This is a genomic window from Leeia sp., from assembly GCF_041909055.1.
Taxonomy (GTDB): domain Bacteria; phylum Pseudomonadota; class Gammaproteobacteria; order Burkholderiales; family Leeiaceae; genus Leeia; species Leeia aquatica.
Genome location: NZ_JAYREC010000003.1, coordinates 1 through 55397 on the forward strand (window position 1 = coordinate 1; position 55397 = coordinate 55397).

The 55397-nt window shown below is 61.5% G+C and carries 58 protein-coding genes (1 of these 58 running past the window's edge); 31 read left to right on the forward strand and 27 right to left on the reverse strand.

Translation table 11 applies throughout. The annotated features are described in order from the left end of the window. Positions 1-348: 348 nt before the first annotated feature. Positions 349-4236 carry a phosphoribosylformylglycinamidine synthase gene (purL, locus tag ACE3O2_RS08830; RefSeq protein ID WP_374336692.1) on the reverse strand — a complete coding sequence of 1296 codons (3888 nt, stop codon included), beginning with the start codon at positions 4234-4236 and terminating at the stop codon, positions 349-351. 217 nt (positions 4237-4453) lie between these two features. Between purL and ACE3O2_RS08835 the strand changes: the two genes are divergently transcribed. Then, complete coding sequence (locus tag ACE3O2_RS08835; RefSeq protein WP_374336695.1) at positions 4454-5140, forward strand: sulfite exporter TauE/SafE family protein; 687 nt, start codon at positions 4454-4456, stop codon at positions 5138-5140. Positions 5141-5194: 54 nt separating this feature from the next. Beyond that, the gene (locus ACE3O2_RS08840; RefSeq protein ID WP_374336697.1) at positions 5195-6742 is read left to right on the forward strand and encodes a PilZ domain-containing protein; all 1548 of its coding nucleotides are present in this window, start codon (positions 5195-5197) and stop codon (positions 6740-6742) included. Positions 6743-6812: 70 nt separating this feature from the next. On the opposite strand, the gene dnaJ is transcribed toward ACE3O2_RS08840, so the two are convergent. The 5 genes from dnaJ to ftrA all read right to left on the reverse strand — a co-directional run bounded on the left by dnaJ (position 6813) and on the right by ftrA (position 12780). Then, on the reverse strand, positions 6813-7925 hold the full coding sequence (gene dnaJ, locus ACE3O2_RS08845; RefSeq protein ID WP_374336699.1) for a molecular chaperone DnaJ: 1113 nt from the start codon (positions 7923-7925) through the stop codon (positions 6813-6815). A 20-nt stretch (positions 7926-7945) separates the two neighbouring features. Then, positions 7946-9040 carry a fatty acid desaturase gene (locus ACE3O2_RS08850; protein WP_374336701.1) on the reverse strand — a complete coding sequence of 365 codons (1095 nt, stop codon included), beginning with the start codon at positions 9038-9040 and terminating at the stop codon, positions 7946-7948. A gap of 134 nt (positions 9041-9174) precedes the next feature. Then, complete coding sequence (gene dnaK / locus ACE3O2_RS08855; RefSeq protein WP_168877688.1) at positions 9175-11079, reverse strand: molecular chaperone DnaK; 1905 nt, start codon at positions 11077-11079, stop codon at positions 9175-9177. Positions 11080-11186: 107 nt separating this feature from the next. Further along, complete coding sequence (grpE, locus tag ACE3O2_RS08860) at positions 11187-11714, reverse strand: nucleotide exchange factor GrpE (RefSeq protein WP_168877689.1); 528 nt, start codon at positions 11712-11714, stop codon at positions 11187-11189. 82 nt (positions 11715-11796) lie between these two features. Beyond that, positions 11797-12780, reverse strand: coding sequence for a transcriptional regulator FtrA (gene ftrA / locus ACE3O2_RS08865; protein ID WP_374336704.1), 984 nt, complete (start codon positions 12778-12780; stop codon positions 11797-11799). Between the two features lie 105 nt (positions 12781-12885). Here ftrA and ACE3O2_RS08870 point away from each other — a divergent pair, with 105 nt between their 5' ends. Both ACE3O2_RS08870 and ACE3O2_RS08875 read left to right on the forward strand, forming a co-directional pair. Beyond that, complete coding sequence (locus ACE3O2_RS08870) at positions 12886-13293, forward strand: rhodanese-like domain-containing protein (protein WP_168877691.1); 408 nt, start codon at positions 12886-12888, stop codon at positions 13291-13293. Positions 13294-13314: 21 nt separating this feature from the next. Next, positions 13315-13623, forward strand: a complete 309-nt coding sequence (locus ACE3O2_RS08875) for a DUF1272 domain-containing protein (protein WP_374336706.1) — start codon at positions 13315-13317, stop codon at positions 13621-13623. A 2-nt stretch (positions 13624-13625) separates the two neighbouring features. On the opposite strand, the gene ACE3O2_RS08880 is transcribed toward ACE3O2_RS08875, so the two are convergent. Next, the gene (locus ACE3O2_RS08880) at positions 13626-14069 is read right to left on the reverse strand and encodes a carboxymuconolactone decarboxylase family protein (protein ID WP_374336708.1); all 444 of its coding nucleotides are present in this window, start codon (positions 14067-14069) and stop codon (positions 13626-13628) included. 72 nt (positions 14070-14141) lie between these two features. Here ACE3O2_RS08880 and ACE3O2_RS08885 point away from each other — a divergent pair, with 72 nt between their 5' ends. Further along, entirely contained in the window at positions 14142-14639 is a 498-nt protein-coding gene (locus ACE3O2_RS08885; protein WP_168877694.1) for a MarR family winged helix-turn-helix transcriptional regulator, read from the forward strand. Positions 14640-14672: 33 nt separating this feature from the next. Further along, positions 14673-15281: a hypothetical protein gene (locus ACE3O2_RS08890; RefSeq protein WP_374336711.1), complete on the forward strand. Its 609-nt coding sequence runs from the start codon at positions 14673-14675 to the stop codon at positions 15279-15281. Here ACE3O2_RS08890 and ACE3O2_RS08895 read toward each other — a convergent pair. Beyond that, on the reverse strand, positions 15232-17058 hold the full coding sequence (locus ACE3O2_RS08895) for a hypothetical protein (protein WP_374336712.1): 1827 nt from the start codon (positions 17056-17058) through the stop codon (positions 15232-15234). The two genes, ACE3O2_RS08890 and ACE3O2_RS08895, sit on opposite strands and share 50 nt — an antisense overlap. A 72-nt stretch (positions 17059-17130) precedes the next feature. Beyond that, the gene (locus tag ACE3O2_RS08900; RefSeq protein WP_374336714.1) at positions 17131-18009 is read right to left on the reverse strand and encodes an alpha/beta fold hydrolase; all 879 of its coding nucleotides are present in this window, start codon (positions 18007-18009) and stop codon (positions 17131-17133) included. Positions 18010-18049: 40 nt separating this feature from the next. Between ACE3O2_RS08900 and ACE3O2_RS08905 the strand changes: the two genes are divergently transcribed. Then, a complete protein-coding gene (locus ACE3O2_RS08905; protein ID WP_374336716.1) occupies positions 18050-18436 on the forward strand; it encodes a MerR family transcriptional regulator in 387 nt (128 codons plus the stop codon). A 5-nt stretch (positions 18437-18441) separates the two neighbouring features. On the opposite strand, the gene ACE3O2_RS08910 is transcribed toward ACE3O2_RS08905, so the two are convergent. Continuing rightward, a complete protein-coding gene (locus ACE3O2_RS08910; RefSeq protein WP_374336718.1) occupies positions 18442-19806 on the reverse strand; it encodes a PLP-dependent aminotransferase family protein in 1365 nt (454 codons plus the stop codon). A gap of 61 nt (positions 19807-19867) precedes the next feature. Here ACE3O2_RS08910 and ACE3O2_RS08915 point away from each other — a divergent pair, with 61 nt between their 5' ends. Further along, positions 19868-20836, forward strand: coding sequence for a threonine dehydratase (locus tag ACE3O2_RS08915; protein WP_374336720.1), 969 nt, complete (start codon positions 19868-19870; stop codon positions 20834-20836). A gap of 71 nt (positions 20837-20907) precedes the next feature. Continuing rightward, on the forward strand, positions 20908-21219 hold the full coding sequence (locus tag ACE3O2_RS08920; protein ID WP_374336722.1) for a DUF2249 domain-containing protein: 312 nt from the start codon (positions 20908-20910) through the stop codon (positions 21217-21219). Between the two features lie 68 nt (positions 21220-21287). Here the strand turns inward: ACE3O2_RS08920 and ACE3O2_RS08925 are convergent, their stop codons facing one another. The 4 genes from ACE3O2_RS08925 to ACE3O2_RS08940 form a co-directional block, all read right to left on the reverse strand. Then, positions 21288-22544, reverse strand: coding sequence for a hypothetical protein (locus tag ACE3O2_RS08925; RefSeq protein ID WP_374336724.1), 1257 nt, complete (start codon positions 22542-22544; stop codon positions 21288-21290). Between the two features lie 211 nt (positions 22545-22755). Further along, complete coding sequence (locus ACE3O2_RS08930) at positions 22756-22995, reverse strand: FeoC-like transcriptional regulator (protein ID WP_374336726.1); 240 nt, start codon at positions 22993-22995, stop codon at positions 22756-22758. A gap of 9 nt (positions 22996-23004) precedes the next feature. Next, positions 23005-25215 (reverse strand): ferrous iron transport protein B, encoded by a 2211-nt coding sequence (gene feoB / locus ACE3O2_RS08935; RefSeq protein WP_374336728.1) that lies wholly within the window; start codon positions 25213-25215, stop codon positions 23005-23007. Next, on the reverse strand, positions 25215-25460 hold the full coding sequence (locus ACE3O2_RS08940; protein ID WP_374336730.1) for a ferrous iron transport protein A: 246 nt from the start codon (positions 25458-25460) through the stop codon (positions 25215-25217). Before ACE3O2_RS08940 ends, feoB begins: the two co-directional genes overlap by 1 nt. 221 nt (positions 25461-25681) lie before the next feature. On the opposite strand from ACE3O2_RS08940, the gene ACE3O2_RS08945 reads away from it, so the two are divergent. Next, complete coding sequence (locus tag ACE3O2_RS08945) at positions 25682-26299, forward strand: YitT family protein (RefSeq protein ID WP_374336732.1); 618 nt, start codon at positions 25682-25684, stop codon at positions 26297-26299. Between the two features lie 175 nt (positions 26300-26474). Here ACE3O2_RS08945 and ACE3O2_RS08950 read toward each other — a convergent pair whose 3' ends face one another. Next, the gene (locus ACE3O2_RS08950; RefSeq protein WP_168877707.1) at positions 26475-26807 is read right to left on the reverse strand and encodes an SCP2 sterol-binding domain-containing protein; all 333 of its coding nucleotides are present in this window, start codon (positions 26805-26807) and stop codon (positions 26475-26477) included. Positions 26808-26932: 125 nt separating this feature from the next. Continuing rightward, complete coding sequence (locus ACE3O2_RS08955; protein ID WP_374336735.1) at positions 26933-28051, reverse strand: GNAT family N-acetyltransferase; 1119 nt, start codon at positions 28049-28051, stop codon at positions 26933-26935. Between the two features lie 96 nt (positions 28052-28147). Between ACE3O2_RS08955 and ACE3O2_RS08960 the strand changes: the two genes are divergently transcribed. Genes ACE3O2_RS08960 through ACE3O2_RS08970 form a run of 3 tightly spaced genes read left to right on the forward strand, consistent with a single transcriptional unit; the run spans position 28148 to position 30494 of the window. Continuing rightward, the gene (locus ACE3O2_RS08960; RefSeq protein ID WP_374336737.1) at positions 28148-28414 is read left to right on the forward strand and encodes a hypothetical protein; all 267 of its coding nucleotides are present in this window, start codon (positions 28148-28150) and stop codon (positions 28412-28414) included. Continuing rightward, on the forward strand, positions 28411-28878 hold the full coding sequence (locus ACE3O2_RS08965) for a hypothetical protein (protein WP_374336739.1): 468 nt from the start codon (positions 28411-28413) through the stop codon (positions 28876-28878). Before ACE3O2_RS08960 ends, ACE3O2_RS08965 begins: the two co-directional genes overlap by 4 nt. A gap of 2 nt (positions 28879-28880) precedes the next feature. After that, positions 28881-30494, forward strand: coding sequence for an NAD+ synthase (locus ACE3O2_RS08970; RefSeq protein ID WP_374336742.1), 1614 nt, complete (start codon positions 28881-28883; stop codon positions 30492-30494). A 30-nt stretch (positions 30495-30524) separates the two neighbouring features. On the opposite strand, the gene ACE3O2_RS08975 is transcribed toward ACE3O2_RS08970, so the two are convergent. Then, a complete protein-coding gene (locus ACE3O2_RS08975) occupies positions 30525-30956 on the reverse strand; it encodes a hypothetical protein (RefSeq protein ID WP_374336744.1) in 432 nt (143 codons plus the stop codon). Between the two features lie 186 nt (positions 30957-31142). Between ACE3O2_RS08975 and tsaD the strand changes: the two genes are divergently transcribed. The 3 genes from tsaD to ACE3O2_RS08990 all read left to right on the forward strand — a co-directional run bounded on the left by tsaD (position 31143) and on the right by ACE3O2_RS08990 (position 33875). Next, positions 31143-32156 carry a tRNA (adenosine(37)-N6)-threonylcarbamoyltransferase complex transferase subunit TsaD gene (gene tsaD, locus ACE3O2_RS08980; RefSeq protein ID WP_374336746.1) on the forward strand — a complete coding sequence of 338 codons (1014 nt, stop codon included), beginning with the start codon at positions 31143-31145 and terminating at the stop codon, positions 32154-32156. A 232-nt stretch (positions 32157-32388) separates the two neighbouring features. Then, on the forward strand, positions 32389-33111 hold the full coding sequence (locus ACE3O2_RS08985) for a lytic transglycosylase domain-containing protein (RefSeq protein WP_374336748.1): 723 nt from the start codon (positions 32389-32391) through the stop codon (positions 33109-33111). A gap of 137 nt (positions 33112-33248) precedes the next feature. Beyond that, positions 33249-33875 (forward strand): hypothetical protein, encoded by a 627-nt coding sequence (locus tag ACE3O2_RS08990; protein WP_374336750.1) that lies wholly within the window; start codon positions 33249-33251, stop codon positions 33873-33875. Between the two features lie 64 nt (positions 33876-33939). Here ACE3O2_RS08990 and thrC read toward each other — a convergent pair whose 3' ends face one another. Genes thrC through ACE3O2_RS09015 form a run of 5 tightly spaced genes read right to left on the reverse strand, consistent with a single transcriptional unit; the run spans position 33940 to position 38691 of the window. After that, a complete protein-coding gene (gene thrC / locus ACE3O2_RS08995) occupies positions 33940-35349 on the reverse strand; it encodes a threonine synthase (protein WP_374336752.1) in 1410 nt (469 codons plus the stop codon). A 14-nt stretch (positions 35350-35363) separates the two neighbouring features. Then, entirely contained in the window at positions 35364-35699 is a 336-nt protein-coding gene (locus tag ACE3O2_RS09000) for a hypothetical protein (protein ID WP_374336754.1), read from the reverse strand. Positions 35700-35714: 15 nt separating this feature from the next. Continuing rightward, positions 35715-37019 carry a homoserine dehydrogenase gene (locus ACE3O2_RS09005; protein ID WP_374336756.1) on the reverse strand — a complete coding sequence of 435 codons (1305 nt, stop codon included), beginning with the start codon at positions 37017-37019 and terminating at the stop codon, positions 35715-35717. Further along, positions 37016-37465 carry a GNAT family N-acetyltransferase gene (locus ACE3O2_RS09010; RefSeq protein ID WP_374336758.1) on the reverse strand — a complete coding sequence of 150 codons (450 nt, stop codon included), beginning with the start codon at positions 37463-37465 and terminating at the stop codon, positions 37016-37018. Before ACE3O2_RS09010 ends, ACE3O2_RS09005 begins: the two co-directional genes overlap by 4 nt. Beyond that, positions 37462-38691, reverse strand: coding sequence for a pyridoxal phosphate-dependent aminotransferase (locus tag ACE3O2_RS09015; RefSeq protein ID WP_374336760.1), 1230 nt, complete (start codon positions 38689-38691; stop codon positions 37462-37464). Before ACE3O2_RS09015 ends, ACE3O2_RS09010 begins: the two co-directional genes overlap by 4 nt. Before the next feature lie 201 nt (positions 38692-38892). On the opposite strand from ACE3O2_RS09015, the gene ACE3O2_RS09020 reads away from it, so the two are divergent. The 7 genes from ACE3O2_RS09020 (at position 38893) to ACE3O2_RS09050 (ending at position 44866) form a co-directional block, all read left to right on the forward strand. Then, on the forward strand, positions 38893-39261 hold the full coding sequence (locus ACE3O2_RS09020; protein WP_374336762.1) for an Mth938-like domain-containing protein: 369 nt from the start codon (positions 38893-38895) through the stop codon (positions 39259-39261). A gap of 83 nt (positions 39262-39344) precedes the next feature. Beyond that, positions 39345-40073, forward strand: a complete 729-nt coding sequence (locus ACE3O2_RS09025) for a YebC/PmpR family DNA-binding transcriptional regulator (RefSeq protein WP_374336764.1) — start codon at positions 39345-39347, stop codon at positions 40071-40073. A gap of 70 nt (positions 40074-40143) precedes the next feature. Further along, positions 40144-41313, forward strand: coding sequence for an FAD-dependent monooxygenase (locus tag ACE3O2_RS09030; RefSeq protein ID WP_374336766.1), 1170 nt, complete (start codon positions 40144-40146; stop codon positions 41311-41313). Beyond that, positions 41310-42485 (forward strand): UbiH/UbiF family hydroxylase, encoded by a 1176-nt coding sequence (locus tag ACE3O2_RS09035; protein ID WP_374336768.1) that lies wholly within the window; start codon positions 41310-41312, stop codon positions 42483-42485. Before ACE3O2_RS09030 ends, ACE3O2_RS09035 begins: the two co-directional genes overlap by 4 nt. Positions 42486-42506: 21 nt before the next feature. Continuing rightward, complete coding sequence (locus ACE3O2_RS09040) at positions 42507-43268, forward strand: DsbC family protein (protein ID WP_374336770.1); 762 nt, start codon at positions 42507-42509, stop codon at positions 43266-43268. A 55-nt stretch (positions 43269-43323) separates the two neighbouring features. Continuing rightward, on the forward strand, positions 43324-44112 hold the full coding sequence (locus tag ACE3O2_RS09045) for a hypothetical protein (protein ID WP_374336772.1): 789 nt from the start codon (positions 43324-43326) through the stop codon (positions 44110-44112). A gap of 190 nt (positions 44113-44302) precedes the next feature. Beyond that, complete coding sequence (locus tag ACE3O2_RS09050; RefSeq protein ID WP_374336774.1) at positions 44303-44866, forward strand: phasin family protein; 564 nt, start codon at positions 44303-44305, stop codon at positions 44864-44866. A 113-nt stretch (positions 44867-44979) separates the two neighbouring features. Here ACE3O2_RS09050 and minE read toward each other — a convergent pair whose 3' ends face one another. The 3 genes from minE to minC form a co-directional block, all read right to left on the reverse strand. Beyond that, a complete protein-coding gene (minE, locus tag ACE3O2_RS09055; protein WP_374336776.1) occupies positions 44980-45243 on the reverse strand; it encodes a cell division topological specificity factor MinE in 264 nt (87 codons plus the stop codon). Positions 45244-45245: 2 nt separating this feature from the next. Continuing rightward, positions 45246-46061, reverse strand: a complete 816-nt coding sequence (minD, locus tag ACE3O2_RS09060) for a septum site-determining protein MinD (protein WP_374336778.1) — start codon at positions 46059-46061, stop codon at positions 45246-45248. Positions 46062-46144: 83 nt separating this feature from the next. Then, positions 46145-46903, reverse strand: coding sequence for a septum site-determining protein MinC (gene minC, locus ACE3O2_RS09065; RefSeq protein WP_374336780.1), 759 nt, complete (start codon positions 46901-46903; stop codon positions 46145-46147). 141 nt (positions 46904-47044) lie between these two features. Here minC and rfaE1 point away from each other — a divergent pair, with 141 nt between their 5' ends. From rfaE1 to ACE3O2_RS09105, 8 genes are all read left to right on the forward strand, one after another. After that, a complete protein-coding gene (gene rfaE1, locus ACE3O2_RS09070; RefSeq protein WP_168877731.1) occupies positions 47045-47986 on the forward strand; it encodes a D-glycero-beta-D-manno-heptose-7-phosphate kinase in 942 nt (313 codons plus the stop codon). A 42-nt stretch (positions 47987-48028) separates the two neighbouring features. Beyond that, positions 48029-49033: an ADP-glyceromanno-heptose 6-epimerase gene (rfaD, locus tag ACE3O2_RS09075; RefSeq protein WP_374336781.1), complete on the forward strand. Its 1005-nt coding sequence runs from the start codon at positions 48029-48031 to the stop codon at positions 49031-49033. Positions 49034-49128: 95 nt separating this feature from the next. After that, positions 49129-49944, forward strand: a complete 816-nt coding sequence (locus ACE3O2_RS09080) for an energy transducer TonB (RefSeq protein WP_374336783.1) — start codon at positions 49129-49131, stop codon at positions 49942-49944. Beyond that, a complete protein-coding gene (locus ACE3O2_RS09085; protein ID WP_168877734.1) occupies positions 49941-50675 on the forward strand; it encodes a MotA/TolQ/ExbB proton channel family protein in 735 nt (244 codons plus the stop codon). The genes ACE3O2_RS09080 and ACE3O2_RS09085 overlap by 4 nt, the downstream gene beginning before the upstream one ends. A gap of 10 nt (positions 50676-50685) precedes the next feature. Next, complete coding sequence (locus ACE3O2_RS09090) at positions 50686-51105, forward strand: ExbD/TolR family protein (protein WP_374336785.1); 420 nt, start codon at positions 50686-50688, stop codon at positions 51103-51105. A gap of 101 nt (positions 51106-51206) precedes the next feature. Beyond that, a complete protein-coding gene (locus tag ACE3O2_RS09095) occupies positions 51207-51953 on the forward strand; it encodes a competence/damage-inducible protein A (RefSeq protein ID WP_374336787.1) in 747 nt (248 codons plus the stop codon). A 44-nt stretch (positions 51954-51997) separates the two neighbouring features. Then, the gene (gene recJ / locus ACE3O2_RS09100; RefSeq protein ID WP_374336789.1) at positions 51998-53704 is read left to right on the forward strand and encodes a single-stranded-DNA-specific exonuclease RecJ; all 1707 of its coding nucleotides are present in this window, start codon (positions 51998-52000) and stop codon (positions 53702-53704) included. Positions 53705-53743: 39 nt separating this feature from the next. Continuing rightward, positions 53744-54049, forward strand: coding sequence for an STAS domain-containing protein (locus tag ACE3O2_RS09105; RefSeq protein WP_374336791.1), 306 nt, complete (start codon positions 53744-53746; stop codon positions 54047-54049). A gap of 199 nt (positions 54050-54248) precedes the next feature. Here the strand turns inward: ACE3O2_RS09105 and pbpG are convergent, their stop codons facing one another. Next, a complete protein-coding gene (gene pbpG / locus ACE3O2_RS09110) occupies positions 54249-55262 on the reverse strand; it encodes a D-alanyl-D-alanine endopeptidase (protein ID WP_374336793.1) in 1014 nt (337 codons plus the stop codon). An 85-nt stretch (positions 55263-55347) separates the two neighbouring features. Then, positions 55348-55397: the 3' portion of an ABC transporter ATP-binding protein/permease gene (locus tag ACE3O2_RS09115; protein WP_168877740.1), read on the reverse strand. 1735 nt of this gene lie beyond the right edge of the window; the window shows 50 of its 1785 coding nt (coding positions 1736-1785); its start codon lies beyond the right edge, outside the window; its stop codon occupies positions 55348-55350.

Sequence of the window (55397 nt, forward strand, 5' to 3'; positions counted from 1 at the left end):
GATGCGAACTATACGCACACCAGCCACAGCCGTCAACACCCCAATACGCACTTTTTGCTGTAACTCCCCTCCAAGCCCCAGCAAACCATTGATGAGACAGCGTTTATTCAGCTAAAGTTTTTTGCGGTTTGATGAACCCTGCCCCACTAAATCCAGGCTACAGCAGGGCATACTGAGTTAAGACAGCCAAGCAACCGGCGTTTCCAGGGCAAAAACACGGCTTCTGCCATCCCCTTTCTGGGCTTGCTCACAGGGGGACTCTGACAAAATTGGCCCCGCTCTTCCAGCGCCACATACAACAACACCGCCAAAAGGCGGTGTTGTTGTATGTGCTTATATATTGCAGCATCAGCCCAACTGACGACGGGCATTGTGGAACATCTTGAGCCAAGGGCTGTGACGTGGCCATTCTGCCGGATGCCAGGAGAAGTTCTCGCGACGCAAGGTGCGCTCCGGGTGCGGCATGATGATGGTAAAGCGGCCGTCCTGCGTGGTCACCCCGGCAATACCCTCTGGTGCGCCATTAGGGTTGAACGGGTAGCGTTCGGTCACCTGCCCTTGGCTGTCAATATAGCGCATGGCGGTGAGGCTCATGGCACGGTCTCCATCCTGGCGGAACCAGGCTCGACCTTCACCGTGTGACACGATCACCGGCAACTGGCTACCCTGCATGTCGCGGAAGAACAAGGACGGGCTCGGCGGTAACTCCACCATGACCAGTCGCCCTTCGAACTGCTCCGAAGCATTGCGCACGAACTTGGGCCAGGCTTGCGCACCGGGGATCAGTTCGTTCAGATTGCTCATCATCTGGCAGCCATTGCAGACACCCAGTGCAAAGCTGTCTGGCCGAGCAAAGAAGGCAGCAAACTCGTCACGCGCACGCGCATTGAACAGGATGGACTTGGCCCAGCCCTCCCCTGCGCCCAGCACATCGCCATAAGAGAAGCCACCGCAGGCGACCACGCCGGCAAAATCTTGCAGGGTGACGCGGCCACTGATGATGTCGCTCATGTGGACATCCACCGCGAGGAAGCCTGCAGCATCAAAAGCGGCACCCATCTCGACATGACCATTGACCCCCTGCTCACGCAGGATGGCCATGCGCGGGCGAGCACCACTCAACACCACCGGGGCCTCGGGCTGCGGGTCGAAACTGAGCTTGGCAAACAGGCCATGGTCGGCAGCATCGCTGATACGTGCTCGCTCTTGATCCGCTCCTTGCGGGTTGTCACGCAGGCGTTGCAAGTGCCAGGACGTTTCCGACCAGGCCAGTTGCAGATCGGTACGCGCCTCATCCAGCAACACACCCTGGCTGCCCCGCACTTGCAAGCGGTCGCTGCGATTCACCTCGCCGACCTCCAGCAGGCAGTGACTCAAGCCGTGTTGCTGACAGACCGCCTGCACGGCAGACCGATCCGCACGGCGGACTTGCAGCACTGCGCCCAGCTCTTCATTGAACAGCATGGCAAGGGCAGCAGCCTCGTCAGCCACCGGCAATTGCAGGGCCACGCCGAGACGGCTGGCAAACTGCATTTCAACCACCGCCGCCAGCAAACCACCATCCGAGCGATCATGATAAGCCAGCAACAGCCCAGCCGCGTTCAACGCCTGCACCGCATCAAAGAAACCGCGCAGCAGCGCCGGGTTGTCCAGATCCGGCGCGCAGTTGCCAGTCTGCTGATACACCTGGGCCAACGCCGAGCCGCCCAGTCGTTGCTTGCCCTGCCCGAGATCGAGCAACAGCAGCAGGCTGTCTTCGTCCTTCAGCTCCGGGGTCAGGGTGCGGGCCACATCCGGGGTTGGGGCAAAGGCAGAGATGATCAGCGACAGCGGGGAGGTCACTGTCTTGGTTTTGCCGTCTTGTTGCCAGACGGTTTTCATCGACAAGGAATCCTTACCCACCGGAATACTGATACCCAGCGCCGGGCACAGCTCCAGCCCGACGGCCTTCACGGTGTCAAACAGCTTGGCGTCTTCACCGGGATGACCCGCTGCAGCCATCCAGTTAGCCGAGAGCTTGATGTCCGACAGTTGGCCGATCCGTGCTGCCGCAATATTGGTAATCGCCTCGCCAATCGCCATGCGGCCAGAAGCCGGAGCGTCGATCAACGCCAGCGGGGTACGTTCGCCCATCGCCATCGCCTCACCCGCATCACTCTGGAAGCCCATCAGGGTGACGGCCACATCGGCTACTGGAATCTGCCAGCGCCCGACCATCTGATCGCGCACGGTGAGGCCACCCACCGAGCGGTCGCCAATGGTGATCAGGAAGTGCTTGTCCGCCACGGCAGGCAGGCGCAGCACACGGTACACCGCTTCACGCAGGCTGACACCTTGCAGCTGCAAGCCCGGCAGCGGGTTCTGGACGCGACGGACATCACGCGTCATTTTGGGCGGCTTGCCCAAAAGCACGTCCATGCTCATGTCAACGGCCGGGGTACCCAGCAGACTATCCTCCACCCGCAGCTGCTTTTCTGCGGTGGCGGTCCCGATCACCGCCATCGGGCAACGCTCGCGATCCGCCATCGCTTGCAATTGCGGCAGGTCTTGCGGGCGGATGGCCAGCACATAGCGCTCTTGCGACTCATTGCACCAGATTTCCTTGGGCGACATGGCCGCTTCTTCGATCTGGATGTCGCGCAGCTGGAACACCGCACCGCGCTCTGAGCCATGCGCCAGCTCCGGCAGGGCGTTCGACAGACCACCGGCACCGACGTCGTGAATGCTCAGGATCGGGTTGGCGTCGCCCAGCTGCCAGCAGCGGTCGATGACTTCCTGCGCCCGGCGCTGCATTTCCGGATTGCCACGCTGCACCGAGTCAAAATCCAGATCTGCGGTGTTGGCGCCGGTGTCCATGGACGAAGCCGCCCCCCCACCCAGGCCGATCAACATGCCGGGACCACCCAGCTGGATCAGCAGCGCACCATCTACGACTTCTTGCTTGAACACATGGCGGGCGTCGATATTGCCCAGACCACCGGCAATCATGATCGGCTTATGGTAGCCGCGCATTTCACCGGCCACCGTGTGTTCATAGGTGCGGAAATAACCGGCCAGATTGGGGCGGCCAAATTCATTGTTAAATGCAGCGGCACCGATCGGGCCGTCCAGCATGATTTGCAACGGGGTGACAATGCGCTCCGGCTTGCCATACTGACCCTCCACCGCATCCGTGCCCGCATAGCTTTCCCACGACTGGCGCGCCTCCGGCAGATTCAGGTTGGACACGGTAAAGCCGCACAGACCCGCCTTGGGGCGGGAACCGGTGCCGGTGGCGCCTTCATCACGAATCTCACCACCGGAGCCGGTAGCCGCGCCGGGGAAGGGCGAAATGGCGGTCGGGTGGTTGTGGGTTTCCACCTTCATCAGGATATGGGTATCAGCCTCGTGGTAGCCGTAGGCGTGCCCCTCACCCTGTGGGTGGAAACGGGCGGTACGTGCGCCTTCGATCACCGAAGAGTTGTCCGAGTAAGCCACCACCGTCCCTTGCGGGTGGGTCTTGTGGGTATGACGGATCATGCCGAACAGCGAATGCGGCTGCGGTTCACCATCGACAATGAAATCGGCGTTGAAAATCTTGTGGCGGCAGTGCTCGGAGTTGGCCTGCGCGAACATCATCAATTCCACGTCGGTCGGGTTGCGCCGGATGCGCTGGAAGTTTTCCAGCAGATAATCCACCTCATCCTCAGACAGGGCCAGACCCATGTCACGGTTGGCCCCCTGCAAGGCCTCGCGCCCACCTTGCAGCACGTCCACTGCTTGCAAGTCACGGGGGGATTGGTGCTGGAACAGCTGGGCCGCGTCAGCCAGATCACGCAGCACCACTTCCGTCATGCGGTCATGGATATGTGCAGTAACCTGTGCCAGCACCTGCGGATCCGTGCTGTCCACATAATAGGCAATGCCCCGCTCGATGCGCTGCACATTCTCCAGTCCACAATGGTGCGCAATGTCGGTGGCCTTGGATGACCACGGCGAAATGGTACCAATACGAGGCACCACCAGCAGCAGGCTCCCGGACTGCGCCACGTGCGGCTTGAATTCGTCGTAGGTCAGCAGGCGGGTCAACACCGCCTGCTCTGCACTGCTCAGCGGCTGCGCATGTTCGACCAGATGCACCCAGCAGCTGCGTACAGCAGGCACGCTGGTCAGGTTGCGGGCCAGGGTAGCGTTGAGTTTTTGCAGACGAAATTCGGACAGCGCTTGCGCGCCAAACAGCGGCGTGATCAGAGACATGCGGGCACCAGGCAAGATGAGCGGAGCCGACCGGGGGGGACGGCGATCATGTCAGGCCCTTACCGCAATAAAACCGCGATGGCACGGCTGGGAGCGGAGGTACCGTGACGGGCGCGATGATACCGTAAAAGCCCTTGTTTTTCGAGACAAATCATCGCCATGTGCGCCATGACAGGGTCGACGCGCTACAATGCCGTGTTTGGGCGGGAGCGTGCGGGTGCCGACACAATACGACTGGTTGGGGTGGTGGCTGGTGGGGCTGCTCGGCGGCACCCATTGCATCGGCATGTGCGGAGGACTGGTCGCAGCATTCAGCATGGGGCTGCCTGCGCGCCGCCGCATGCTGTACTGGGGTCTGTTGAACACAGGACGCTTGCTCAGCTATATGCTGGCAGGCGTGCTGGCCGGACTGCTGGGGGCCACCCTGCATGGCTATGGGCGGCTTTTACCCTTGCAATGGCTGCTGTACATGCTGTCACAGCTCTTGCTGGTGATCCTAGGCCTGCATCTGAGCGGGCTCCCCACCCTCATTCCCCGGCTGGAAAAGTGGGGGTCACGCCTCTGGCGGGTGCTGCAACCCCGCTTTCGCGCATTACTGCCCTTGCGCACACCCGGCCAGGCTTTGCTGGCAGGGCTGTTCTGGGGGTGGCTGCCCTGCGGGCTGGTGTACACCGCATTAAGCAGCGCCCTCCTCTCCGGCACCCCGGTATTGGGGGCGGCACAAATGCTGGCCTTCGGGCTGGGAACCCTGCCCACCCTGCTGGTGATGGGCAAGCTCGCACCGTGGCTGCAACGTCCAATGCTGCGACGCCTCTCCGGCCTGCTGGTCATGGTGCTGGGCGGGTGGGGAATTTGGAATGGTTTACATTTGCTTCCCTCCGTAAAGGCTGCGCTTTTGCTATAGTCGGGTAGGGAGCCGCTCTACACCCTGTCCAACTGCCTTCCACTGAAGGACCCCATGCTTGACAAACTGAAAGCGTTGACCCGGCAGTTAAACCCAGTGCAACGTGCGCTGGAGGCAACCCAAGGCTTACCCAGCCTGACGCCGGTCGCAGCCATGGAATTCATTGCAGGATGGTTGCCGCAGCAGCAGAACCTGCTGGAACAACCCACTCGCATGCAGGAAGCCTTGTGGGGCTTGGACCCGCTCTGCCGTGAGCGACTGGCGGCCGCCGCCAGCGAGCTGATGCGTGGTCAGCTGACTCGCCTGCGCCTGCAGCTCTACGCCAATGCCGCTCAGCCCTATGTGCAAGCGCTTTACCGCGCTTACCTGCCCTGCGTCCAGCAGTACAAACTGTCACTGGTACAGAAACCCCATGAGCTGTTTCCGCCGCATGCCGGCTTTCTGTTCTGGGGAACGCGACGCCTGGTGATGGAATTCATCACCACACGGCAGGCCCAGCAGACGCAGTGGCGGGAGCTGTACACTGCCATTCCGGCCATTCTGGGCGAGAAGTTGCCCGCCAGTGCCTTGCCGGCCGCCCGACTGGCGCTAGCTCAGTTTTGCCTGGTCAGCAGTGGTCTGGCAGCCGAGCTGGAGGTGCGCCAGGTGGACATTGTCGACCGGCTGGTCGGCATGCTGGCGCCCTTTGTCAGTTTCAGCCAGCAGCCGCGCAGCGGCATCCAGTACTGGCTGGATATTCATCAGCCGCACCCGCCCGCCCTGGTGGACCTGGGGAAATTGCCGCCGCCTTCCAATGGCCTGATCTACATCCAGTTCGAGCGGGTACTGGATGAACTGCTGTCACTGGAAACCCTGATCGCCCAGCAAGCGCAACTCCCCACCAAGCTGAATTTTGACGGCAACCTGCACCGCACCGAAGTACTGGTGACCTTGCGGCAATTGCGCGACAAATGGATGGGCAAGGTGGCTACCCGTCGGCATGAACGCAAGCTGATGGACAAGTTTGTGTTTCTGGCGCTGGACCTGCCTGCCATCCGCCGCAAGGTGGCAGGCTTTGAACAAGCGGGGACCCGCACCATCAATCTCGGCATCGAACGGGCGCGGATGGAGGATATCAGCCAGAGCGGCATCGGCCTGCGCGTGCCCGCTGAAGCCTGGGCCAAGGTAGGGCTGGCGGTCGGCATTCAGGTCGAAGGCAATCCGCGCTGGGTGGTCGGCGTCGTGCGGCGTCTGGTCAACACCCAGACCGCCAACGAACTGCACATGGGGGTGGAGATTCTGTCCCTGACACCGCAATCCATCCGGTTGGTGGAAGAGGCGCGCCTGACGGTATGGGAGCAGACCAATGCCGGTGGCGCGCTGGATAATGTGTTCGGGGTGTGGATTCCGCCTTCCGTGCACAGCCATGAGCAAGCCATGTTGCTGCTGGAGAAACCGGAAGTGGTTATCGGCAAGTCCTACGGCATGTACTACCACGGCCACAAGGGCATGATACGCATCAAGGACCAGGTGGAAGTAGGCGACAATTTCTACCGATACACGGTCGATGTGGTTGAGGCCCTGTCAGCCAGCGTCGAGAAAGCGCAGGAACTGGACTTCTGACGCCTTGCCCTCCACAAAAAACCGCCCGCCGGGCAAGCCGGCGGGCGGTTTCTATCTCACGGGATGCGGTTTACTCGAAGAAGGCCTTGACCTTGTCCATCCAGGATTGCGCACGCGGGTTATGCTTGGCGGCATCCCCGCCCTCGGTCCCCTCAAATTCCCGCAGCAGTTCCTTCTGCCGTTCGGTGAGGTTGACCGGGGTTTCCACCACCACATGGCACATCAGGTCGCCATAGCTGCTGCCACGCACGTCCTTGATGCCCTTGCCACGCAGGCGGTATACCTTGCCGGTCTGGGTTTCCGGGGAGATCTTGATCTTCGCCTTGCCATCCAGCGTCGGAATCTCCAGCTCGCCGCCCAGTGCAGCAGTGGCAAAACTGACCGGCATCTCGCAGTGCAGGTCATTGCCGTCGCGCTGGAACATGCTGTGCGGGATCAGCTCGATCACCACATACAGGTCACCGCGCGGGCCACCGCCCTGCCCGGGCTCGCCTTCGCCCGACAGGCGGATGCGGTTACCATCGTCCACCCCGGCCGGTACCTTCACCGACAGGGTCTTCTGCTGTTTGACCCAGCCTGCACCGTGGCAAGGTTTGCACGGGTCAGAAATCACCTTGCCAGTACCATGGCAGGTGGGGCAGGACTGCTGGAAGGCGATAAAGCCCTGCTGCATGCGCACTTGACCATGGCCATTGCAGGTATGACACGTCTTGGCTTGCGTGCCCGGCTTGGCACCGCTGCCATGGCACACCTCACACTGCTCCATGCTGGGGATGCGAATCTGCTTCTCGCAGCCACGCGCCGCTTCTTCCAGCGTAATCTTCAGGTTATAGCGCAGGTCGGCACCACGGCTGACGCCGCTGCGGCCACGGCCGCCACCGAAAATCTCACCAAAGATATCGCCAAAGGCATCGGCAAAGCCGCCCATGCCTGCACCGCCGCCCATGCCAGCTTGCGGGTCGACTCCGGCGTGGCCGTACTGATCGTAGGCGGCCCGCTTCTGTTCGTCAGACAAGATCTCGTAGGCCTCCTTGGCCTCCTTGAATTTGTCTTCCGCATCTTTGCTGTCCGGATTGCGGTCCGGGTGATATTTCATCGCCAGCTTGCGGTAGGCTTTTTTGATCTCGTCGTCGCTGGCATCGCGGTTGACGCCCAGCACTTCATAAAAATCACGTTTGGACATGTCTGTTTTTCACCTGCTCGTCAAACTGCAGCTTGTGGCCGCTGGCCCATGCTGCGCAAGAAGCCGAAATGCGCCCGCAGCGCTGCCCGTACCGACGGGAAGCACAAGTACGGCACGGAAAATTCTTCACACGTCTTTTGCACTATCCGGCGCAAGGCTGGGTAGTGGATATGACTGATCTTGTGGAATAAATGGTGTTCAACCTGGAAATTTAAACCACCCATGTAAAAGGTGGCCAACCAGCTGCGCGGGGCAAAGTCTGCGGTGGTGCGCACTTGCAACTCCGCCCACTCGGCTGGCAGCTTGCCACTTTGCGCGTCGGGCAGCGGGAAGTCGGCCCCTTGTACGGTGTGCGCCAGCTGGAACACCAGCGACAGCGTCAAACCAAACAGCAAATGCACCCCAACAAAGCACAGCAGTACCTGCCACACCGGGTGAAACAGCATCGGGATCACCAGCGCGTAACCAAAATAAAACAGCTTGGCAGCCAGAAACCAGGGCAGCTCCCACGCGGCGCGCGGCTGCATCCGGGTGTCGCCGATACGGTTTGTGATGATCTTGTGAAAATCGCTGAACGCCAGCAGGTACAGCGACAGCATGCTGTACAGTACCGGTGCATACCAGTGCTGCAGCCGATGCCACGGCCTCCAGGGCTGGCTGGGCGACAGCCGCATCAAAGACCCGATGGCAATGTCGTCGTCCTTTCCGTCGATATTGGTATAGGTATGGTGCAGCAGGTTATGCTTTTGTTTCCACAGGGTTTGGCTGCTGCCCAGCAGATCCATGGCACTGCCCGCCAGGAAGTTGACCCAGCGCTTGCGCGAATAGCTGCCATGTGCACCATCATGCATCACATTGAACGCCACCAGTACGAAGCCCTGCACCAGCAGGAATGCGGCCACCAGCGCCGACCACCAGTGCTCCACCCACCAGACCAGGCTGACATAGCTGCCCAGCATCAAGCCCACCGAGACCAGCGTTTTCAGGTACAGGCGCCAGTTGCCGGTTTGCCGCAGGCCGGCTTCCTGAAAGTACTGCTCGGTACGCTGCTTGAGGGTTTCAAAAAAGGCGCCCCGTGGTGGAAACACGATGCGGGAGGGTTTTGCTGAACTCATGGTACCTTTCCGTCACCCACTGCGGGTGACATGGCGAGGCCGCGTTGCCTCTATGGGGTACTTCCACCCCGGCAACACGGCCTCAGACAGCCATCGGGCTGACATGGCTAAACCGGCGATCGCCGGTTTAGCCCTTACTTCTTGTCTTTGACTTCTTCGTACTCGGCATCCACCACATCACCTTCTACCGGCTTTTCGCCACCGGCAGGGGCTTCGCCACCTTCAGCCTGACCATACATCAGCTCACCCAGTTTCTGGCTGACTTGCATCAGGGTTTCCACCTTGGCGTCGATCGCGGCCTTGTCATCTGACTTCAGCACCTCTTCCACGCCCTTGACGGCTTCCTCGATCTTGGCCTTCTCTTCGGCATCAATCTTGTCGCCGTGCTCAGACAGCGATTTCTTCACCTGATGCACCAGACCATCGGCCTGGTTGCGCGACTGTACCAGCTCGATCAGCTTGCGGTCTTCGTCGGCATTGGCTTCGGCGTCGCGCACCATTTGTTCGATCTCGGACTCGGAGAGACCCGAATTCGCCTTGATGGTGATCTTGTTTTCCTTGCCGGTGGCCTTGTCACGGGCCGACACGTGCAGAATGCCGTTGGCGTCGATATCGAAGCTCACCTCGATCTGCGGCACGCCGCGCGCTGCAGGCGGGATGCCTTCCAGATTGAACTGGCCCAGACTCTTGTTGGCCGACGCCTTCTCGCGTTCGCCTTGCAGCACGTGGATGGTCACCGCGCCCTGGTTGTCATCCGCGGTCGAGAACACATTGCTGGCCTTGGTCGGGATGGTGGTATTCTTCTGGATCAGCTTGGTCATCACGCCACCCAGCGTCTCGATACCCAGCGACAGCGGGGTCACGTCCAGCAGCAGCACGTCCTTCACATCACCTTGCAGCACGCCACCCTGAATCGCAGCGCCCACGGCCACAGCTTCATCCGGGTTCACGTCACGGCGCGGTTCCTTGCCGAAGAACTCCTTCACCTTGTCCTGCACCTTGGGCATGCGGGTCTGGCCGCCGACCAGAATCACGTCCTCAATGTCGCTGACCTTGACGCCTGCATCCTTGATCGCCACCCGGCACGGCTCGATGGTGCGCTCGATCAGGTCTTCCACCAGCGACTCGAACTTGGCGCGGGTAATCTTCAGCGCCATGTGCTTCGGGCCGGTCGCGTCCATGGTGATGTACGGCAGGTTGATTTCGGTCTGCTGACTGGAGGAGAGCTCGATCTTGGCCTTTTCAGCCGCTTCCTTCAGGCGTTGCAGTGCCATCACATCGTTCTTCAGGTCAATGCCTTGCTCGCGCTTGAACTCGGACACCAGATAGTCGATCAGGCGCTGGTCAAAGTCTTCACCACCGAGGAAGGTATCGCCGTTGGTGGACAGCACTTCAAACTGGTGCTCGCCATCGACTTCGGCAATCTCGATGATGGAGATGTCGAAGGTACCGCCACCCAAGTCAAACACGGCAACTTTGCGGTCGCCTTCCTTCTTGTCCATACCGAAGGCCAGTGCGGCTGCAGTCGGCTCATTGATGATGCGCTTCACATCCAGACCGGCGATACGACCGGCATCCTTGGTGGCCTGGCGCTGGCTGTCGTTGAAGTACGCCGGTACCGTAATCACGGCTTCGGTCACTTCTTCACCCAGATAGTCCTCAGCCGTTTTCTTCATCTTGCGCAGCACTTCGGCGGAGACTTGCGGCGGTGCCATCTTCTTGTCGCGGGCCGATACCCAGGCATCACCGTTGTCGGCCTTGACGATGGCGTAAGGCATCAGGTCGATGTCCTTCTGCACTTCCTTCTCTTCAAAACGGCGGCCAATCAGGCGCTTCACTGCAAACAGCGTGTTCTTCGGGTTGGTCACCGCCTGGCGCTTGGCCGGGGCCCCCACCAGAATTTCATCGTCGGTGTAACCGATGATGGACGGCGTGGTGCGTGCACCTTCGGCGTTCTCGATCACTTTAGGCGCGCCGTTTTCCATCACCGCCACGCAGGAGTTGGTGGTACCGAGGTCAATACCGATAATCTTGCCCATGTCTTGATCCTTTTGTCGCTTCAGGCCATTCGGGCCTGCTTCAATTGTCTTGTACTGTAAATGGGGTGCTGCGCCGGGCTTTCAAGCCCCTGACAGCAGCAGGGTCATCAGGCATCCATTGCCTTGGATACCACCACCAGCGCCGGGCGCAACACGCGCTCCGCCAGGGTATAGCCCTTCTGCATCACATCCACCACCGTATTCGGTTCCTTGTCGGCCACCGGAATCGCCGTCATCGCCTGATGCTTGTGCGGGTCCAGCTTTTCGCCGAGCGGATTGATCTCGCGTACCGCAAACTTCTCAAAAGCGCTGCCCAGTTGCTTCAGGGTCAGCTCTACCCCGGCCTGAATGCTCTCGATACTGCTGGTGTCCTTCATCGCCATCTCCAGCGAATCCTTTACCGCCAGCAATTCCCCAGCAAACTTCTCGACTGCAAACTTGCGGGCCTTGTCGACTTCCTCTGCGGCACGGCGGCGGGCATTTTCGCCTTCCGCACGGGCATACAGCACATCCTGCTTGGCCTGTTCGAGGTCCGCCAAGGCGCGAGCCAGTTGTTCGTCCAGTGTAGGGGTAGCCGCACCGTCACCGGTTTCGATGGGTTCTTGCGGCTGATCGTTGTGTACGTCCTGCGACATGCTTACCTCCTGAATAACCTTGCTGCCAAGGTGGCGATGCCACCCCGGTTTTCAAGAGGGCAGGACAGGATTTTTTACGGGTTCATGACGCGAGCTGCGGCATCGCAGCCGCAAACTGCTTGCGATATTGCGCCGGGCTGGTCAGCACCACACGCCGAAAATGACGCCGCAGCGACTCCTCCGAGCCAAAGCCCGCCTGCTCTGCCACCTCGGCCAGCTCCAGCTGGCTGCTCTCCAGCAGATGCTGCGCCAGCGCCACCCGCTCGCGGGTCAACCAGTCCAGCGGCGACATGCCGCTGACTTGTAGAAACTGACGCTGCAAGGTGCGTGCACTCATCGCGGCGTGCGCGGCCATGCTGTCCACGCTATGGGGTTCATGCAAGTGCTGCCGCAGCCAGACCATCAAGGCCTGCAAGCGCCCCGGCCCTTCCTCCGGCACTGGCCTCGGTACAAACTGGGCCTGCCCGCCATCGCGAAACGGGGGCACTACCAGCCGCTGCGCCACCTGATTGGCGATCTTGCCGCCATAATCCTTGCGCACCAGGTAGAGCAGCATGTCCAGCCCGGCTGCGGACCCGGCAGACGTCACCACCTGACCTTCGTCGATGTACAAGGCATCGGCATCCACTTCCAGCTCGGGGTAGCGGGCGGCCAGCCGCTCCGCGTAGCGCCAGTGGGTGGTGACGCGACGGTCGGCCAGCACGCCCGCGGCTGCCAGCACAAACACGCCAGAACAGATGGTGCAAAATGCCACGCCCTGATCCCAAGCGTAACGTATTGCATCCAGCAGGGCTTGGGGCGGGCGCTCGTCGGCATCCCGCCAGCCGGGGATCACCACCAGATCGGTTTCCGCCAGACGGGACAATTGATAGGGGGCGTCCATGCTCATGCCACCCGACACCTGCAAGGGGCCGGGCTCCGCCGCCACGCGGTCAAAGTGGTACCACGGCACGCCCAGCTCGGGCCGGTGCAGGTCGAACAGCTCCACCACGCAGCCATATTCAAATGCGCACAGCCGGTCATAGACCAGTGCGGTCACTTGCCGGGGGCGGAGGGTAGATTCCATTCTGTCGTTTTTTGACCGTATATTGGCTTATGCGACAGTTTCGCACCCTTTACCGGATCGGCACAATGCCACTCATCGCATTCACCCCACCACAAGGAGTACCGCATGAGCCGTTCATATGTCAGCGAAGTCGCCGCAGCCCCATCTGCCCAGGCACTGGAGCGCTTTGCGTCCAGCTTTGAGTTCGAAACCGACTGCTGGGATGTTCATGATGCGTTTGATCGTGGCGTTGTAGATTTTGTCCTGCTGGATGTTCGCAGCCATGAGAAGTATGCTGAAGGACACATCCCCGGCGCGATCAGCCTGCCACATGGCAAGCTGGTCCCGAGCAAACTGGCCGGCTGGCCGGAGGACACCCTGTTTGTGACCTACTGTGCTGGCCCGCACTGCAACGGCGCAGCACGCGGTGCTGTGCGTCTGGCCAAGCTGGGCCGCCCGGTGAAAGTCATGCCCGGTGGCATTACCGGCTGGCTGGATGAGGGTTTCACGCTGAAAACCGGCATGGAACCTTGAACCTCGAAAGGGAGCCTGACCATGCTTGAACTCCGCCCCAGCTGCGAGCATTGCAACACCGCGCTGCCACCCGACAGTGAGCAGGCCATGATCTGCACCTTTGAGTGCACCTTCTGCAGCAATTGTGTCGAGATGGTACTGCACAATGTGTGTCCGAATTGCGGGGGCGGCTTCGTGCCCCGCCCCATTCGGCCCCGTCATAACTGGAAGAATGGCAACGATCTGTCCCATCATCCGGCCAGTGACAAGGTCGTTCACCGGCCGGTGGATCCAGAAGCGCATGCCCGCTTGCGGGTAGCAGTGGGTGATACGCCACCCGTCAGACGCTGACACTAGCCCTGCAGCGGGGGACTGAAGCGCAGGGCTCCGGCAATGCGGTTCCAGGCATTGATGTTGGCTATGGCAACGGTCAGGAATACGCATTCCTGATCGTTGAAATGGCTGGCCAATTCTTCTCGCATGCGCTCGCTGACCCCGTGAGTGGGGTCCAGCGTCAGGGCTTCGGTATAGGCCAGTGCCGCCTGCTCGCGGGGGGAGAACACCCCTGCTTCCCGCCATACCGCCACCAGTCCGAGCTGGGACTCTGGCAGCCCGATTTTGCGTGCAATGTTCAAATGTGTCTGGGTGCAGAAAGCGCACCCGTTGATTTGGGATGCACGCAACTTCATCAGCTCGGTCAACGATTTCTCCAACCCGGATTCATCAATCGCCTTGCCCATGGCCAGCAAAGCTGAGTTGACTGCGGGAGCCATTGCGGCAAAAGATTTCCACTCCATCTGCATGCTCATTCCTGACCTCAGTAACATGATAGTATGTCAACTCTAACATATTATTAGAACTCAAACACCATGCCAAAACGATCGGCTCTACCCATGGTGGGGGAAGGCAAGCGCGGTGTCGACGGCCATATCGGTTATCTGCTGCGCCAGGCAGCCGCCGCCCAGCGGCTGCGCATGGAACGTGCCTTGCAAGATTTGGCGATTACCCCGCCGCAGTTCACGGTGCTGACTTTGCTGCAAGCCTACCCGGCGCTGTCCAATGCCGATCTGGCGCGGCTGTCACAACTGTCCCCGCCCACGGTCTGCGTGATCGTGGGCAATCTGCTCAAGCGCGATTTGCTGATACGGCAGGCCCACACCCAGCATGGGCGCATCTTGCAATTGCAGCTCAGCGAATCCGGTCAGCAGGTCCTGCAGCAGTGCAAGATCAGGGTGGCTCACCTCGAAGCCGCTCTGGTTCAAGGACTAACGGAAAACGAGGATGCCGCGATTCGCCGTTGGTTGGTGCACGTTGCGCAGGCCCTGGATGATGGTATGCCCCACCTTGCCGATGATGACTCCGCATGACATGATTTGTCATTGTCATACAAAGCCAATACCATGCCTCGCTTTTCCCACCCCCTAATCTGGCTCATGCTGCTGAGCAGCCTGCTGGCCACCACCGCCCGTGCGGCGGATGACACGCCGGACTGGACAGCACGCTGCCAGCCGTCGAGCGGCCTGCAAGGTATCCGCTTTCACTCCTTGTCCGGCGATCTGGCCGAAGATGACATGACCATCACCCTGCTCTACCCGGATGGACAGCAGCGTCAACTCGCGCTACCGCCGGGGCAATATCATGCACGAGGGACGCTGGAGAATGTCCGTTCGCTGTGTGAAGGCGTGGCCGCCTTCGCGGTCGGGCCACACCGTGTATTGATGCTGCTGTCACGCGATGACCGGCCGGGCCTCGACCAACTGGAAGCCCTGCTGGTGGACACCCGTCAGGCACGGGTATTGGCACGGCGTTCACGTTTGGGCGCGCTGAAGCCGAACGAAGACAGCTTTGTGCTACTCAAGCAAAGCAGTCAACGCTACTGGGTGCGACTGGTGCGCCATATCCTGCCTGGCGCTTGCGACTGCGTAGCGGGCGATATTGAAGACTGGTTCCAGTTGCGGATCAGTGGTGCGCGCCTGCAGGCAGGCTGGGTGGGTGCGGCGCGACCGTAAGCTGGTCACGCACCTGCCAGACCGCAGCCGCTTTGGGCTGCCACAAGGGCTGCGCGCGCGAGCCGTCTGCATCAAGCCACTCGGTCGGCACCCGATCGCAGCCGATGAAGTACAGGTGCAACTGTTCGTCTGTATCAATCCGGCAACGCAGGAAGCCTTTGTAATCCGCTATCGCCATCGGTGAAAAGCCATTGTTGCGCAAGCCCAGGTAGCGCGACATCACCGCCAGCCACAGGCCACAGCCCAACCCACCCAGCAGCATGGCAGTCACTAACCACAACACGGTGCTGAGCGCGACCGACAGCTGCCATCCGGTATGCAGTTCCAGCCATTGCAGGTAAAGCAGCGGCTGCAACAGCCACAGTCCGATGCCGAGTGACACGATCCCAAGCCCGCGCCGCCAGCCGTGCAGCTCATCCGTCAGTATCATCGCCAGCACCAGCGGCGTCAGCTGCCAGACCCCGGCCAGCGGTGACTGCCACAGGGTTGGCAGCCACGCCCCAATGATGCCCCACCCGGTGACCAAAGCCTGGGCGGGCAGCACCAGATGGTTGAACAGGCTGGCCATGCCGGTCAACGCTGCCAGCAGCAGCAGGAAGGCCGGATTGCCCTGCAATAAGCTACGCCAGCCTGCCGCACCTGCCGAGACTGGCGGACACAAGAAGGTGAGCAGATTCCCCCAGGCCAGCTTGCGGCTGGTTGCCAAATCGGGGTAGCTGCGCTTGGCGGTAAAGGTGTCCAGGCTGTCGGGCTGGGCACTGGCCAGCGTACCCAGCCGCACCCGTGCCCGCAGGTCGGGCGTCATCGCCTGATCGTCATCACTGGCGTCCCGGCAGAGTGGGCTTTCCTCTACACTACCATGCGTCGGGTGCAGGAAGGCACCGCCACTGCCGCAGGTAATGAGGTGGTCCGCCTGATCGCCCTCCCCATTCGAGCGACGGTAATAGTGGTGGCTGTCTCCCGCCAGCCGGATACGGATGGCCGCCCGCTTTTCATGCTCCAGCCAGGCCTCCAGCCGCTGATAGCGTTTGGGATAGCCTTCTGCCGCATGGTCGCCCAAGGGGCGGGTCCAGTAGGGCTCCGGGTAGAGCAGGATCAGTTGCGCTGAGTCCGGCAAATCGTCCAGCGCTGCCTGAATCGCCTGAAACTGCTTGCGGTCGATATCGCCCTTGAGGGCAAAGTCCAGCCCGATCAGCCACCATTGCGCAGAGAGGCGCGCCACAAAATAGCCTCGCTCCTGTGGCGTCTCGCTGGCGTGCAGCGGGCTGCTCTGGTGGTCGACAAAGTAGCGGTAAAAGGTAGAGGCGTTATCAAACCAGTCGTGATTCTGTGGAATGGCCAGCACTGTTCGCTCCACTATCACTGCCGGGCGAGCGGCCTCCCACATCTCGGTAAAGCGGAACTGATACTCTTCCGGACTGGCCCCCGGGTAGGCCAGATCGCCACCGAATACCAGCACCCGCCCGTTCGGTAACGTCGTACCGTCAGCCAATGACAATTCAGGGCGCTGTACCGCCTCAGCCACGGCATAGGTGGCCGAACCCCCATCGCCCAGATCCGACACAAAATCCCAGTGCAGGCCGTCAGGTCCAGCCCGCTCACGCAGGTCCGCCACCTTGATGGGACCTTGGTGCACCTCACGCCGGTCGTAGGTTCGCAATTGCTCGTCACTGGACAGCAACTCGCGTACCGTGCGCCACAACACGCCAGGGTTATACCAGGCCACCGGCAAGCGCTGGTGTGGTGGAATCTGGCGTCCAAAACGGGCGTGCGGCATGACCGGCTCCAGCAGGGCAAAGTGGCAAGCAGCATAGCACAGGCTTGGGCTCACCCTGGCCCGGTACAAAGGTCATACGGTGTCCGTGATCGCACGGCGGGGTACACACTGCTGCTGCCGCTGCAGCTTCAGCCAGTCGCTGACTTCATGCCATAGCCCGGCGTGGCGGGTACGGAAAAAGTCAAAGTGTCCCAACCGGCCGCCGCCGGGTAGCGCCCGTAGTTGCCGGAGTTCAGACTGACAACCTCGGTAGCGGGCCACCAGCTTGCGAGTGGTCACCAGTGGCGCAAAATCCTGATCATCCGGCATGGATAAGGCCAGCAGCGGCACCTGCAACTGCGCATAAGCCTCGACATTCAGCCCAGGATCGTCAAACAGATACTCCGGCAGCAGACACCATTGACGCCACTGCCGGGCTACACCGCGTGGCAAGCGCTGCCCGCCCCCCGCCCAAGCGGGTACATCCTTGAACAGCGCCAGAATCAGCGGCAACCAGACCCACCAGCTGAACAGCACGCGTGGCCACTGCCACAAAGGGTAATCGCGCCAGTAGCAGGTGCCGGAAGCCACCAGCAACAGCCCGTCGCACAGGGGCAGGCTGGGTGCCAGACCCGCGAGGTTGCCACCGGCGCTGTGGCCCAGCAGATAGAGCGGCAAGTCTTGGGCTTCACTGCGGGCATGCTGCAGAATGGCATGCAGGTCATGCTGCCCCCAGTCCTGCATGCGCACGCGAGAGAATGCTTCCGCGGATAAGCGGGAGTCACCCACACCACGCGGGTCCCACAGCAACACCCGCCACCCTTGCTGTCGCTGGGCTTCCGCAAAGGGCCGGTAAAACTGGCGGCGTACGCCCGTGGCGGACGCGATCACCAGTACACCCAGCGTTTCCTGTTCCGGCTGTAGCCATTCGGTTGCCAGGGCGCAACCATCTTCAGTATTCAGGTATTCCATGCATGACTCCTGTTCGACAGCAGAACAAGCATGGTAGGGTATGGACTTTACACTACAGTCAAGCACCATGCGCATCAAGGAACTGGAACAGCGCAGCGGCATGAGCCGTGACACCGTCCGCTTCTATGAAAAGCAAGGCCTGATCAGCCCGCCCAAGCGGCTGACCAACGGCTATCGTGATTATGACGCGCATACCTTGACCGAGCTGCACTTCATCCGTGCCGCCCGCAGTGTAGGCTTCACGCTGGAGGACATCCGCCCGGCCATTCCCAAACTGCGGCAACCACCCGAACAATGCGCAGACTTGCTGGCCGCCTTGCGACGTCGACACCAATTGATCAGCGCACAGATTGCTGAGCAGCAACAGCAATTACAGCGGCTGGAACAACTGATGCTGCGCTTTGGGGTACCGCACCCTGCGCAGTAACCATTTCAGGGCAACGCACCGCGCACGATCCGCAGCGCCTGCTGCAAGAGGCCTCGACTGGCCGGTGCGCCAATGCACAGGCGCAGGCCGTTGACCGGCAGTTGCCGACTGGCGGCAAACGCACTGGCGGCGGTCAGCGCGACCCCGGCCTGACGCAGGCGACTGGCCTCCCGCTCGGCATCCCGCGCCAGTGGTAGCGTCAGCCAGCCGTGAGGACTGCCCTCGGGCAGCCACAGCTGCTGCCCCTGTGCGCCCCCCCAAATGGCCTGCACCAAGCGCCGCCGCTGCGCCAGCTCGTCCTGCTGCCAGCGCAAGCGCCGCACCGCGGTGCCATCCTCCAGCCACAGGCACGCCAGCCTCGCCATCAGCGGTGTAACCTGCCAGCTGGTATGGTGGAACATGTCGCGCAGCTCTGCTTCGGTCAAGGTGGGCTCCAGCAAGTAACCCAAACGCAGCCCCGGTGCAATGGTCTTGGACAGTCCGCCAACATGGCAGACCTGCTGCGGCCGCAGGCTGACCAATGCGGGCGGTGGTTCGGCCAGCAAGTGTCCGTAGGCATCTTCTTCGATCACCCGCGCCGCGGGGTAACGGGCCAATACGTCGACCAGTGCGCGGCGCCGCTCCAGGGGCATGGTGAGGGTGGTCGGGTTATGCAGGGTAGGCATCAACACTGCCAGGTGACCGATGCCTTGCCGCAAGGCCTGCTCCAGCGCATCGGGCCGGACTCCGGCACGGTCCATGCCCAGCGGATGCAGGTGCAAGCCCAGCTGGCGTGCGATTGCCATCATGCCCGGGTAGGTCAGTGCTTCCACCAGTACGGTGTCCCCGCGCTGACTATGCCGCATCAAGGCGGCTGCCAGCGCATGTTGTGCGCCACCGCACAGCAGTACCTGCTGCGCTTCAGCCTCAATCCCCCGCCATGCCAGCCAGCGCACCAGGGCTTGTTGATTGCGCTGCCAGTCCAGCGCCGTGGGGTAGCGCAGGCAGGCCGCCAGCCCGTCTTGTTGCATCAGGCGATGCAGGCTGTCGTTCAGATCATGATCTGGATTGGGGTAGGCCGGGCCATTGACTGTCAGGTCGATCACGCTGTCCGCATCTTGCGGAACGAACAGGCCGATGCCGAGCTGCGGCCCCAGCACATAGGTACCCCGCCCGGTTTCCCCGCCAATCCAGCGTCGATCCGCGGCCTCTCGCCAGGCGCGGGTGACGGTGCTCAGGTTCAAGCCTAGCAGTTCGGCCAGCCGCCGCTGCGGTGGCAGGCGCGCGCCCGCTGGCAGGCGGCCACTCTGGATGGCGTCTTGCAAGGCCATCAGCAGCGCTTGATGACGCGGTCCCGAGTACGCATTCAGGTCAGGAATCCACATTGTCATGCATACAATTTACCAATATACACCATACATAATAGCCCAAGCCAACCACAAGGAGCACCCCATGCGATACCCCACCCTGAGCGAACTGGAACAAGCCAGCCAGCTGATCCGCCCCTGGATTCCACCCACCCCGCAGTATGCCTGGCCTTTGCTCGCCAAGCGGACGGGCTGCAACCTGTGGCTGAAGCATGAAAACCATACCCCGACCGGCAGTTTCAAGGTACGCGGCGGGCTGACCTATCTGAACCGTCTGCTGGCCAAAGGCGAAGTCCGCGGGCTGGTCACCGCCACCCGCGGCAACCATGGCCAGTCGATTGCCTTCGCCGCCCGTCAAAGCGGCATCCCGGTCACCATCGTGGTGCCGGAAGGCAATAGTGTGGAAAAAAATGCAGCCATGCGGGCGCTGGGGGCCGAGCTGTGCGAAGTGCCCGGCGACTTTCAGAGCGCCCGCGAGCACGCCGCTCAGCTGGCGGAAAGCCGGGGCTGGCACCCGATCCCTGCCGTGCATGAAGATCTGGTACTGGGCGTCGCCACCTACAGCCTGGAATGGCTCCGAGCACTGCCGCAGCTGGAAGTGGTCTATCTGCCGATCGGCATGGGCTCGGGTATCTGCGGCATGCTGGCGGCCAAGGCCGCCTTGCAGCATCCGGTAGAAGTGGTGGGGGTAGTGTCGCAGCATGCGCCCGCTTATGCGCTCGCCTTTGCCAGCGGACAGGCAGAGAGCGCGCCCGTGACCACCCAGCTGGCAGACGGCATGGCCTGCCGCAGTACAGCGGCGGAGTCGCTCGCCTGGATTCGCGAGGGCGTCAGTCGGATTGTTCAGGTCAGTGATCAGGAGATTGCCGATGCCATGCGTGCACTGTATCTGGACACCCATCAGGTGGCGGAAGGCGCAGCGGCAGCCGGACTGGCCGCCATCCTGCAGCAGCAGTCGCAATTGCAGGGGCGACAAGTCGGCACGGTCATCAGTGGCGGCAATGTGGACCATGACATGTACGCCAGGGTGTTACTGCAGCAGCCGTGGTGCTGATTTGCTTATTCCGTATCAAGGCCCGCTTGCGACCCGCGTCGTAAGCTGGGCTTTTACGGAGGCGATCCGCCATGACCCTGCATACCACCGAAACCTATCTGTTTGATGCCCGCGGTGTCGCCAAACGTTTCCGCCATGCGGCCATTTTTGGCGCGCTGGAGTCCTTGCACCGGGGGGAAACCATGCGTTTCGTCAACGACCATGACCCTTTGCCACTGTTACAGCAAATCACCCAGCGCTATGGGCAGCAGGTGCAATACGCCTATGTGGAGCGCAACCCGGATCAAGTGGTGATCGACTTTGCGGTGGTGCCCGAGCAGGCGCCGGCCAGCAGCAGCGGCTGCGGGGGTGGCGGTCAGGGCTGCGGGTGCAGCGGCAGCTGAGCGGGCAGACCGGGGCCGCCCGGCCCCGTCATCACACCTTGCCTGCAGCGTGACCACCCGAGCATCTTTTAGACCTCGCGCATCACCCCGAGCCCGGCCCCACGCATCACATTGATGGCGCCGCTACGGGTGGAGGCGCGGGCAAAGCCGCCCGCATAGGCATGGTCCATCTGGAAAATGCCCAAAATCAGTTGCGACTCCGTGCGCGGGAAGCGCTGCCCCTCGACCAGACGGGTAAACGGCCGGCTGGCGGGCGCGTAAAAATCCTGCACCACGAACACATCTGCACTCGTCAGGCCGGCATCCACCTCAGTCGCCCATTCTGCATCGCTCACCGCGGTACCCACCGTGACCCGATCGCCACCCAGGCCAGTGGCAGGCTTGATCACCAGCTCGGCACGCCGCGCCAGTACCGCTGCACGCTCGGCGGCCTGCAGAATGCGGGTGAACGGAATGGCGCGCCGTACGGCGGCTACCGCTTCGTCACCCAGCACCCCGTCCTGCACCCCTTGCCACAGCAAGGCAAAGATCGCCTTGCTCGACCACAGCATCTGCGCCGGTGAGCAGAACACCTGCCCTACCCGGCGCTGGTAGCGGAGGTAGCGCTCCACTTGCTGCATGGAGGTGAAATCCAGGGCATTGAACACCTCGATCAGACCATAGCGATCCTCTTCGGCAAAGGCCTCCCAGTCGCTCATGCGGACCAGCTCCGCCTCAATGTCCTGACTTTGCAACAAATGCTGCAGGGACTGCAGGAAATTCAGGTCATCATCAAACCAGGCATCACAGTCACACACCACCAGACGATGGCCCGGATGGCGTTTTGCCCACTCGGCCACCCGCCGGACATAGAAGCCGGAGGTGTCAGTCCACGCCGGTGAGACGCTCGGGACACTGTCGTAGACTTGCTGGATGCTGCGCTGATTGATACCGGCGATGGCCAGCCCGATGTTGACCTCCACCGCCTTCATCGGCCCATCTGCGCCAGGAATCACGTCCCAGCGCTTGGGGTAGAAAAACGGGTCGCCCACCTCGGCCAAGGCCGCCAGAAAAGGCAATTTTTCTTCGGCAATGCCGCAGTAGCGATAAAACGCCTCGGGGGTGGGGAATAGCAGGCGAGACAACAGCACCGCGCTGTCCAGGCAAAGCTGCAGGTCCTGGCCCAGCTGCTTCAATGCTGCACGCGATACTTGTACTGGCTCGGCCAGCATGTGCCAATCTGCCGTGGCCCGGAAACCGGACTCCAGCCCGGCTTGAAGAATACGGCCATCCAATGCGTCAGCTTGCCGGGCATCCAGCTGCGAATAGAGATCAGGGACGAACATCATCACTCCTTGTCTTCACAAGAACAGACTATGACGTATCGTTGAGCAACCAGTTGTCTCACGCCGGACGTGGGCGCGATTGTTATGGATATAGCATTCGGGGTGCAACCCGGAGCGCACGGGCCTGCTGGTTCAGGCCATACGATTAGCCAGAGGGTGCCGGGAAATGGCCGGGGCGTCAATCACCCTGCCACCGGAACTGGACAGTCGGTCAGCCCAGCCAGTGCGCCCAGCGCGGGTCTTCGCAGGGTGACGAGGACTGGCACTGGCCACAACCCTTGCTGCATGAGGCTTTGGGCGGCGGCTGCAGTTGCAGCTTGCCGCGCTGCAGCCAGGGCTCCAGCAGCGGTAGCAGCCGATCAACGGTCAAGCCATGCAAGGCGGCGAGCTGGGTAAGCGGCAAAGCATGATGGGTCTGCAGGCTCTGGCGGATGGCGGCAAGCAACATCATTCTGCTACCTCAAGCGCGTTGCAGCTGCTGGCGCTGCGGCTGGACAAATCCGATCAGGGTCAGCAGCAGCAGGCATCCGGCTACCGCCCAGAGTGGAATGACGCCAATCACTGCCGCGCTACATTGATACAGCCAGGCCAGCAACCAGGCCACACTCAAGGTCCAGACAGCAGACACCAGCATCCAGCGGGTGCCCACTTCGCTGCGCAGGGCCGACAGGGCGGCGACACATGGGGTATACAGCAGCACCAGCAGCAAGTAGGCAAACGCGGTTTGCGCATTGCCAAAGCGCTGCTGCAGCATCTGGATGGCGCCACCGGCTTCATCGGCCTGGGCTTGGCTATCGGAAATGGCCTTGCCCAGCCCGATCGGGTCCAGCAAGCTGTGCGCCAGATCGTTCAGGTTGGCCGGAATGGTGGCCAAGGCGTTGCGCAGGTCACCCGTCACCGTGGCTTCCCCGCCCTCACTGTCCTGCTTGCCGGACAGGCGGCTGTAGCTGGCCACCAGCGTACCGGCGACGGCCTCTTTGGCCAGTACACCGGTCAACAGCCCTACTGTTGCAGGCCAGTTATCCTGCCGGATGCCCAGCGGGCTCAGCAGCGGCGTCGCCAGGCGCGAGGTCGCTGCCAGCAGGGAGTCATCCGGCGCGTCTGGCCGCAGGTGACCTTGGGTGTCGATACTGGACAGCAGGTTGACCACCAGCACCATCGGTACGATCAGCTTGCCCGCACCAAATACAAAACCGGAGAGCCGGGTCAAACTCTGGCGCAGCACATTGCGCGCATTGGGCCAATGCCAGCGCGGCAGCTCCATGATGGACGGTGCACCCTGCTGCGGCAGCAGCGGGCGCAGCAGCAGGCCGGTTGCCAGTGCCACAGCCAGCCCGGCCAGGTACAGGCTCATCACCAGCATGCCCCCCTGCTGCGGGAAAAACGCCGTGGCAAACAGCATGTAGACCGGCAGACGTGCGCCGCAGGACATGAAGGGGATCATCATGCTGGCGAGGATGCGGCTGGCGCGGCTGTCCAGCGTGCGGGTAGCGGTAATGGCCGGAACGTTGCAACCGAAACCCACCATCATCGGCACAAATGCCCGCCCCGGCAGGCCCAGCGCCCGCATCAGGCGGTCGATCACAAACGCTGCGCGCGCCAGATAGCCACAGTCTTCCAGTACGCCCATGGCCAGATACAGGCAAGCGAGGGTCGGTATGAAACCGGCGACGGTTCGCACCCCTTCACCGAGCCCTCCCGCCAGCATCAACACCAGCCAGTCCGGGGCGTGCATGCTGTGCAGCAACTGTCCGGCACCGGTGACAAACAGGGCACCGGCAACACCATCAAACGCATCCACCAGCGCGCCACCAAAACGCACCGAGAAGCTGAACATCAAGTACATCACCAGCATGAATACTGGCACACCTAGCCAGCGGTTCAGCACCCAGCGGTCCAGTCCACGCTCGGGCAGCACCGCGCCTTGTCGCCGCAGGACCCCTTCGGTTACTTGAGCAATGCGGGTGTAGCGGGCATCGGCCACGGCAATGTCCGGGTCATCACCATAATCGGCGGCCAGTTGCTGACGTGCCGCCGTCACCTCGGCCTGCAGTGCAGGGGTCGCTTCTCGCCCTTCCAGCAAACTCAGGGCATCAAAACGGCTCATGCCCTGTGCGAGCAAACCGGATAGCGCCGCCTCTACCATGGGGGCATAGGGCAATGCCGGTGGTGCCGACGGCCAGCTTTGCTGCAACTGTTGCCGCAAGGCGGCCACACCTTCGGCGCGGTGCGCCATCACCGGGATCACCGGCACCCCGAGGCGGGCAGACAGGCTGGGGGCATCAATCTGGATGCCGTCTTGCGCCGCCAGATCACTCATGCCCAGCAGCACGATCAGCGGCAGCCCCATTTCGATCAGTTGCAGGGTCAGGTACAGCTGGCGGTCCAGCTGGCGTGCGTCCAGCAGGTTGAGGACCAATGCAGGCGCAGACTCCCCCAGATAGCGACGCACCAGCGCCTCGTCCTCGGCCCCGCCTTCGCTCAGGTTGTACAGCCCCGGCAAATCCACCAGCTCATGGCTCACGCCACCCAGGATGAGGCGGCCGGTCTTGCGCTCTACCGTCACCCCCGGCCAGTTGCCCACCGTTTGCTGGCTGCCAGTCAGCTGATTGAACAGACTGGTCTTGCCGCAGTTCGGATTGCCAATCAGGGCGATTTCCAGCATCCGCATTACACCTCTCCCAAGCGTTCAACCGACAGCACAGCGGCCTCATGCGCCCGCAGCGCCAGATGCGTGTGGCGGATACGAATCTCGATCGGGTCCCCCAGCGGCGCCCGCCGCAACACTTCCAGCTCGGCCCCAGGCAACAGCCCCAGGGACAACAGCCGCCGCCGCAAGGGCGAACTGGCAATGCGGTATGCCAGCACCTTGGCCCGGCTGCCCACCGGCAGGGTATCGAGGGTGTAAGGCGTCACGGGAAAACCTTTATGAGCATGATATTGAGAATGATTCGATATATAAGCCCAGTATGCCATGACGCAGGTCAAAGACCTATCTGGTATACCCACCCTGCCCAGCACGCTGACAGGAAGACAACAGCCTGCCCCTGCCCGGTTTGACTCAAGTCAAGCGGCAGACATTGCCCGGCACACACCACGACGATGCACGCCATAATGGCTGCTGAAGGAGAATCATCATGATGGATGCAGATCATCTTGCGGAGCGGCACAGCCTCTCGGAAGACATACAGGCGCTGCTGATCGGCAGCCTGTTCGTGGCACTGTCCGTGCAGCTGCTACGCCATGCCCAGCTGCTGACCGGCGGTACGGCCGGGCTGACCTTCCTTGGGCATTACCTCAGCCATATCCCGTTTGGCTACCTGTTCTTTGCCTTGAACCTGCCGTTTTATGTGTTTGCATGGCGTGCGATGGGGCGAGGCTTCACCCTTAAGACTTTTGCTGCCGTCAGCCTGTTGTCCCTGTATAGCGAGTGGCTGCCCCAAGTCTTCCACCTGGACCGACTGCATCCCGCCTTTGCCGCCATCGCGGCGGGCCTGCTGGCCGGCACCGGCTTGCTGATGCTGGTGCGCCACCGTGGCAGCCTGGGGGGCATCGGGGTGCTGGCGTTGTATCTGCAGGAGAAGAAAGGCTGGCGTGCAGGCAAACTGCAAATGGCCGCGGATGCGCTGATCCTGTTGGGCGCCTTCGCCGCCCTGCCGGTGCGGCAAGTCTTGCTGTCCATCCTCGGCGCAGTCGCCATGAATCTGGTGATTGCCGTCAACCACCGCCCCGGGCGGTATATCGGGATGTCGTAACGGCCCTCGCGCTTCCATCAACCAAGCAAGAGCCACCGCTCTCTCGGGCTTAGGCTTGCGGGCTTGCCGTTCAGTGCAGACCATGCTTTCACCTGCGTTGGGGCCACAAAGCAACAACCCGCCTCCAGGGCGGGTTGTCAGCACATCGTCTGGTGTACAGTCGCACGCGCAGCGATCAGCTCAGCTTGCGGAACAGCTTCATGAACTTCATCAGTTCCGGAATATTGTCCACCTTGATTTTGCCCATCATGAAGGCCATTTCCGGTGCGCTCTGGCCGGTTTCCACCTTCACATAGGTTTCATCAGACATGGACACGGTGCACTTGGCCGAGCCTTCCAGCCCCTTGCTCACGGTGCAAACATTGTCCGCCAGTGCTACGGTGTAATCACCGCCAGTCGGACCACTGATCTTGAAATGGAACACCGAGGTCAGGCCAGCGGCTTCTTCGGCCTTCAGGCGACCCGGCAGGGTGTTGAAAATCTCGTCTACGGTTTGCGGCATGGCCATGTCAGTGTTCTCCGGATTGTCACCGCCAGCCTGAGGTGCCAGCGGACATGTTCGTGATTTCAAACAAGCGTTTGGTTGAATACGCTTTCACCAGCATAGCACAGAGATTACAGCAGGCAAACGCACTACGCACGAAAAGGTGAATGATCATTCAGATCGTCAACATACGCCCCCACCCCCTGTGACTCCTGCACCACATGCCGGGCAATCGCGGCACGAAAATCCGGCTGCGCAATCCAGTGCAAGGAGTGGGTCGTCACCGGCAGCAAGCCCCGCGCCAGTTTGTGCTCACCTTGCGCGCCACCTTCAAACCGTTGAATGCCCTGACTGATGGCGAAGCGGATGCTCTCATGGTAGCAGGTGGCAAAATGAAGGCCAGACCATTCCTCGAGCGTACCCCAATAGCGGCCGTACAGCGTGTCGCCGTCCCGCAGGTTCAGCGCCATGGCCACCGGCTGGCCGGCACGCAACGCGACCACCAACACCAGATGTGCCGCCAGTTGCGTACGCAAGCGCTGCCAGAAATCGGGCGTCAAGTAAGGCTGGCGACCCCGCACCGCATAGGTGCGCACATAGCAGCGCCAGGCAAACGCCCACAGGCTGTCGTCAATGGCGTCGCCCTGCCAGACCTGAAAGCGAAAGCCGTGCTCCTGCAAGCGCCGCAGCTCCTGCCGCACGTTCTTGCGCTTATGCCGCTGCAGGTGCTCGAGGTAATGCTCAAAGTCCACATAGTCCGCGTTCTGCCAGTGGAATTGCACATCTTGCCGGGTCAGTAGTCCCTGCGACTGCCAACCGGCCATACTGTCACTGGCCGGAAACAGGATGTGCAAACTGGACGCCCCGACCTCCTCCGCCCATTGCAAGGCCCCCTGCTGCAAGCGCTGCAGGCCGTCGGCATCGCGTGCCCACAGCCGCGGCCCGGTGGTCGGCGTAAACGGCACCATCGCCACCAGCTTGGGGTAATACGCCAGCCCATGCTGCTCGTAGGCACGTGCCCAGGCCCAGTCAAAGACAAACTCACCCCAGGAATGGTTTTTCAGATAGAGCGGCATGGCCCCGCACAGCTGCTCACCTTCCCACAAGGTCAGGTGGCAGGGCTGCCAGCCTTGCTCAGCGTTCACCGAGCCGCTCTCCTCCAGCCCGCTCAGGTAGGCGTGGCGGACAAACAGGTGATCCGGTGCTTGCGCATCCCACTGCGCTGCGTCCAGCTCAGCCAGGCGATGGATGATTTTCAGGGTCGTCATGTCCGCAGCCTAGCGGCTCGCTTTGGCGACGGCAAGCCTTGCCATTTGCGGGCAGCATGTTATATTGTTACCAATGTAACAATCAGGAACACCACCATGACTGACACGCTGTTGATTGAACGCCTCCAGACCGGGGTCCGGCTGGAAAAAAGCATGCTGAAAGTCCTGAAAGGGCTGGCCGAGTATCTGGACATCAGCCTGGGGGACTTGCTGGAGGGTATCGTGCTGCACGCTTTTGCCGGGCGCTCTGCCTTTGCGGGCAAACCCGAGCTGCTCGCCGTGATTCAGCAGCTGAAAACCGTTTATGGCATGCACTATGACGAGCAGTTTGCCCATCGCCTGGCGGAGGCGGTGCAAGGATGAGCCCGCTCACCCCGCAAGACCATGCCCTGCTGGCACAACTGGCGGATCACAGCCTGCCGGGGGCGGACTTCAACCATGCCGCCCACCTTCGTGCCGGCTGGGCTTGCCTGCAACGTGATGGCATTCAGCGCGGCAGCCAGACCTTTGCGCAGCTGTTACAAGGCTATGCCACCGCCTTGGGTGCGCCGGAAAAGTACCACGCCACGCTCACCGGTTTGTGGTTGACGCTGCTGGCCGAGGTCATCCAGCAACAACCGGCGCTGGACTGGACGGCCCTGCTGCACCAACACCCCGCATGGCAAGATGCAGCCCACGCGCTTTTCGACTACCATTACAGCCCGGCGTGCCGCGAACAGGCGGCAGCCCGTGCCCGCTTCCTGCCACCAGACCGTGCGCCTTTACCTGCGGTGATGTCTGAGGTGGCTGCAGGCCTGAATCTCCCGCTTTCATCAGAACGAGTTTGACCATGCGTATCGCCCTCGCCCAGTTCAACGCCACCGTTGGTGACCTGTCCGACAATACCGAGCAGATGTTGCAACTGGCAGAGCAGGCCCGTGAACAGGGCGCTCGACTGGTGCTGTTTCCAGAGCTGGCGGTCAGCGGCTATCCGCCGGAGGACCTGCTGCTGCGGCCCTCCTTCTATCAGGATGTACAGGTGCAACTGGCCCGCCTGCAAGCAGCAAGTACGCAGATTGCGCTGGCTGTCGGCTGGCCAGAGTGGGCAGGCGGTCACCGCTACAATGCTGTCAGCGTTTTCGATGGTGGTGAGTGCATTGCACACTACCGCAAGATGGACCTGCCCAATAATGAAGTCTTCGACGAGCGCCGCTACTTCAGCGCGGGCGAGCACGCCACCGTGTTCACGCTGGACGGGGTGAGCATGGGCCTGAACATCTGTGAAGACATCTGGCACACCACGGCACCGCGACTGGCTCGCGAGGCAGGTGCAGAACTGCTGCTGGTGCCCAATGCCTCACCATTTCACCGCGGCAAGGAGCAGGAGCGGCTGGAGATTGCCCGCTCCCGGGCACAAGAAAGCGGCCTCGCCTTGCTGTACTGCAACTGGGTGGGCGGACAGGACGAGCTGGTGTTTGATGGCGGTTCGTTTGCCATGAATGCCAACGGCAGCGTGGCCTGCCAGCTGCCGATGTTCAACAGCAGCCTGCGCTGCGTGGACTATCAGGACGGTCAGCTGCAACAAGCAGAGGTCGATGCCTGGCCCGAAGACGAAGCCGCCGTCTATCAGGCGCTGGTGGTCGGCGTGCGCGACTACATCCGCAAGAATGGCTTCCCGGGTGTCTTGCTGGGTCTCTCTGGCGGCGTGGATTCTGCGCTGACGCTGGCGGTGGCCATCGACGCGCTGGGTGCTGACAAGGTGCACGCCGTGATGATGCCCTCGCGCTACACCGCCGACATCAGTGTGACCGACTCACGCGAGATGATCGAGCGGGTGGGCTGCCGTTATTCGGAAATCGACATCTGGCCGATCTACGAGCAGTTTGTCGGCGCGCTGGCACCTGAGTTTAGTGGGCTGGCAGCGGATACGACGGAAGAGAATATCCAGGCGCGCTGCCGGGGCACCCTGCTGATGGCGCTCTCCAACAAGAGCGGCAAGCTGGTACTGACCACCGGCAACAAGTCCGAAATGACCACTGGCTACTGCACGCTGTATGGTGACATGGCGGGTGGTTTCGCGGTGCTGAAGGATGTCAGCAAGATGTGGGTATATCAGCTGTGCGAATACCGAAACGGCATCTCGGTACGCGGGCTGAGCAACCCGATCCCGCAGCGGATCATTACGCGCCCCCCTTCAGCCGAGCTGCGCCCGGATCAGACCGATCAGGACAGCCTGCCGCCGTATGCGGTGCTGGACGCCATCATGGAACGCTACGTCGAACACAACCAGAGCATGGCCGAGATCATGGCGGCTGGTTTTGCGGAAGCGGATGTCAAGCGGGTGGTGAAACTGCTGAAAATCAATGAGTACAAGCGGCGGCAAGCGCCGGTGGGCATCCGCATCACGCCCCGCAGCTTTGGCAAGGACTGGCGTTACCCGATTACCAACCGCTATTTCGCCTGACCCCGCCGGGCCAGGCGACACGGTTGACGCTCAGGCTTCTGCGCTGGCTTCGTCTTTCTTGCCGCGCAGCAAGCGACCACCAAAGGTCAGCAACAGCAAACCACCCACGATGGCCACCATGCCATAGTGCTCCCACAGGCCGCGCTTGGCGTCGGACATGGTGTAATTAGCCTCGCTTTTCAGCTCCGCGGGCAGGTCGCCGTAGCTATTACCTTCCACATCCACTAGCGCCTGTTGGCAACCCCAGGTCCAGACATCCGCCCAGAACACGCCAAAGCGGCTGCACTTGAAGCCCAGTTTGGTATTGGCCGGGTAGTTGGCCACTTCAGCCGCAGGTAAATCCTTCACTTCAAACAGCTCATCACCGGTGTTGATGATGAAAATGCCCTTGGCTTGTGCCGCCATCGGCAAGGCCATTGCCGCAACCGCAGCCAGTGCGCCTAGCTTGTGTTTCAGTTTCATTGTTTTCGCTCCCTCGTCGGTCAGCCCATGCTGATGACATGGGTGGCAGCAGTATGCCATAGCCATGGCGGGGGATCATAGCGGCTGGCGCGGAAGAAATCGAAACACACACCTCCAGTCTCTTCCGTCGCCGGTATGGGCTCCGTTTCTGCTAGACTTGCCGGATTATGACCTGCCTCTCTCATCATGCTTGTTCTGGGTATTGAATCTTCCTGCGACGAAACCGGCATCGCGCTTTACCACACAGAACGCGGCCTGCTGGCGCACCACCTGCATAGCCAGATTGCCATGCACGCCGAATACGGTGGCGTGGTCCCTGAACTGGCGTCGCGCGACCATATCCGCCGCGTACTGCCACTCACCGAGCGCTGCCTGCAGGATGCGGACTGCCAGCGCAGTGACATTGATGCCATTGCTTATACCGAAGGGCCAGGACTCGCCGGTGCCCTGCTGGTCGGGGCCAGCATTGCCAATGCCTTGGGTTTTGCGCTGCAAAAGCCGGTGATCCCGGTACACCATCTGGAGGGACATTTGTTGTCCCCGCTGCTGGCAGACCCGGCACCGGCATTTCCGTTTGTAGCGCTGCTGGTGTCCGGTGGCCACTCCCAGTTAATGGCGGTGCGCGGGGTGGGACAGTACGAATTGCTGGGGGAGACGGTGGACGATGCCGCCGGTGAAGCCTTCGACAAAACCGCCAAGTTGCTGGGCCTCGGCTATCCGGGCGGCCCGGCCTTGTCCCGACTGGCTGAGCAGGGGCAGGCCGGGCGCTTTACCCTGCCCCGCCCCATGTTACACTCGGGTGATCTGGACTTCAGTTTCTCGGGTCTGAAAACCGCCGTATTGACGCTGGTGCGCCAACAAGACACGCTGGACCCGCAAACACAGGCCGACATCGCGCTGGCGTTTCAGGAAGCCATTGTCGAGGTGCTGGTGAAGAAGTCACTGGCCGCCCTCAAGCAAACCGGCATGAAGCAGCTGGTGGTGGCCGGGGGAGTGGGTGCCAACCGACAGCTGCGCCAGCAACTGGACCTTGCGGCAGAACGGCGTCGGTTGAAGGTGTTTTACCCGCCCCTGGCTTTCTGCACCGATAATGGCGCGATGATTGCCTTCGCGGGCGCACAGCGCTTGCGCTTTGCCAATCACGACTATGCGTTTTCCGTAAAGCCACGCTGGGATTTGTCCACGCTGCCTGCTGCCTGAGGCGCTTTTCATACGGCAATTCGCTTCATGACCACGGGTCATTTTATGCTGCATAGCAGCAATCATGGCCCGTTTTACGCGGTTTTTTTCCGCACGCCTGCCGCCACCGCAGGCCCCGCCACACCTTACTCTACGCTTTTGTCATTGACAAATTCACCACAGAGTTGATGCCAAGTTTTTGAAAAATATCAGTTTTCAGGTAGAATGCCGTTTTAAAAGCATTCTTCACGTTATGACTTTTGCATATAAAAGCTGGGCACTGGCCGTGCTGTTGGTGGCTGGTACCGCCCACGCAGACATCTATGCTTATGTCGACGATGACGGGGTCACGCACTACAGCAACACCCAGGTTGACGATCGATACACGCTGTTCAAACGCGAGGTGGAAGCCCCGCTGTCGGACAGCCAGCCCCTGCCTGCCAGCAAGGCCGACTTGCCCAAACGCAAGCCGGAATCCACCACCTTGGTCAAGCGCCGCAAGGAATTTGCCAAGCTGGTGCAGAAGGTGGCGCGTGAGGTCAAGATCGACCCCGCCCTGCTGGACGCGGTGATTACAGCGGAATCCGGTTACAACCCGGATGCCATCTCGCCCAAAGGCGCCATGGGCCTGATGCAGCTGATTCCGGCCACCGCCGAACGCTATGGCGCCAGTGATCCGCTGAACCCGGAACAAAATCTGCGCGCCGGTGCCAAATACCTGCGTGATCTGTTGAAGATGTTCAATCAGGATCTGTCGCTGGCCATCGCCGCCTACAATGCGGGCGAAGGCTCGGTGATCCGTGCCGGCTATGCCATTCCCAAGTTCAAGGAAACCCAGGCATACGTTCCCAAAGTACTGGATCACATGGGTCGAGCACAGGGTAATGGTCAGGTGCAAACCGTGAGCATGCCAAATGGCCGGGTTTCTGTTACCCTCACACCCGGCAAGCCGCGCTTTGTCACGGGCCGCTACTGACCCCGCGATCGCAGCATGTCATCCTGGCCGGGGCGGCACAACACCCTCCGGTCTGTCATCATCGTGCAATCACGCAGACATTTAACCGGGGCAACCAGTGAGTGACGGGTAGCCCCGATTTGACTCATGGACGCCCTATGGTTTTTTTGCGTACGCTGCTGATCAGCAGCTTGCTGTCCCTGCCCCTTGCCCTGCATGCCGAAGGCCCGGCGCCGCTGCCGTTTGACGACCCCAACTACACCCCGCCCGCTGTAACGCCTCAGCCATTGACCCCAGCGGGAGAAGCCAGCAGCGACAAGCCCGACTGCAAGACGGTCATGGTCAAGAAATCCCGCCGTGCCAAGCCCGTTCCAGTGACTCGCTGCAGCAAACCGTCTCGCACCGCAGAGCCATCTGAGGCACGCGCAGAAGACGGTGAGCGTCACTGCAAGACCGTGATGGTCAAGAAAACCCGCCGCAGCAAAGCCGTGGCCGAAACCCGCTGCAGTGGTAGCAGCAGCCGCGCAACAGAAGCCCGCAGCGAACACGGCAGCACCGCCGCATCACAGCGTAGTGAGCCAGATTGCAAACCTGCCAGCAGTCGCAAAGGGCGTAAAGCCACCACTTGCGCGCAAAGCAAGCACGAAGCCACTTCCAGTAGCCGCAGCAAGAAGGGTAAAGCCGCCGCAGAGGACGAACGCAAAGGCAAATCTGGCAAAACGGAGAAGGCCAGCAAAAGCAAGACCGCTGCCAAAGAGACTGTCAGCAAGAAGAAACGCAAATGAAACAACGGCCCGGTCAGTGCCGGGCCGCTTGATCTTTACCCCGCTCACAGGGGCCGACCTTCGTTCAGCGCGTATGCTGATGAATATACGCCTTGACCGCTTCCGCATCCGCAGCCATCACTTCAAAGCGCTGTGGTAAGGCCTCCAACCCTTCATAGGCTTGCGGTCGCGCCGGTCGACGCCCCAGCGCTTCCACCATGGTGGCTTCAAACTTGGCGGGCAGCGCGGTTTCCAGGCAGATCATCGGCACACCGGCTTCACGATGTTGCTGGGCCACAAACAGGCCATCCGCCGTGTGGGTATCCACTTCCACCCCATAGCGCGACCACACCTCACGAATGGTCTGCACCCGATCCGCATGGCTGCTGCGACCCGATACAAAGCCATAGCTGGCCACCTTGGGCCAGTACGGCGTATCCCGCAGGTCAAAGCCCCCTTCACGGTCAACCTTGCGGAACAAGGCCGCAGTCGCCGCGCCATCCCGTCCAGTCAGGTCAAAGATGAAGCGTTCGAAGTTGGAGGCTTTGGAAATGTCCATCGACGGGCTACTGGTCTGCTGCGTTTCGGCAGACTGGCGCACCCGGTAGATGCCGGTGCGGAAAAACTCGTCCAGCACATCGTTCTCGTTGGTGGCCAGCACCAGCTTGTCGATCGGCAGCCCCATCTGACGGGCAATATGGCCCGCGCAGATATTGCCAAAGTTACCACTTGGCACGGCGAAGGAGACTTTCTGCTGATTCTCGCTGGTCGCCATCAGGTAGCCACGGAAGTAATACACTACCTGCGCCACGATGCGGCCCCAGTTGATGGAGTTCACCGTACCGATCTGATGGGCTTCCTTGTAAGCGTGATCGTTGCTCACCGCCTTGACGATATCCTGGCAATCGTCAAAAACCCCTTCGATGGCGATGTTGAAGATATTGGGGTCTTGCAGACCAAACATCTGCGCGGTCTGGAACGGGCTCATCTTGCCATGGGGGGACAGCATGAACACACGGATGCCTGCCTTGCCGCGCATGGCATGCTCGGCTGCGGAGCCGGTATCGCCCGAAGTGGCCCCCAGGATGTTCAGGGATGCCCCACGCTGAGTGAGGGCATACTCGAACAGATTACCCAGCAGCTGCATGGCCATGTCTTTGAAGGCCAGGGTCGGCCCATTGGACAAACCCAGCACATGCAGCTCGGGCGCCAGGGTTTTCAGTGGCGTGATGTCGGCACTGCCAAACACCTCGGCAGTATAGGTCCGCTCGATCATGGCCCGCAGATCGGCTTCCGGGATGTCGGTGGCAAACTTGCGGATGATGGCCATGGCCAACTCGGCATAGCTGTAGCTTCGCCAGGCGCTGAGCTCGGCGTCAGTCACCTGCGGGTACTGCTCACACATGGCCAGACCGCCATCTGGCGCCAGCCCTGACAGCAGGATGTCGGAGAATTCGCGGGGAGCCATCTCTCCCCGGGTGGAAACATAACGCATAAAGTATCCGCAGTTTACTTGAGGGCTTTCAGGGCGCGGGTTGCCGCCTCGGCAGAGCAGGCAAAGGTTTGCTGGTAGATCTGCAGCATGGCCCGGCGGTGCGCCAGCGACTGCGTATCACCGCTGGCCATGGCGGTCACCATGCCAGGCTGGGCGGCCACGCGGGAAGCCAGGCAGCGGCAGGTCTGCTCCACGCTGTATTGCCCGTTTTGCTGCAAAATCAGCTGCTGGATTTCCTTGAAGGTGCCTTCTGTTGTGCACGAGGTGTACATCGTCTTCTCGAAGGCCGTCTCACCCATCGCCACTGTCGCTACAGGCAGCAAGCACAATGCTGCAAACCACTTTTTCATGATGCGTTCTCCCGATTAACCCAGCGTTTCCATGCGCAAGCGCACCACTTTGCCGCGCGACGCGTCCAGCGCCTCAATCTCGGCAATGGCAGCGTTCACGTCCTTCTCCCTGGCCAGATGGCTCAGGATCACAATCTCGGCGGCGCCACCCTGCGCTTCTTTCTGCAACATGGCTTCAATCGAAATGCGATAGCGGGCCAGAATGCCGGTCACATTGGCCAGCACACCGGTCTTGTCCGCCACCTGCAAGCGCAGGTAGTAGCTGGTGACCACCTCGTCCATCGGCAAGATGGCCTCGTCAGAAAGCATGTCCGGCTGGAATGCGGACAGCGGCACCCGGTGCTGAGGGTCAGCGGTCAGCAGGCGCGCCACATCCACCAGATCGGCCACCACGGCGCTGGCGGTCGGTTCCGCTCCGGCGCCCGGGCCGTAGTAGAGGGTAGAGCCCACCGCGTCGCCTTTCACCAGGACCGCATTCATCACGCCGTTGACGTTGGCAATCAGGCGTTTTTCCGGTATCAGGGTCGGGTGTACCCGCAGTTCAATGCCTTGCGCAGTACGCCGGGTCATGCCCAGCAGTTTGATGCGGTAGCCCAGTTGCTCGGCATAGCGAATATCCGCGGCATCCAGCGTGCTGATACCTTCGATATAGGCTTTGTCGTACTGGAAAGGAATGCCAAACGCCAGTGCCGACAGAATGGTCAGCTTGTGGGCGGCATCATTGCCTTCAATGTCAAACGTCGGGTCCGCTTCGGCGTAACCCAGTCGCTGCGCCTCTGCCAGCACCTCGGCAAAGCTGCTGCCTTTGTCGCGCATTTCGCTGAGGATGAAGTTGCTGGTACCGTTGATGATGCCCGCCACCCACTCGATGCGGTTGGCGGTCAGCGCTTCGCGGATCGCCTTGATGATGGGCACGCCACCGGCCACCGCACCCTCAAAGGCAATCATCACATTCTTTTCCCGTGCGCGGGCAAAGATCTCGTTACCGTGGGTGGCAATCAGCGCCTTGTTGGCGGTCACCACGTGCTTGCCGTTGTTGATGGCGGCCAGCATCAACTCTTTGGCCAGCGTGGTGCCACCGATCAGCTCCACCACCACGTCGATATCCGGGTGATTGACCACGGCCAGCATGTCGTCCGACACCTGTACTTCATCACCGACCACACCTTGCGCGCGCGCCACGGTACGGGTGGCCACATGGGTCAGCTCAATGGTGCAACCGGCCCGGCGGGTAATCTCCGCCGCGTTGCGTTTCAATACGGCGGCGGTACCGCCGCCCACTGTCCCTATGCCCAACAGGCCTACCTTGATCGGTTTCATGGTTGCAGCTTCTTTTCAAAGTTAAAACAACGAATCTCGAATTGCTCGCGGAAATAAAAGGCATGCGCACGGCCACGGTGGGTGCCGGAATCCAGGGTAAGGACGGTTGCACCGCGTTGCAGCGCCAGCGTGGACATGTGATCCAGCAGGCACTTGCCGTAGCCTTGTGAGCGACGGGATGCGTCGACGACCAGATCGTCGACGTAGAAGTGAATGCCGTTAAAGGTGTTACGGTAACAGCGAAACAGCGCCAGACCAAGTACCTGTTGCGTGCTTTCTTCCACCAGCAGCACCATCTCAGCCCCGTCGGCAATGATGCCGTACAGGGTCAGCGCATAGTCCACGGGTAGCTGCGGGCGCAACTGCCGGTGCAGGGGCTCAGCACGCGCCAGCCATTCCGGCTCCAGCACACGCCCCGCAGCATCGGCGACGGTAATCAGCTTCATCCTTTGCTGTGCCGCTTTCGGTAATGGTCGAGGAAGCGGGCGATGCGCCCAACAGCCTCACTCAGGTCGTCTATATTCGGCAGGAACACCACCCGGAAATGATCAGGCCGTGGCCAGTTGAAGCCCGTGCCTTGCACCAGCAGCACCTTTTCTTCCTGCAGCAACTCGAGGATCAGCTGCTGATCGTCCACCACCGGGTACAGCTTGGGGTCCAGCTTCGGGAACAGATACAGGGCGCCCTTCGGCTTGACCACGCTGACACCGGGAATGGCACTGAACAGGTCATAGGCCAGGTCACGTTGCTTGCGCAGGCGACCGCCCGGCCCTACCAGCTCATTGATGCTCTGGTAACCGCCCAGTGCGGTCTGGATGGCGTACTGCGCTGGTACGTTGGCACACAGTCGCATCGAGGCCAGCAGGTTGAGGCCTTCAATATAGTCCTGGGCGTGGCGCTTGTCGCCGGATACCACCATCCAGCCGGTGCGATAACCACAGGCACGGTAGGCTTTGGACAAGCCATTGAAGGTCAGGCACAGCACATCGTCCGCCAGCGCAGCAATCGAAGTGTGACTAAGGCCGTCAAACAACACCTTGTCGTAAATTTCATCAGCGCAGATGATCAACTGGTGCTGACGGGCAATCTCCACCAGCTCCCGCAGCATGGCGTCCGGGTACAGCGCCCCGGTCGGGTTGTTCGGGTTGATCACCACCAGTGCCTTGGTGTTCGGGGTGATCTTGCTGCGCAGATCGTCCAGGTCCGGCAGCCAGTCGCTGCCCTCGTCGCAGATATAATGCCGGGCCGTACCGCCAGACAAGGCAATCGCTGCGGTCCACAGCGGGTAATCCGGCGCAGGCACCAGCACTTCGTCACCATCGTTCAGCAATGCCTGCATCGCCATCACAATCAGCTCGGACACGCCGTTGCCGATATAGATATCGTCAATGCCCACCCCTTTGATCTGCTTTTGCTGGGTGTAATGCACCACCGCCTTGCGGGCCGGGAACAAGCCCTTGGAGTCACAATAGCCGCTGGCCTGCGGCAGGTTGTGAATCACGTCCTGCAGGATCTCATCTGGCGCCTCCAGCCCGAAAGGTGCGGTATTGCCAATGTTCAGCTTGATGATGCGGTGCCCTTCCTCTTCCATCAGCTTGGCCTGCGCCATCACCGGACCGCGAATGTCGTAGCAGACGTTGGCCAGTTTGCTGGACTTGACGAGCGGGCGCATGGTGGAGATTCCTGATGGTAGGCCAAGGTCAGACATGGTGTGGGCGATCCTGTTTGCTAACGCAATGGTTTTCAAAGAAAAAGGCGGTGTTGGGTATAATCCTACTGTAAGCAGCCAGCCCCGACAACGCTTGTTTATTGCACTGCAATAGCCACGGCGCATCGGGTCCGGCAGACACCGTTACTTCGCAGGACCATACCCATGAAATTGCACGAACAACGGGAACAGGGCTACCTGTTCGCCGATTACGGCCCGGACTTCCTCAAGGTCAACGATCAGATCCTCCGGCAAAACCTGTTGCTCAGCCCGGACCGGATCGACACCGACTGGCCCGCCCGCGACTTTGACAGCCTGGAGGCGGCCCACTTCGAGTACATCCTCGCCATGCAACCGGAGCTGGTACTGCTCGGCACCGGCAGCCAGCTGCGCTTCCCGCATCCGCGCCTGCTGGCACCGCTTAGCCGCCAGGGCATTGGTGTCGACGTGATGGACATCGGTGCCGCCTGCCGCACCTACAACATCCTGATGAGCGAAGGCCGTCGGGTGGTGGCGGCCATGCTGCTGGTTTGACCGGCAAGGCTGGGTAGGCTGCAGGCCATTGTGCTAGAATGTCGGCCTGATTTTCAATCCGGCAAGTTACAGAGGTAAGGACCATGGCAGGTCATTCCAAATGGGCCAATATCAAGCACAAGAAAGCCGCAACGGACGCCAAGCGCGGCAAGATCTTCACCCGTCTGATCAAGGAAATCACGGTCGCCGCCAAGCTGGGCGGCAGTGATTCCGGCAGCAACCCGCGGTTACGGCTGGCAGTCGACAAGGCGCTGGACGCCAACATGCCCAAGGACAACATCGAGCGCGCCATCAAGCGCGGCGCCGGTGAGCTGGAAGGCGTGGACTACATCGAGCTGCGCTATGAAGGCTATGGCATCAACGGTGCGGCGGTAATGGTCGACTGCATGACCGACAACAAGACCCGTACGGTGGCCGATGTGCGGCACGCCTTCTCCAAGTACGGCGGCAACCTCGGTACCGATGGCAGCGTGGCCTTCCTGTTCAAGCACTGCGGTACGCTGGTGTTTGCCCCCGGCACCGATGAAGACGCCCTGATGGGTGCGGCGCTGGAAGCGGGTGCGGACGATGTGATCAGCAACGATGACGGCTCGATTGAAGTCATCACTCCGCCGTACGACTTCGTGCAGATCAAGGAAGCGCTGGAGCAAGCAGGTTTCAAAGCGGAAATGGGCGAAGTCACCATGAAGCCGGACAATGTCACCGAGTTCACCGGTGACGATGCGGTCCGCATGCAGAAACTGCTGGATGCACTGGAATCGCTGGACGACGTGCAGGAAGTCTACACCTCGGCCCTGATCATCGAGGAATAAGGCCAGGGCGGCGTTGGCCGCCTGAGCCCATCACATGGCGGCCCAAGCCGGGCCGCCCGGAGCGCGCGAGATGACTGCTGCGACCCTGCCCCCCAGCCTCTGCGACATCGCCATCATCGGCGGTGGTCCGGTCGGCCTTTTCCTGGCTCATACCCTGCGACACAGCGCCCACCGCGTGGTGGTGCTGGAAGCAGAGCACGCGCTGGTTCGTGATGACCCGCGCATGCTGGCCCTCTCGGTGGGCAGCCAGCAATTGCTGGAACAGCAAGCCTGCTGGTCTGCATCGCTGATGCAGTCCCCCATTCGCCATGTGCACGTGTCGCAGCAAGGTTTTTTTGGCCATACCCGCCTGAAGGCGACTGACATGGATGCCGAGCAGCTGGGCTATGTGGTGCCTTATCCGGCGCTGCAAACCGTGCTGACACAAGCCCTGCCGGACAATGCCACCCTGCTGGGCGGTGCCCGCGTTGAGCAGGTACACAGCAATGCGGGTTACGCCAGTGTCCAGTTTCAGTGGCAGGGACAAACCCGGCAACTGACCAGCCGCCTGCTGGTGCTGGCCGATGGTGGCAGCCTGTTGCAGCAGCTGCGGGTACCCTGTGTCGAGCGGGACTACCAGCAGTGTGCACTGGTCGGCCTGCTGGAGGCGGATCAAGCGCCCATCGACACCGCCTTTGAACGCTTCGTACCCGGCGGGGCGCTGGCCTTGCTGCCCCAGCCCGGTGGCTATGCCGTGATCTGGAGCCAGCCGCTCAACCGCTTGCAGGAAATGCAGCAGGCACCGGAGACTGCCCTGTGTCTGGAATTGCAGCGCCTGGCCGGACACAAGGCCGGGCAGTTCCGCCAACTGCAACGGCGGCATGTGATGCCACTCAAGCTGCGCTATGCCCGCCAGCTGATCGGGCCACGTTTTGTGCTGATCGGCAACGCTGCCCAGTCGCTGCACCCGATCGCCGGGCAAGGTCTGAACCTGGGGCTGCGGGATGCCTGGGAACTGACCCAGCTGCTGGCCCCCTTGTCGCCCCCGCAACTGGATCACCCGCAGCTGCTGGCCGCTTACCCGGCACGTCGTCGCCTGGACAAGCTCAACGGGGTTGGCTTTACCGACAGCCTGATCCGCCTGTTTGCCCAACCGGGTCTGGGCCATGTGCGCGGCGCGGGCCTCAGCGCCCTCAATCTGTTGCCAGGCGTCAAGCGCCGCTTGCTGCAGCATCTGGCTCTGGGAGTCCGTCGCGCATGAGTGAATTGCAGGTTGACATCATCGTCGTCGGCGGGGGGCTGGTGGGTGCCAGTCTGGCCAGTCGCCTGAGCGCAGGTCAACACCGGGTTGCCTTGATTGAAGGCCATTCATCCCTTGAAACGGTGGGCGACTGGGACCAGCGCATTTACGCCATCAGCCGCGCCAGCCGTCGCTTCCTGCAGGACTGTGGTGCCTGGCAACGTCTGGACCCCGCCCGGCTGGCGCCGATCCGCCAGATGCGCATTTTTGGCGACCAGCGTGCAGAATTGCGTTTCGATGCACACGGCGCCGGCCTGAATGAACTGGCCATCATTACCGAATCCCGTCATCTGCAGCACGCCATCTGGCAGGGCCTGGACCGTGACCGGCTCACGCTCATCCAGCCCGCCCGTCCCCAGCAATTGCACATGACCCAGGACCGGGTCAGCCTCACGCTGGACCAGGGCCAGACCGTGCATGGCAAGCTGCTGGTGGGGGCAGACGGGGCGCAATCCTGGGTACGCCAGCAATGGCAGCGCTTGTCCGGCAGCCAGCAACAGGCCGAAGCCTATGGTCAATCCGGCGTGGTGGCCAATTTCAGCTGCAGCCAGCCCCATCAAGGCACCGCCTGGCAGTGGTTTCAGCCGGATGGCAGCATTCTGGCCTGGTTGCCGCTACCGGGGCAGCGCATGTCCATGGTGTGGTCATGTTCGCCCGAACGGGCGCAATCGCTGCTGGCACTGGACCCGGCGTCGCTGGCTGAACAGGTTGCAGCAGCAGGGCAACACCAGTTGGGGGACTTGCAGTTGATCACCCCGGCAGCGGCCTTCCCCTTGCGGGCGCTGGTTCTGCCCAAGCTGACTTCACCCCGTCTGGCCTTGATCGGCGATGCAGCGCATCTGGTCCATCCGCTGGCGGGCCAAGGGGTCAACCTCGGCTTTCAGGATGCACGAGATCTGGCGCAGGTACTGTTGCAGCACCCGTCCGTCGACCCCGGCCTGCCGTCTCTCTTGCAGCGCTATGAACGAATGCGCCGTTTCGATATCCTAGCCATGCATGGTGTGACCAAATCCCTGCACCGCTTGTTCAATCAGCCGGGCCAGCTACCCCGCTGGCTGCGCAACACCGGGCTGACCCTGACCGACAGGCTGCCCCTGTTGAAGCAGGAATTGATTCGTCACGCCCTCGGTTAACCCGTACTGGATGTCTCTTTCATGACTGTGTCTCTGACCTCGCTGCGCCCCCTGCAGCGCCTGGCCTTGCTTGCCCTTTCCCTGCCCCTGTTGCTGTTGACCGCTCCCGTGCTGGCTGCGGGCAAGCAGGATGCGAACCTGGACAAGATCAAAACCCTGGTCACCCAGAAAATGCCCCGTGCCGTCATCAACGGCGTGTACACCACCCCGCTGCCGAATCTGTATGAGGTGGTGGTCAATGGCAGCACCGTGCTGTATGTGGACAGCAAGGTGAATTACCTGATTCAGGGTGAGATGATTGATGTCCAGCACAAGCAGAGCCTGACCGAGCAGCGGCTGACCAGCTTGCGCAAGGCGGCCTACTCGGAATTGCCGCTGGACCTGGCCATCCGTGAGGTACGCGGTACAGGCGCACGCACGCTGGTGGTGTTCTCCGACCCGGATTGTCCGTTTTGCCACCAGCTGGAGCAAAACCTGAAGCCGATGACGGACGTGACCATCTATACGCTGCTGTACCCGATCCCCCAGCTACATCCGGATGCAGCACGCAAATCAGACCTGATCTGGTGTCAGCCCAACCGGCTGGCCGCCTGGCGTAACTGGATGGACAACAAGGCATTACCCGAGGCCGCTGCCAGCTGCATCAGCCCGCTGGCACGCATTGCCGAAACCGGCCAGCGCTGGGGCGTCGATGGCACCCCTGCGATTGTGCTACCCGATGGCCGCATCATGCCGGGCGCGTATCCGCTGGCGGAGATCGAGAAGGCCCTGAGTGGCCAGTGATGCCCGGCGTGCGGTGAGAACCTCTGGCATGCATGGATAGGGTAAAGGAAGGCTGATGTCTGCACGCTGGTGGCAGAGCAAGCCGCATGAAAACCGGATGGCCATCGCCCTGGTGGTGTCCTGGGGGGTGCACATGCTGTTGCTGCTGCCCAGTGGCGGCTACCTGCGCCCTGCCCCACCGAGCCTGGCCGTTCGGCTGGCCCCCATGCAGGTCACCCTTCAGCATGCCGGTGACGCAGCAGCAGCCCCTATCTTGCTGGCGCAGCGCCCCAGCCCTGAGCACTTGGCATCGCCTTCGACAGCGCGTACCGGCACCCCAAGCAGTGGCTTGGGCCTGAGTCACGAGCAGCCCGAATTTGCCAGCAGCCTGCCTGTGCAGGTCGCTTCCGTGCCTGACCCCTTGCCAGATTCGCTGCCGCTGGCTGCCAGCCTGCCGACGCCCGGTCAAGCCAATACTCCGCCGGAGGCTTCCGTCGCGTACGCCCACACCGCCGTCAACCCGGATTTTCTCAAGCTCCCTTGGGATTCCCTAGCCGATGGCTTTGTCTACTCGCGCTTTGTTGACCGTGGCATCATTCCGGGTTGCACCTTGCAGTTCCTCTATCCGGATGACCCCGCCCTGCGCGCCAAGAGTGGGGTACTGGAGATGGAAATCCTGATCAATGAGTTTGGTCAGGCGGTAGCCACCCGCACCCTCAGCAGCACCCTGCCCCCCGAGTTTGCTGAATTCGCGGGCAAGGCCATTCAGAGCAGCTGTTTCATTCCCGCCACCATGCAAGGCGCCACCGTCAAGGTGCGCCGCGTCATCCTGCTGAACTACGACCCGGTGCACGGCCTGAACTAAAGCACAGCAGCAGCGCAACACATTCGTCATGTATTTTTCAGAAAAGTGCTTTATCATCAGCCCACTGCATTATTGTTGCATTGCAAAATAACGCTTGACATTGTTGACCACACCTATACAATTCGAGCAAATATTGCACTGCACAAAGTGCGAACCTTATGACGACCCCCCAACAAGGAAAGGGTGTGACATGTTTAACGCTGTTACTTCGCTGGAACAATGGGTGCAACTGGGCCAAAACCAGTTCGACAAAACCCTGCGCTTCGCCAACATCGGCCTGAATGGTGCCGAGAAACTGGCCCAGCTGCAGCTGAATCTGTCGAAGGATTTTCTGGCTGATCAAGCCCAGCTGTTCAAGTCCCTGTTTGATATCAAAGACGTGCAAGCCCTGCTCGCCTTCCAGGGTAACCTGGCCCAGCCGAGCATGGAAAAGTCGGTTGCTGCTTCGCGCACCGTGTACGAAACCCTGGCCGAGCTGCAAAGCCAGTTCAGCGCTTTCGTAGAAAGCGAAGCCCAGGAAGCCCACAAGCAGTTCACCGGTTCGCTGGATGGTCTGCTGAAGGGTGCGCCGGCGGGTTCCGATGTGGCCGTGGCTGCCATCAAGTCTGCCCTGGCTGCCGCCAGCAACGCTTACGACACCGTGAGCCAAGCTGCCAAGAAGGTCACCACCGATCTGGTGGAAGCCGGTGTCAGCACCGCAGGCGAGACCGCCAAGACCAGCACCACCCGTCGCAAACCGGCTGCCGCTGCCTGATCGGCCCGCAATCGGTAAAGCAACGCCCCGCATTGCGGGGTGTTGTCTTTTGTAGCGCTACCCCATGAAAAACGGCACTCGCAGGTGCCGTTTTTCATGGGGCAAAGCCTGAATCAGCGACTGACTTCCGGCAGCTCGATTTTGACTTCCAGCACATCCAGATTATCCTGGCGCTCCAGATTCACCTTGATGTCATCCGGGTTGATCGACACATACTTGGAAATCACCGCCACCAGCTCGCGCTGCAAGGCAGGCAGATAATCCGGGCTGGCATCGCTGCGACTGCTGCGCTCATGCGCCAGGATGATCTGCAGGCGCTCCTTGGCCACACTGGCCGACTTCTTTTTCTCGCCAAGCAGAAAAGACAGGAAGGACATGCTTACCTCCCGCCGAACAGTCGCTTGAAGAAGCCGGGTTTGACGGCCTCAATAAAGCGCAGCGGCTTGTCTTCACCAAGGAAACGGGCCACCACATCCTTGTAGGCTTCCGATACATCGGAACCATGCATGTGCACCGCTGGCACCCCTTGGTTGGAGGCCTGCAACACCGCCTCCGACTCCGGGATCACCCCGATCAGGTCGATACGCAGGATCTCCTGGATGTCTTCCAGCGACAGCATTTGCCCGTCTTCCACCCGCAGCGGGTTATAGCGGGTAATCAGCAGGTGCTCCTTCACCGGCGGCAGGCCTTCAATGGCACGCTTGGTCTTGGAGCCCAGCATGCCGAGGATGCGGTCGGAATCGCGCACCGACGAGACTTCCGGGTTGGTCACCACCAGCGCTTCATCAGCAAAATGCATGGCCAGCAAGGCACCGGTTTCGATCCCGGCCGGGGAATCACACACGATGTACTCAAAGCCCATGTCGGCCATGTCTTTCAGTACCCGCTCCACCCCCTCTTGCGTCAGGGCATCCTTGTCGCGGGTTTGCGAGGCAGGCAGCACGAACAGATTGTCGCACTGCTTGTCCTTGATCAGCGCCTGGTTGAGATTGGCTTCGTTGTGGATCACGTTAATCAGGTCGTACACCACCCGACGCTCGCAGCCCATGATCAGGTCCAGATTACGCAGGCCGACGTCAAAGTCGATCACCGCTGTCTTGAAGCCACGCAGGGCCAGACCGGAGGCAAAACTGGCGCTGGTGGTGGTCTTGCCCACCCCCCCCTTGCCTGAGGTCACCACGATGATTTTGGCCATCGAATCTTCTTCCTTTCCAGATCAAACATGCAACCCGGCTGCTTGCCCGGTTGCCAGCGCCGGTTCACCCGGCAGGATGCTGCTCACAGGTTGAGCGGCAGCATCACCATTTTTTCACCTTCCAGCCGCACCTGGGCCGGTTTTCCGGCAATGTCCGCAGGCAGCGGCGTTTCCATGGTGCGATAGATACCAGCAATCGAAATCAGTTCCGGCTCCAAGCAGGTGCTGAAAATCCGCGCCTCCGTATTGCCACGCGCACCGGCAATCGCCTTGCCACGCAAGGGCGCATAGACATGAATGCTGCCATCGGCGATCACTTCTGCACCATGGCTCACCATGGCCAGCACCACCAGATCCGCCCCCTTGGCGTAGACCTGCTGGCCGGAACGCAGGGGCTTGTCGACCACCACTGTGGTGGCGGCAGCAGCAGGAACCGGTACCTCACGTACCACTTCCTTCACCACCTCCTTGACCACTTCGCGCACCACCTCCACCGGCTCGCCACGCGGCGCAGTGGTTTCCGGCGCTTCGGTCAGCCCGGCGGCCAGCGCAGCATCCATTTGCGCGTCATTGCCCCCACGCGCCGCCACCGGCACCATCTTGTACTGCTGCAACAGCGGCAGCAGGACTGCAAAATCAGGCACGCCTTCATCACGTACGGCACCCAGATCAATCACCACCGGATCGTGGCTGAAGAAATTGGGGGTTTTACCCAGATGCTCGGCCAGCTCGCGGGCCAGCAAGTCGAGATCGACGCTTTTCAGCACCACTGCGATCAAGGTCAGTGTGGCGCTTTTCAGCTCATACAGCGCAGGTACGTTGGAAGTCGGGGCAAGGGCCATATTGCAATAACGCCTTGAAATAGGCGGAGTTTACCGGCCTGCCCCGCTGGCGACAAGCACTGTGACCCGCTGTGTGTGCTGCGCCGCTGCACCCGCTTTCGCGCTACAATTCTTCTTTTGACGTACTCAAGCAGGATACGCATGACTGTGCAAGCAGCCGCACTGCGCGAACGGTTGAAATCGGCGCGCGTTCTGGTGGTTGGCGACGTGATGCTGGACCGCTACTGGTTCGGCGACGTCAACCGCATTTCGCCGGAGGCCCCGGTACCGGTGGTCAAGGTGGACCGCAGCGAAGAGCGCCCCGGTGGGGCGGCCAATGTGGCGCGCAATATTGCCGCACTGGGCGGCAAGGTCAGCCTGCTCTCCGTAGCGGGAGATGATGAACCCGCCAGCACCCTGCAGCGCCTGCTGCTGGAAGAAGGGGTGGATACCAGCCTGCTGCGCGACCGCGACTTTGTCACCACCGTCAAACTGCGGGTGATCGGTCGCCAGCAACAGCTGCTGCGCATCGACTTTGAAACCCAGCCCAGCCACGAGATCTTGGCCGCCAAGCTGGCCGATTTTGAAGCGCGCCTGCCCAAGCACGATGTGGTAATTCTGTCGGACTATGGCAAGGGTGGCCTCGCCCACATCCAGCAGATGATCCAGACCGCCCGCGCCGCAGGCAAGCCGGTGCTGGTCGATCCCAAAGGCTCGGACTGGCAACGCTACCACGGCGCCAGCCTGATTACCCCCAACCGCAGCGAATTCCGCGAAGTGGCAGGCAGCTGGCAGAACGAGGCCGAGCTGACCCACAAGGCGCGTGAAGTGCGGCAGCGCTTCGGGCTGGATGCGCTGCTGGTCACCCGTAGCGAAGAAGGCATGACCCTGTTCGGCGCCGATCAAAGCTGGCATCAGCAAACGGTGGCGCGCGAAGTGTTCGACGTGACCGGCGCTGGGGATACCGTGATTGGCACCCTGGGCTTGATGCTGGCGGCAGGCCAACCGCTGCCAGACGCCGTGGAGTGGGCCAATCGCGCTGCAGGCATCGTGGTGGGCAAGCTGGGCACTGCAGTCGCACTGCCGGATGAATTGTTTGCCTGACAGGCACGACGGGCAGTCACTGCCCATGGAAAGGATGCAAATATGTATGTGGTTACCGGGGCAGCAGGCTTTATTGGCTCCAATCTGGTCAAGGCCCTCAATGAGCGTGGCATTACAGACATTCTGGCGGTCGATCACCTGAAGGAAGGCGACAAATTCCGCAATCTGGTGGACTGCGACATTGCCGATTACCTGGACCGTGATGACTTCATCAGCCTGATTGCGGATGGCAGCCTGGATGAGCAACTCACCGCCATCCTGCACCAGGGCGCGTGCTCCGACACCATGGAGCACGACGGCCAGTACATGATGGAGAACAACTACCGCTACTCGCTGCACCTGCTGGACTTCTGCCAGCAGGAAGAGATCCCCTTCATCTATGCCTCCAGTGCGGCGGTTTACGGTGCAACCACCACTTTCCGCGAAGACCGCGAGTTTGAAGGCCCGCTGAACGTCTACGGCTACTCCAAATTCCTGTTTGACCAGGTGGTACGTCGCCGCATGGAGGAACTCACTGCACCGGTAGTCGGCCTGCGCTACTTCAATGTGTATGGCCCGCGCGAGCAGCACAAAGGCCGCATGGCGTCCGTCGCCTTCCATCTGTACAACCAGTACTGGGCAAACGGCAAGATCAAGCTGTTTGAAGGCAATGATGGCTACGCCGATGGCGAGCAATTGCGTGATTTCATCTCGGTGGAAGACGTGGTGAAGGTGAACCTGCACTTTCTGGATCACCCGGAAGTGGGCGGCATCTTCAACTGTGGCACCGGTCGGGCGCAGAGCTTCAATGATGTCGCCGTGGCGGTTGCCAATGCCTGCCGCGAAGCCGAGGGCAAACCGGCACTGCCGCTCGGCGAGCTGGTGGCGCAAGGCATCCTGGAATACATTGCCTTCCCCGATGCCCTGAAGGGCAAGTACCAGAGCTTCACCGAGGCCGATACCGTACTGCTGCGTGAAGCCGGTTATGAGGGCGAATTCCTGACTGTGCAGGAAGGCGTGCAGCGCTATGTGCAAGCTCGCTTGCAGGCGGACGGCCGTACTCGCTGAGTTCGATCCGGCAGGCAGGCCGCGTTAAGCGGCCTGTTTTTTTTTGGGCAAGATATGCGATTGATAAGGTTAACAAAAACCATTATCATTTAAGCATGAATGCCAGCCTTGCCCTGACCGCACCCCGTCTGCCTACCCTGCCAGGGTGGCGCAGACCGGCACTGCTGGCCCTTTTGATCAGCTTGCATGCGGCCCTGCTGTATGGCATGTCCCGGCTCACGGTCGCACACCCGGCAACCTCACCTGCCAGTGTGATGATGGTCAGTCTGGTCGAAGATCCGCCCAACCCAGCCACACCCGCGCCGCCCCTTGCCGCCGCCCCCGCCATCACCCCGGCAGCGGCCCCGCAGGTCAAGCATCCGCCCACACCACGCCCTACGGCCACTACGCCAGTTGCTCGCCCGGAGCCCGTTTCCCCGGTCGTGCCACCCACTCGTATCACCCCGGACCCTGCCGCACCAGCACCCGCCACGCCTCCGGCTGCGTCGCCCGCGCCGGAGAGTGCGCCTGCTGCCACCGCAGTGGCCAAACCCGCCACACCACCCACCACTGGCCCCGCCCCAGGCTCGGCAGCAGGCAACAACCGCAGCAGTGAGGACGATACCCCTGGGCCGCGGCTGGTCAGTGGGGTGGCCTACCTGCGCGAACCTGCACCAGAATTCCCGGCGGCCTCGCGCCGACTGGGGGAGCAAGGCACCGTCATGGTCAAGGTGCTGGTGGATGAGCAAGGCCACGCCGCCGAAGTGCAGATTCACCGTTCCTCCGGCTTCAACCGCCTGGACCGTGCCGCCAGTCGCGCGGTAGCCCAGGCTGTGTTCCGCCCCTATAGCATCAATGGTCGCGCCCAGTCAGCGTGGACCATCGTTCCCATTCATTTCAAGCTGGAAGCAGCAGAAGAGGTCAGCTCATGAACACTCCGGAAACCGGCATCTTGCATTTTCTCTCCCAGGCCGATGCGGTGGGGCACACCCTGCTGGCGGTCTTGCTGCTGATGTCGGTGGGCAGCTGGTATGTGGTGCTGATGAAACTGTGGCAGACCTGGCAGGAGCGTCAGCTCGCGCAGCAATTCCTGGAACGCTTCTGGGCGGCACCCTCACTGGATGAAGTTGCTCGCACGCTGGAGCAGGCACCAGCGCGTGACAGCTTTACCCTGATGACCCAGCACGCATTGCATGCCCGCAGCCAGCACAAACGCCATGGCGCGACCCGCCTGGCGGAGGCAGGCTCGCTGGGGGACTATCTGACCCGTACGCTGCGCAAGTCCATCGACGAAGAAACCGCGCGTATGGAAAACGGCCTGACCCTGCTCGCCTCCGTCGGCGCCACGGCACCGTTTGTGGGCCTGTTCGGCACGGTGTGGGGGGTGTACCGGGCGTTGGTGTCCATCGGCAGCAGCGGCATGGTGGGGCTGGAGCAAGTGGCGGGACCGGTGGGTGAAGCGCTGATCATGACCGGCATCGGGCTGGGTGTCGCCATCCCCGCTGTACTCGCCTACAACGCCCTGACCCGGCGTAACCGGGTGCTGCAGGCACGGCTGGATTCCTTTGCCTACGACCTTTTCAATTTCATGGTCAGCGGCGAGCCGGTGCGGGCACCGGCAACCCCGCATCCTGAGCTGAAACTGGTTGCCGGTCAGGCCTGAGGAGTTAGCCATGGCATTTGGACGATTTGGCGGGCACGCGCAAGGCCCACAGGCTGAGATCAATATGGTGCCACTGATCGACGTGATGCTGGTACTGCTGGTGATCTTCATGCTGTCTGCCCCGCTGATGACCCATGCCGTACGGTTGTCCCTGCCGAACGCACAATCCAGTGCCACGCCCCCCGAGCCCGCCAAGGTGGAATTGTCGCTGGATGCGCAGGGGCAGCTGTTCTGGGATGGTGCGCAGATTCCGCGCGAGCAGTTAGGCCTTCGCCTGCAGCAGCTGGCCCGGCAGCAACCGCAACCGGCGTTGCACCTGCGCGCGGACCAGTCTACCCGCTACCAGGCGCTGGCCGACATCATGGCCGAAGCCTCACGCCAGGGCGTGAAGCAAATCGGCTTCATCAGCGACCCGCATCCAGCCCCTTGAAGGCATCACCGCACTGCTGCTCACCTGAACGACACCCAAGTCCTGACAGCGGCCCGCGTCATGCGCTAAGCTATGCCGTCTTGCCTTGAACGAGCTTTACCATGCCTGCCATCGGTGCCTACATCATTGGTGACGAGATTCTGTCCGGTCGCCGCCAGGACAAACACCTCACTGCGCTGATCGACATCTTGAGCGAGCGGGGGCTGCAGCTGGGCTGGTGCCAGTATCTGGGTGATGACCGGGAGCAACAGGCGGCCGCCTATGCCCGCTCCCTGCAAACCGATGACATCGTGTTCTCCTTCGGCGGCATCGGTGCCACGCCGGATGACCAGAGCCGGCAGGCTTTTGCGCTGGCGGCAGGTGTGCCTTTGTTGCAGCACCCGGAAGGTATCCGCGAGCTGGAGGCCCAGTTTGGTGCAGAAGCCTGGCCCAACCGGGTTCGCATGGTCGAATTCCCACAAGGCGCACGACTGATTCCCAACCCCGTCAACCGGGTGCCGGGCTTTTCCTGGCAACATCACCATTTTGTGCCCGGTTTCCCCAATATGGCCTGGCCCATGGTGCGCTGGGTACTGGCACAGGTGTACCCTGACCTGCACGCCCCTCGGCAGCAAACCCGCAGTTTCCTCTGCCATGACGCGCGCGAAAGCGTGCTGCTGCCGCTGATGGAGCAGTTTGTCGCCCACTACCCGGCTCTACGGCTCTCCAGCCTGCCTCATAGCATCGACCCGCAGCAGCCCAAGCCACCGGTCATCGAGTTTGGCGTCACCGGTCCTGCTGCCGAGGCCGACACCGCTTGCGAGTGGCTCAAGGCCGCCTTGCGCGCCGACGGTTACCACCTGAGCTAAGCCGACACAAGCAACCCACAGGCATCTGCCGTACAATGCCGCCCATGCAACTCATCGACCGCCCCATTCCCGGCGACGCCCTGCAGCGTCTGCTGGCTGCCCGCATTCCGCCCGCACTGGCTCGGCTATACGCCGCCCGCGGCGTGACCCAGCTGGAACAGCTCGACTATCGACTGCAACAACTGCCGGACTTTACCCGCATGAAGGGGGCTGCAGCCGCAGGGCAATTGCTGGCAGACTGTCTGCAGCAAGGCAAACGCATCCTCATCATTGCCGACTATGATGCCGATGGTGCCACCGCCTGCGCGGTGGCGGTGCGTGGCTTGCGCATGCTGGGGGGCATCGTCGATTTTCTGGTGCCCAACCGTTTCGAATATGGTTACGGCTTGACCCCCGAAATCGTTGAACTGGCCGCCGAGCGCCTGCCGGATCTGCTGGTGACCGTCGATAACGGCATCGCCAGTCTGGACGGCGTGGCCGCCGCTCAGGCACGCGGGTTGCCCGTACTGATTACCGATCATCACTTGCCGGGGCCACAGCTGCCGGAAGCGGCGGCCATCGTCAACCCCAACCAGCCCGGTTGTGACTTCCCCAGCAAGGCCATGGCGGGCGTTGGGGTGATGTTCTATGTGCTGCTCGCCACCCGCGCCGCCCTGCGCGAACGCGGGCACTTCACCCCGGAGAATCAACCGAATCTGGCCACCCTGCTGGACTTGGTGGCACTCGGCACGGTTGCCGATGTGGTGCCACTGGATGCGCTTAACCGCTGCCTTGTTTATCAAGGCCTGCGCCGTATGCGTGCGGGCCAGGCCTGCAGCGGCATCCGGGCTCTGGCGGAGGCCGCCGGACGCTCGCTGGACTTTGCCGGACACTATGAGCTGGGCTTTGTGCTGGGACCGCGCCTGAACGCCGCCGGTCGCCTGGAGGACATGACGATTGGCATCCAGTGTCTGCTATCTGACGACCCGGCGCAGACCCGCCGCTGGGCAAGTGAACTGGAGCAATTGAACCAGGCACGCAAGGACATTGAAGCCGACATGCAGGAGGTGGCGCTGAACCGGGTCGATCTGGAACAGCTCGGCCAACAGCACAGCATCGTGCTGTATGACCGCGACTGGCATCAGGGTGTGGTGGGCCTGCTGGCTGGCCGACTGAAAGAGCGCTTTCACCGTCCGACACTGGTATTTGCACGCGGGCAGGATGGCCTGCTCAAAGGCTCGGGACGCTCGATCGCGGGCTTCCATCTGCGCGACGCGCTGGACTGGGTCAGCAAGCAGCATCCCGACTTGCTGCACAAGTTTGGCGGGCATGCGGCGGCGGCAGGTCTCACCCTGGCGGAAGCGGACTTTCCCCGCTTTGCAGCGTGCTTTGAAGACGTTGCCCAGCAGTGGCTGCAGCCCGCCCAGTTGCAACGCCAACTGGAAACCGATGGCACACTACCGCCTCATGAATTGACTCTGCCACTGGCGGAAGCGCTGGAATCGCAAGTCTGGGGGCAGGGCTTTGCCGAGCCCGTTTACCGTGGGTATTTCCGGGTCAGCAGCCAGCGGGTGGTGGGTGAACGCCACCTCAAGCTGCAACTGACCAGTGCCGACGGTCAGGCTTTTGATGCCATCCTGTTCAATCAGGTAGACTTCCTGCCCGACCGTATCAGCATTGCCTATCGCATCAGCATCAACCGCTATGCCGGGCGCAGCCGCCTGCAATTGGTGGTGCAGCAGTGGCAATCCGCTGAATCCATGCCACAATAAGAGTGAAGCACATTATCTGCAATGCCCCCGGAGCCGCCCATGCATATCGAAGTTCAGACCCAAGGCGATACTGCCACCCTGCACCTGTCTGGTCGTTTTGACTTCAGTGCACACCGTGATTTCCGTGAAGCCTATCAGGCGCCGCTCGAACTGGCTGATTGCAAACAGCTGACAATTGATTTCTCACAGGTGGAGTATGTCGACAGCTCAGCCTTGGGCATGTTGTTGCTGTTGAAGGAAAAAGCGGCGGTCAGTGGCAAGAGCGTGGTGCTGTCCAACTGTACCGGCTTTGTACTGGAAGTGTTCCAGGTGGTGAATTTCCAGCAGCTCTTCCAGATGATCTGATGTACGCAGCTGATGCCAGAGGGCGCGACTGTGCCGGTAGTGGCATATTTGAAAACAATTCTCATTTAAAATACAATAAGGCCTCCACTACGGGAGGCCTTATGCATCTTATTCAAGCATTGCTATGGTTGGCAGGCTTGCGTCGCGCCCAGCCCGCCAACGACCGCCGCTAAACCGCGCCTGCCTCGGGGTGAAGCACTTAGCTGCGCGGTGCCTGCGGTTTGACCAGTGCTACTTTCTGATGCAGGGCAGCCGGATTACGCTCCAGCCAGCGCCGGACCCGGATCGCATCGCCTACGCGGGTCATGCGCCCAGCCGAATCCAGCAGAATCATCACCACTGGCGTACGGTCGATACGGGCTTTGAGCACCAGACACTTGCCCGCCTCATTGGTGAACCCCGTCTTGCTGAGGTCGATGTCCCACTGCGTGTCGCGCACCAGCGGGTTGGTGTTGCCAAACTGGCGTACCCGCCCTCCCGCCAGCGGATTCAGCACATAGCTCTCGGTTGTCGTGTACTGGCGGATCAGCGGATAGCGTGCGGCAGCGTCCACCAATTTGACCAGATCCTCAGCCGTGGAGACATTGCCGTTACCCAGCCCGCTGGAATCCACAAAGTGGGTGTTCACCATGCCCAGGCTACGTGCCTTGCGGTTCATGCGTGCCACAAAGGCCTCGGTACCCCCCGGATAGGTGCGTGCCAGCAACGCTGCCGCCCGGTTTTCGGATGACATCAGAGCGAGTCGCAACATGTCTTCCCGGCTGGCGGTGGTCCCTACCATCAGGTGTGAGCTGCTATGCCGCAACTGGTCGACATCGTCTTCTTCCACCGTCACCGGCATGTCCAGAGCCAGATGGGCATCCAGCACCACAACCGCCGTCATCAGCTTGGTCAGCGAGGCAATGGGCACCCGCACTTTGGCGTTGCGCTGATAAATGACTGCGCCAGTATCGGCGTGCTGGATCAGTACGGCGGAGGAGCGCAGCTCATCCAGCGAGCTGATCAGGGTGTCCTCGCTCTCGGCCATGGCCTCGGTCGGCAGCCGTGCGTCCAGACTGACGGCCTGCGCCTTGCCCGGCAGGGTCACACTGACGCGGTGACCCGGTTTCTGCCGGGTAGCCGGTTTGACATCACGTGCGGCGACCGGCAGGGTCAACACCCCACCCAGCAGGCCCAACAGCAGCAATCGGGGGAAGGTCAAGCGTGCATCCATGGCTCGCCCCTCTCTATTTCAGTATTCTCAATACAATAAAAATAAACAAAATGAAGGGTTTATACAAGTATTTTTATGTAACACATCACGATTCAACTTGCTGCTGCAGCGCCCACATGCGCGCATAAGTGCCTG

Coding starts and splice junctions, on each gene's coding strand:
- purL (WP_374336692.1), bottom strand. CDS start 4,236: ATGTCTCTGATCACGCCGCTGTTTGGCGCGCAAGCGCTGTCCGAATTT.
- ACE3O2_RS08840 (WP_374336697.1), top strand. CDS start 5,195: ATGCTTGACAAACTGAAAGCGTTGACCCGGCAGTTAAACCCAGTGCAA.
- dnaJ (WP_374336699.1), bottom strand. CDS start 7,925: ATGTCCAAACGTGATTTTTATGAAGTGCTGGGCGTCAACCGCGATGCC.
- ACE3O2_RS08850 (WP_374336701.1), bottom strand. CDS start 9,040: ATGAGTTCAGCAAAACCCTCCCGCATCGTGTTTCCACCACGGGGCGCC.
- dnaK (WP_168877688.1), bottom strand. CDS start 11,079: ATGGGCAAGATTATCGGTATTGACCTCGGTACCACCAACTCCTGCGTG.
- grpE (WP_168877689.1), bottom strand. CDS start 11,714: ATGTCGCAGGACGTACACAACGATCAGCCGCAAGAACCCATCGAAACC.
- ftrA (WP_374336704.1), bottom strand. CDS start 12,780: ATGGAATCTACCCTCCGCCCCCGGCAAGTGACCGCACTGGTCTATGAC.
- ACE3O2_RS08870 (WP_168877691.1), top strand. CDS start 12,886: ATGAGCCGTTCATATGTCAGCGAAGTCGCCGCAGCCCCATCTGCCCAG.
- ACE3O2_RS08875 (WP_374336706.1), top strand. CDS start 13,315: ATGCTTGAACTCCGCCCCAGCTGCGAGCATTGCAACACCGCGCTGCCA.
- ACE3O2_RS08880 (WP_374336708.1), bottom strand. CDS start 14,069: ATGGAGTGGAAATCTTTTGCCGCAATGGCTCCCGCAGTCAACTCAGCT.
- ACE3O2_RS08885 (WP_168877694.1), top strand. CDS start 14,142: ATGCCAAAACGATCGGCTCTACCCATGGTGGGGGAAGGCAAGCGCGGT.
- ACE3O2_RS08890 (WP_374336711.1), top strand. CDS start 14,673: ATGCCTCGCTTTTCCCACCCCCTAATCTGGCTCATGCTGCTGAGCAGC.
- ACE3O2_RS08895 (WP_374336712.1), bottom strand. CDS start 17,058: ATGCCGCACGCCCGTTTTGGACGCCAGATTCCACCACACCAGCGCTTG.
- ACE3O2_RS08900 (WP_374336714.1), bottom strand. CDS start 18,009: ATGGAATACCTGAATACTGAAGATGGTTGCGCCCTGGCAACCGAATGG.
- ACE3O2_RS08905 (WP_374336716.1), top strand. CDS start 18,050: ATGGACTTTACACTACAGTCAAGCACCATGCGCATCAAGGAACTGGAA.
- ACE3O2_RS08910 (WP_374336718.1), bottom strand. CDS start 19,806: ATGACAATGTGGATTCCTGACCTGAATGCGTACTCGGGACCGCGTCAT.
- ACE3O2_RS08915 (WP_374336720.1), top strand. CDS start 19,868: ATGCGATACCCCACCCTGAGCGAACTGGAACAAGCCAGCCAGCTGATC.
- ACE3O2_RS08920 (WP_374336722.1), top strand. CDS start 20,908: ATGACCCTGCATACCACCGAAACCTATCTGTTTGATGCCCGCGGTGTC.
- ACE3O2_RS08925 (WP_374336724.1), bottom strand. CDS start 22,544: ATGTTCGTCCCTGATCTCTATTCGCAGCTGGATGCCCGGCAAGCTGAC.
- ACE3O2_RS08930 (WP_374336726.1), bottom strand. CDS start 22,995: ATGATGTTGCTTGCCGCCATCCGCCAGAGCCTGCAGACCCATCATGCT.
- feoB (WP_374336728.1), bottom strand. CDS start 25,215: ATGCGGATGCTGGAAATCGCCCTGATTGGCAATCCGAACTGCGGCAAG.
- ACE3O2_RS08945 (WP_374336732.1), top strand. CDS start 25,682: ATGATGGATGCAGATCATCTTGCGGAGCGGCACAGCCTCTCGGAAGAC.
- ACE3O2_RS08950 (WP_168877707.1), bottom strand. CDS start 26,807: ATGGCCATGCCGCAAACCGTAGACGAGATTTTCAACACCCTGCCGGGT.
- ACE3O2_RS08955 (WP_374336735.1), bottom strand. CDS start 28,051: ATGACGACCCTGAAAATCATCCATCGCCTGGCTGAGCTGGACGCAGCG.
- ACE3O2_RS08960 (WP_374336737.1), top strand. CDS start 28,148: ATGACTGACACGCTGTTGATTGAACGCCTCCAGACCGGGGTCCGGCTG.
- ACE3O2_RS08965 (WP_374336739.1), top strand. CDS start 28,411: ATGAGCCCGCTCACCCCGCAAGACCATGCCCTGCTGGCACAACTGGCG.
- ACE3O2_RS08970 (WP_374336742.1), top strand. CDS start 28,881: ATGCGTATCGCCCTCGCCCAGTTCAACGCCACCGTTGGTGACCTGTCC.
- ACE3O2_RS08975 (WP_374336744.1), bottom strand. CDS start 30,956: ATGAAACTGAAACACAAGCTAGGCGCACTGGCTGCGGTTGCGGCAATG.
- tsaD (WP_374336746.1), top strand. CDS start 31,143: ATGCTTGTTCTGGGTATTGAATCTTCCTGCGACGAAACCGGCATCGCG.
- ACE3O2_RS08985 (WP_374336748.1), top strand. CDS start 32,389: ATGACTTTTGCATATAAAAGCTGGGCACTGGCCGTGCTGTTGGTGGCT.
- ACE3O2_RS08990 (WP_374336750.1), top strand. CDS start 33,249: ATGGTTTTTTTGCGTACGCTGCTGATCAGCAGCTTGCTGTCCCTGCCC.
- thrC (WP_374336752.1), bottom strand. CDS start 35,349: ATGCGTTATGTTTCCACCCGGGGAGAGATGGCTCCCCGCGAATTCTCC.
- ACE3O2_RS09000 (WP_374336754.1), bottom strand. CDS start 35,699: ATGAAAAAGTGGTTTGCAGCATTGTGCTTGCTGCCTGTAGCGACAGTG.
- ACE3O2_RS09005 (WP_374336756.1), bottom strand. CDS start 37,019: ATGAAACCGATCAAGGTAGGCCTGTTGGGCATAGGGACAGTGGGCGGC.
- ACE3O2_RS09010 (WP_374336758.1), bottom strand. CDS start 37,465: ATGAAGCTGATTACCGTCGCCGATGCTGCGGGGCGTGTGCTGGAGCCG.
- ACE3O2_RS09015 (WP_374336760.1), bottom strand. CDS start 38,691: ATGCGCCCGCTCGTCAAGTCCAGCAAACTGGCCAACGTCTGCTACGAC.
- ACE3O2_RS09020 (WP_374336762.1), top strand. CDS start 38,893: ATGAAATTGCACGAACAACGGGAACAGGGCTACCTGTTCGCCGATTAC.
- ACE3O2_RS09025 (WP_374336764.1), top strand. CDS start 39,345: ATGGCAGGTCATTCCAAATGGGCCAATATCAAGCACAAGAAAGCCGCA.
- ACE3O2_RS09030 (WP_374336766.1), top strand. CDS start 40,144: ATGACTGCTGCGACCCTGCCCCCCAGCCTCTGCGACATCGCCATCATC.
- ACE3O2_RS09035 (WP_374336768.1), top strand. CDS start 41,310: ATGAGTGAATTGCAGGTTGACATCATCGTCGTCGGCGGGGGGCTGGTG.
- ACE3O2_RS09040 (WP_374336770.1), top strand. CDS start 42,507: ATGACTGTGTCTCTGACCTCGCTGCGCCCCCTGCAGCGCCTGGCCTTG.
- ACE3O2_RS09045 (WP_374336772.1), top strand. CDS start 43,324: ATGTCTGCACGCTGGTGGCAGAGCAAGCCGCATGAAAACCGGATGGCC.
- ACE3O2_RS09050 (WP_374336774.1), top strand. CDS start 44,303: ATGTTTAACGCTGTTACTTCGCTGGAACAATGGGTGCAACTGGGCCAA.
- minE (WP_374336776.1), bottom strand. CDS start 45,243: ATGTCCTTCCTGTCTTTTCTGCTTGGCGAGAAAAAGAAGTCGGCCAGT.
- minD (WP_374336778.1), bottom strand. CDS start 46,061: ATGGCCAAAATCATCGTGGTGACCTCAGGCAAGGGGGGGGTGGGCAAG.
- minC (WP_374336780.1), bottom strand. CDS start 46,903: ATGGCCCTTGCCCCGACTTCCAACGTACCTGCGCTGTATGAGCTGAAA.
- rfaE1 (WP_168877731.1), top strand. CDS start 47,045: ATGACTGTGCAAGCAGCCGCACTGCGCGAACGGTTGAAATCGGCGCGC.
- rfaD (WP_374336781.1), top strand. CDS start 48,029: ATGTATGTGGTTACCGGGGCAGCAGGCTTTATTGGCTCCAATCTGGTC.
- ACE3O2_RS09080 (WP_374336783.1), top strand. CDS start 49,129: ATGAATGCCAGCCTTGCCCTGACCGCACCCCGTCTGCCTACCCTGCCA.
- ACE3O2_RS09085 (WP_168877734.1), top strand. CDS start 49,941: ATGAACACTCCGGAAACCGGCATCTTGCATTTTCTCTCCCAGGCCGAT.
- ACE3O2_RS09090 (WP_374336785.1), top strand. CDS start 50,686: ATGGCATTTGGACGATTTGGCGGGCACGCGCAAGGCCCACAGGCTGAG.
- ACE3O2_RS09095 (WP_374336787.1), top strand. CDS start 51,207: ATGCCTGCCATCGGTGCCTACATCATTGGTGACGAGATTCTGTCCGGT.
- recJ (WP_374336789.1), top strand. CDS start 51,998: ATGCAACTCATCGACCGCCCCATTCCCGGCGACGCCCTGCAGCGTCTG.
- ACE3O2_RS09105 (WP_374336791.1), top strand. CDS start 53,744: ATGCATATCGAAGTTCAGACCCAAGGCGATACTGCCACCCTGCACCTG.
- pbpG (WP_374336793.1), bottom strand. CDS start 55,262: ATGGATGCACGCTTGACCTTCCCCCGATTGCTGCTGTTGGGCCTGCTG.